Consider the following 57,132-nt stretch of genomic DNA (forward strand, 5'->3'; position numbering starts at 1 on the left):
CCACGTGATGATCGCGCTGGTGCTGTTCTGCCTGTGGCCGTTCACCCGGCTGGTGCATGTGTTCAGTGCACCGATCGGTTACCTGTTCCGGCCGTACATCGTTTACCGCAGCCGCGATGTCGTCGACAGCGGTGAGCTCGTCGGTTCGCGCCCGCACCGCCGCGGCTGGTGACTCAGGCGTTCTCTGCGCGCTGATCGGACGCGCCGCGCACCAGCACACAGCACCTACCCTGGCGAGGGCTCAGTTCCGCGCGCGCCCCGGGACTCGAACTGCCCTCGATGACGCCCTCGACCAGCTGAAGGTTCAATCCGCACACGACCTCCAGGTGGTCCTTCGCAACGGAGTGGAACGGACAGTTGCGCAACGTGATAGAGCCGTCGGCGTCCGCCTGGGGTAGGTAGCCACAGTCGCGCAGCGCTTCCATCACGTCGCCGTCGGCATCAACGGCGGCCCGTCGCCCGGTGTCGCGGGCGGCGATCGTCAACGCCGACCGGACCGTCCCGCCGGTGTCCTGTTCGATCGAGGAGACGAGCAACCGCGCGAGCAACAGATAGTCGCGCGGCGGCACGCTGACGACGATCTCGTCCGCTGTGCGGGTGTAGAGCTTGGCGGGACGCCCGGCGCCGGGTCCGCCGCGACCGGCCGGCCGCTGGTAGCTGACGGCCAGCAGGCCGGCGTCGGCGAGCTTGTCCAAGTGGTAGGCGGCCAAGGTGCGGCCGATTCCCACCGCGGCGGCGGCCGCGTCGCGCGACACCGGCGCGCCGCGCTCCACGACATAGTCGTGCAACCGGCGGCGCAGAGGATCATCCAGGCTGTTCAGCGCCGTCAACGAGGCGGAGTCCGCGAACCGGCGGGCCATCTGCAAATTCTAACACTAATAACTATTGACAAATCTATGCCGCGGGTGTGGTCTAAAAGACATAAGTTGATGTTTTAGAAAGGGGTTCCCCATGACCACCTCGAACGTCCAGCCCGCGCCGGACCACGCGCCGACGGGTCCGCTGCAACGCGCCCGCACCGATCCCGCCTACGCGGCCTATCTGCTGTTGCGGATCGGATTCACCGCGCTGCCGATCCTGATGGGCTTGGACAAATTCACCAATCTGCTGACCGACTGGGAGGGCTACCTCGCGCCGTGGATCGTCGACCTCAGTCCTCTGACCGCGCACCAGACGATGCTGCTCGTCGGGGTGATCGAGATCGTGGCCGGCGTTGCGGTGGCGGTGAAACCTCGATACGCCGCCTACGTCGTCGCGCTCTGGCTCGCGGGGATCATCGTCAACCTGGTGAGCTACCCCGGGTTCTATGACGTCGCGCTGCGGGACTTCGGCCTGCTGGTGGGCGCGTTGGCCCTCGGGTGGCTGGCATCGGTGTACGACACGCCGCTGCACCGCCGCACCACACCGTGATGGTCAAGTAGGGACCGGCAAAGTAGGGACCTAAGCCCCTACTGCCGCGACCACCGGCGGCAGACAGTGGACGTATGGAGCAGCTCACCACCCTGGACGCGGGATTCCTGCAAGCCGAGGACTCCGACCCCCATGTGAGCCTCGCGATCGGCGCCATCGCCGTCCTCGCCGGACCGATGCCCGACTTCGACTCGCTCGCAACCGGTCTGGCCGAGCGGCTGATGGCGGTACCGCGGTTCAGGCAGACCCTGCGCATGCGTCCGCTCGATCTCGGTGCCCCGGAGTGGATTGAGGGCGCCGAGGTCGACATCTCCCATCACATCCGTCGGGCGGCGTTGCCGCGGCCGGGCGACGATGCGGCGTTGTTCCGTTGGGCCGCCGAGGTGATGGAGCGACGACTGGACCGCGACCGGCCGCTGTGGGAGTGCTGGATCGTCGACGGCCTGGCCTACAACCGGTGGGCGATGCTGATGAAGATCCACCACTGCATCGCCGACGGGGTGGCGGCGACGCATCTGCTCACCGGGCTCTGTGACGACCACGGCGGCGAGACGTTCGCGACGGCGATCCGCGCTGCGCACGCGCCGGCGCCGGGCGGCCTGCGGCTACCGGCGCTGTCGTTGAACCCGTTCGACTGGGTGGCCTCGGCGTGGCGGACGTCTCGAGGGGTGACGTCCGCCGCCGGCCAGGCGTTGCAGGGGGCGGTCGAAATCGCGGGTGGACTGCTGCGGCCCGCCGCTTCGTCGTCGCTGACCGGGCCGGTGACGAACATGCGCCGCTACGCCTCGGTCGAGGTGTCGCTGGGCGACGTGTCGCGGATCTGCGAACGCTTCGATGTCACGGTCAACGACGTTGCGCTGGCGGCGATCACCGACAGCTTCCGCACGATGCTGATGCGTCGCGGCGAGCAGCCCCGGAGCACGTCACTGCGCACGCTGGTGCCGGTGTCGGTGCGGTCCACCGACGCGGCCGACAAGCCCGACAACCGCGTCTCGGTGATGCTGCCCTACCTCCCGGTGGACAAGGCCGACCCGATCCAGCAGCTGCAGACCGTGCGCGCTCGACTGACCAAAACCAAGGCGAGCGGACAACGCGAGGCGGGCAGCATCTTCGTCGCCGCGGCGAACGCGATCCCGTATGCGCTCACGGCGTGGGCGGTTCGGACGCTGACCCGGCTCCCCCAGCGCGGGGTCGTCACGTTGGCGACGAATGTCCCGGGACCCCGCAAACGGTTGCGGCTCATGGGCCGAGAGGTCATCCGGTTGCTGCCCATCCCGCCGCTGGCGCTTCAATTGCGGACCGGCATCGCGATGCTGAGCTACGCTGACCACCTCGCGTTCGGCATCATCGGCGACTACGACGCCGCACCCGACGTCAACGAACTCGCCGACGGCATCGAGCGGGCGGTGAGCCGACTGGCCTGCCTGAGCGGCCATTGGCGCGCCACCCCGGTCGGCACCCTGGCGCTGGTGCAAGGAGGATGATCGCGGTGACCACGGGACATGAGCTGGAGGCACTCAACCGCAGGCAGTGTCTGGATCTGCTGCAAGGAGTCCGGGTGGGGCGGCTCGTCTTCACCGAGGACGCGTTGCCCGCGGTGCAGCCGGTGAACTTCCGACTGTGGCGTGACGACGTCGTGATCCGGGTCGCCGGCGGCCCGAAACTGGCCGCCGCCACCAACAATCAGGTCGTGGCGTTCCAGGCTGACGAACTCGATGCGGACCTGCGCACCGGTTGGAGTGTCACCGTCGTCGGGCACGCCGAGCCCATCACCGATGTCGAGGAGCTCGTCGAACTGTCCGGAACTTTTCTTCAGCCGTGGGTGGACGGACGTCGGGATCACTTCGTGCGGATCCGTACCGAGAAGATGACCGGACGTCGCTTCCGGGAACGCGGCGTGCCGCAGTATCGCGGAAGGGACGAAAATGTCGTCTCGTCCTGACACCACGACGGTCGACATCGAACTGATCGCCAACGCCGTCGAGTTGGCTTGCCGCGCACCGTCGTTGCACAACAGCCAACCGTGGCGGTGGGTGGTCGGCAATACGACGATCGAACTGCACGCCGACCGCAGTCGGGTGATCCGCTCGGCAGACAGCTCGGGGCGCGAGGCCCTCATCGGCTGCGGCGCGGCCCTCGACCACTTCCGCGTCGCGACGGCGGCGGCCGGCTGGAACACCACCGTCGAAACGTTTCCCGACCCGGACAGCATCGACCTCCTCGCGTCGGTGCGGATCAGTTCTCCGCGGGAAGTCACACCCGCGGTGCGTGAGCGCGCCGATGCAATTCCTGCGCCGGCGCACGGATCGGCTGCCGTTCCGGGCGCCCGGCGATCCGCTGGACCTGTTGTTACCGAACGCTTCCGACGAGAGGTTCTTCGTCGACGTCCTGGCCGCGCACACGCATTCCGAACTGGCCGAGGCTGCGCGGCTCACCGAGTCGCTGCGTTCCGCCGACGATCTCTACCATCGCGAACTTCAGTGGTGGACCGCGCCTTTCCGGCTGTCCGAAGGTGTTCCGCCGAGCGCCCTGGTGTCCGAATCGGAGCGGCGACGGGTGGGCGTCAACCGCAACTTCCGGCCCAGTGGTCATCTCGACCGCCGGTCTGTGACCGCGCACGACCAAGCGGAGATCCTGGTTCTGTCCACTCCGGCGGACACCCGCGAGGACGCCCTCAACTGCGGTCAGGCGTTGTCGAGATTGTTGCTGGACCTCACGATCGCCGGGCTGGCGACCTGCCCGATGACGCACCTCACCGAGGTCGAGGCCGGTCGCGACGCCGTCCGCCGGCTGACGGGCCGCAACGCGGTGCCGCAGGTGTTGATTCGCGTCGGGAAAGCGCCCACCATCGAAGAAACGCCGGCACCGACACCGCGGCGGTCGGTACGGGAAGTCATGGAGACTCGCCGCTAACGGTGCTGAGTTGGGAGGGCTTCGCGTGGTCACGGTCTTCTTGGTCGACGACCATGAGGTCGTCAGGCGCGGCCTGGTCGACCTGCTGGCATCGGATCCGGAACTGAAGGTCGTCGGCGAAGCCGGGTCCGTCGCCGAGGCCATGGCCAGAATCCCCGCCGTACGCCCGGATGTCGCCGTCCTCGATGTGCGCCTGCCCGACGGCAACGGCATCGAACTGTGCCGCGACCTGTTGTCCGACCTGCCCGATTTGCGCTGCCTGATGTTGACGTCGTACACCTCCGACGAGGCGATGCTCGATGCGATCCTCGCCGGCGCCAGCGGATTCGTCATCAAGGACATCAAGGGGATGGAGCTCGCGCAGGCCATCAAGGACGTCGGCGCGGGCAGATCACTTCTCGACAACCGCGCCGCGGCGGCGTTGATGGCGAAGCTGCGCGGCTCGGCCGACCGCAAGGACCCCCTTTCCGGGCTGACCGAACAGGAGCGGACACTGCTCGGGTTGCTCGGCGAAGGGCTGACCAACAGGCAGATCGCGGCGCGGATGTTCCTGGCGGAGAAGACCGTGAAGAACTACGTGTCGCGGTTGCTGGCGAAACTCGGCATGGAGCGCCGGACCCAGGCAGCGGTCTTCGCATCCAAACTGGACCGGAAACCGTGACCGACCCGACTGCGCCGAACCGGTCGAGCGAAGGTCGGTCGCTACGTAATACGTTGTCGCAGCTGCGGCTTCGCGAACTGCTGGCCGAGGTGCAAGACCGGGTCGGTCAGATCGTCGAGGGCCGCGACCGCCTCGACGGCCTGGTGGACGCCATGCTGGTGGTCACCGCGGGCCTGGAGTTGGATGCGACGCTGCGCACGATCGTGCGCACCGCAAGCGAACTTGTCGACGCCCGGTACGGTGCGCTCGGCGTTCGCGGCGACGGCCACGAGTTGGTCGAGTTCGTCTACCAGGGAATCGACGAGCCGACGCGCGACCTGATCGGGCACCTGCCCGAAGGCCGGGGTGTGCTCGGCGTGCTGATGGATGATCCGAAACCCATTCGGCTGGAGGATATTCGACAGCATCCGGCATCTGTCGGCTTTCCCCCGCATCATCCGCGGATGTCCACCTTCCTCGGGGTTCCGCTGCGGATCCGCGACGAGGTGTTCGGCAATCTGTATCTCGCGGAGAAAGCCGATGGTCGACCGTTCAGCGAGGACGACGAGATTCTGGTCGAAGCGTTCGCCGCCGCGGCCGGCATCGCGATCGAGAATGCGCGCCTGTACGAGCAGTCCCGGGCCCGGCAGTCGTGGATCGAGGCGACCCGCGACATCGCCAACGAGATGCTGTCCGGTGCCGAGCCTGCGGCGGTGTTTCGGCTCATCGCGGCGCAGGCGCTGAACCTGACCGGCGCGGACGCCACGGTCGTCGCGATGCCGGTCGACGTCGACCTTGCGGCGGCCGATGCCGTCGAGCTGTCGGTGGCGGCCGTCGCCGGCGCGCTGGGCGGCGAACGGTGCGGCACAATCATTCCCGTCCCCGACTCACCGATCGGTAAGGCGTTCCTCGACGGGATCCCGCGCAAGTTCGGATCCGTCGACATCGGCGTCGGTGCCGGCGTCGGACCCGCGCTCGTGCTGCCGCTTCGCGCCACCGATGCGGTCGCCGGCGTGGTGGCCGCGGTTCGAGGCGAAGACGCGTACCCGTTCACCTCTGAACAGCTCGAGATGATGGCCGCCTTCGCAGATCAAGCCGCGCTCGCCTGGCAACTCGCCACCTCGCAGCGCCGGATGCGCGAACTCGACGTGCTGACCGATCGGGACCGCATCGCACGTGATCTGCACGACCATGTCATTCAGCGGCTGTTCGCGGTCGGATTGTCTTTGCAGGGCACGATTCCGCGAGCGCGGTCGGTGGAAATCCAACAGCGGCTGACCGACTGCGTGGACAATCTGCAGGAGGTCATCCAGGAGATCAGGACCACGATCTTCAATCTGCAGAGCGCCCCGTCGGTCGCGACGCGGCTTCGCCAACGGCTGGACGCGGCGGTCGACGAGTTCTCCGATACGGGGCTGCGAACCACGGTGCAGTTCGCCGGGCCGCTGTCGGTCGTCGACGCGACGCTGGCTGATCACGCCGAAGCCGTTGTGCGAGAAGCCGTCAGCAACGCGGTTCGGCATGCGCAGGCGACGACGATGACGGTCGGTGTCCGGGTCGACGACAACCTCACCATCGAGGTCGCCGACGACGGCCGTGGCGTTCCCGACGACATCACCGGCAGCGGGCTGGCGAACCTGCGCAAGCGCGCCGACGAGGTCGGCGGGGCGTTCACGCTCGAGCACCGTCCGCAAGGCGGCACGCTGCTGCGGTGGTGGGCGCCTCTGGCCAGGAACTAGTCCGGCCACTCGACGACGTCGGCCAACGCACGCCGCGGTGTGGACGGCAGCGGATCGGCGTTCACCGGCGCCCAGCCGATGCGCAACAGCATCTGCGGATAACCGCTGTCGCCGAACACGTCCTCCCTCAAGGCCTCCCGCGTTTCGGCGATCTCGAGGGGTTCGGTGACCGGGCAGCTCGCCAACCCCAGCGCGGTTGCCGTGAGCAGCGTCAGGCTGGTGGCCTCACCGGCGCGCAGCCTGGCCAGCGGGCTGTCGTCCTTGGTGCCCAGCGCCAGCACCGTCGCCGAGTCGTCTTCTGGCGACACCTCGGGCGGCTGGGCCAGCGCGGGACCGGCGAAGAGGCGCCCCGGGAGCGCGGCGGCCGGATTCGACTGCGGAATGTTGCGGGCGGGCACCCCCGCCAGCGATGCGTGGCGTCCGCTCCACACGGTCAACTCGCGCAGGTAGTCCTCGTTCGAGACGTGCTGCTGCACAGCTTGGGCGACAATGTGTTGCAGCTTCGGAAGCAACGCGACCTCCCGCAACATCACGCCGCACCGGGCGGCCCGTGCACCCATCAACGCGATGTCGGCCTCCGGGACGCACCACGAGTTGTAGAGCCTGCGGTCGGTGCGTCGCCTCGGGAACGCCGCTGCCAGGACCACATCCACCTCGCCGGCGGTCCGGGGCCGCACCTCGATGGCGGCCAGGTGCTGCGGTTGCGCGGGATTCGGGAACCGGTGAACTTTGGCGTGCCAGCCGAGCGCCGCCAACGCGACCACCGCGTGGTGCAACGCGATTCCGCAACTCAACAGCAGATCGCGGCTGTCGGGATCGGCGTTGTGCAGCTGCCGGTCCAGATCGGCGTACAGGTGCAGACTTTCGTCTCCGACCCGCCACCGCCACGGTTGCGAATTGTGGATGGAGGGCGCCCTGGTGGCGAGCGACAACGCCGTGCGGATGGTGTCGCGATCCGGAAAGTGAGCGGTCATGGCGGTTCGTGCGCTTCCTGTGTGATTCGTTCTCGTACTCCACAATGGCTCGCGCCGACAGCACCGGACTAGGGACGAAGGTCCTCGATGTGAGGAAAATTGCGTCGGCGGTCAGTCGGCGATCGAAAGCGCGATACCGTCGAGGATGTCGTGCTCGCTGACGGTCAACTCGTCGATGCCGGCCCGCTGCCGCAACGCCTGCGCCAACTCTTCGACGATGATCGCGCCGCCACCGATGACGTCGACGCGGCCCTCGTGCATCGGTCCGAGCGCTGCGCGCCGGCTACGCGGCATCGCGATCAGCTCGTCGCATACCCTCAGCAGTTCGCCGAACGGAACCCGCGACCGGTGAATGGCGGCCGCATCGTACGCCGGCATCCGGTGCGCCAGCGCCGACAGCGTGGTCATGGTGCCCGCCACCCCGACCCAGGTGCGGGCCTGTTCGACCGGCACCGCGCCGAACGCCTCGGCGAGCCCGGCGCGGACCACCTCTCGCGCGGAAGCGACCTCGGTGGGGGTCGGCGGATCGGAGTGCAGGCACCGTTCGGTCAGCCGGACGCAGCCGATGTCGGCCGAATAGCTGGCGGTCACGTCGGCGCCGCCGGTGCCCAGCACCACCTCGGTCGAACCGCCGCCGAGGTCGACGACCACGAAAGGTGCTGCGGCGGCGTCCAGTTCGTCGACGGCGCCGCGGAACGACAACGCGGCCTCCTCGGTTCCGGTGATCACCTCGGCGACCGCACCCGGCGCCACCGCGCCCAGCACCTCGGCCGTCATCGCGAAGAACACGTCGCGGTTGGCGGCGTCCCTGGTCGCCGAGGTGGCGACCATGCGCACCTTCGACACGTCGTGGCGGCGCATCAGGTCGGCATAGTCGATCAGCGCCGCCTTCGTCCTGTCGAGTGCGTCGGCGGCGAATTGCCCTGTGGCGTCGACTCCTTGGCCCAGCCGGACGATCCGCATCTCGCGGTGCACGTCGGTCAGCTTGCCGTGCACCCGGTCGGCGATCAGCAGCCGGATGGAGTTGGTACCGCAGTCGACGGCGCCGACCCTATTCATCAGACCACCTTCCGGGCTCGAGGACGCCGTCCATGGCCGGGTCGTCGGCCAGTGCGGCCAGCGCCTCGTCGCCGAGCGGGTTGGTGCCGGGCCCCTTCGCCAGGGAGTGGGCCATCAGCACGTGCAGGCACTTCACCCGGTCCGGCATGCCGCCGCCGGAGAACGTCGTGCGCAACGGTTCGATCGCGTCTCGCTCGGCGAGATACGATTCGTGCGCCTTCCGATATGCCTGCGCCAGTTGCGGATCGGTCTTGAGGCGTTCGGTCATCTCCCGCATCAGCCCGGAGGACTCCAGCCTGCTGGCGGCCGCGGTAAGCGCCGGATGGGTCAGGTAGTACAACGTCGGAAACGGTGTTCCGTCCGGAAGTTTCGGCGCGGTCTTGACGACCCCGGGCTCGCCGTTGGGACACCGGTAGGCGACCTCGAGCACGCCGCGGGGTTCACGACCCAGCTGCCGCGCGACGGCGTCGAGGTCCGAGCGCTCAACCACCGGGAGCGGGCGGGGCGGGAGACGGTGGTTCGGGCGCACCGGGCACGGGCGGTGGCGCCCCCGGCAGGGGTTCGGGCGAAATCCCGTGCGGCGCATCGGCGATCGTGTGCCACAGCGCCGTGTACCACGGCTGGTCGCGGTGTGCGGCCGTCGGTTCTTCGTCGGGTGCGCCGGGCACGGCGGCGTTCGCGGGCAGCTGTACCTGGTACGGGATCTCCCCGGGCATGACGAAGCCCAGACGCTCGCGGGCCTGCGCCGCGATGAACACCGGGTCGGCCAGTTTCACCTTCTGCTGCTCGAGGTCGGCGATCTGGGCGCGCAACTGCTCTTCGGTGGCCTTAAGTTGCTTCATCTCGGTGCGCTGCGCGAAATAGGTGCGCACCGGTCCGGCGATGGTGAGCGTCAGCACGCACACCACCGCCGCGAGGATGGCTGCGCGCCGCGCCGCTGAGCCGAACCGCTGCTCGGACTGCTGTTCCGCCGAGTCTGCGATCGCGCGCCGGATGACGACGCCGGTGTCCTTCGGCTGGGACTCCGGCGACGCCTCGGCGGCGGGTCGCGATTCGGTACCTCGCGGCTCACGGCGTGCCGCCGTGCGCGGACGGCCCTTCCCGACGGCGCCGGCCTTGCCCGACTTACCTGGTCGGGAGGTCGGTGACCGACGCTTCGGGTCGGGCCGTTTCGCTTCGGGCACGGGCTATTTCACGGCCTATTTCGAGTCCAGCGCAAACCGTGGGAACGCCAGGTCGCCCGCGTAGCGGGCGGCGTCGCCGAGGTTCTCCTCGATGCGCAGCAGCTGGTTGTACTTGGCGACGCGTTCGCTGCGGGCGGGTGCGCCGGTCTTGATCTGCCCGCTGCCCACCGCGACCGAGAGGTCGGCGATCGTCGTGTCCTCGGTTTCGCCGCTGCGGTGACTCATCATCGTCCGGTAGCCGCTGTTGTGAGCCAGCGCCACCGCGTCGAGCGTCTCGGTCAGCGTGCCGATCTGGTTGACCTTCACCAGAAGCGCGTTGGCGGCGCCCTTTTGGATGCCGTCCTCGAGGCGCTCCGGGTTGGTGACGAACAGGTCGTCGCCGACCAGCTGCACCCGGTCCCCGATCGCCGACGTCAGCGCGACCCACCCGTCCCAGTCGTCCTCCGACAGCGGATCCTCGATCGAGACCAACGGATAGGTGTCGAGCAGGCCGGCGTAGAACTGGCCCATCGCCTCGGCGCTGCGTACCTCGTTCTCGAACGTGTAGCCCTGCCCGTCGGAGTAGAACTCGGTCGCGGCGACGTCGAGCGCCAGCGCCACATCCGTGCCGGGTTTGAAGCCGCTCGCCTCGATCGCGGACAGGATGAGGTCGAGTGCGGCCTTGGTGCCCGCGACGTCGGGGGCGAACCCGCCCTCGTCACCGAGACCGGTCGCCAGCCCCTGCTTCTTGAGCACCGACTTCAGCGAGTGGTACACCTCGGCGCCCCAGCGCAGCGCCTCCTTGAACGACGCCGCCCCGATCGGCGCGACCATGAACTCCTGCACGTCGACGCCGGTGTCGGCGTGTGCGCCGCCGTTGAGGATGTTCATCATCGGCACCGGCAGGATGTGGGCGTTGGGGCCGCCGATGTAGCGGAACAGGTCGAGATCGGCCGCGTGGGCCGCGGCCTTGGCCACGGCCAGCGAGGCGCCCAGGATCGCGTTGGCGCCGAGCCGCGACTTGTCGGGCGTGCCGTCGAGATCGAGCAGCGCCTGGTCCACGAGCCGCTGATCGTCGGCCTGCAGTCCGATGATCGCCGGACCGATCTCCTCGAGCACGGCTTCCACGGCCTTTTCGACGCCCTTGCCGCCGTAGCGGGAGCCGCCGTCGCGGAGCTCGACCGCCTCGTGTTCACCCGTCGACGCACCCGACGGCACCGCGGCGCGCGCGAACGAGCCGTCTCCCAGCAGAACCTCGACCTCGACCGTCGGGTTTCCCCGGGAGTCGAGGATTTCTCGGGCTCCGACCTGATCGATTGTGGGCACTGGCGTCTCCTCGGGTGTCCGTGTTGTCTCGGCGGTGGTGCGCCGTCAACCGACGAGCCTAGAGCCTCACTGTTCGCCCGGCGTGTTTAGAGGGGGTGTCCGTTGGCGTAGGCGGTGGCCCAGTCGCGCACCGTGCGCGCGTACTGGTCGGAGAGGTTGTAGGCGCGTAACGCGTTCATCCACCCGCGCGGCGTCGCAAGGTCCTTGCCGGTCCAGCACAGATACCCGGCCGCCGACAGCGCGGCGTCGTCGATGTTGTCGGCGCTGATGTGGCCGTCGTTGTTGGCGTCGACGCCGTAGTGCTGCCAGGTCTCGGGGATGAACTGCATCGGCCCCATCGCCCGGGCGAACTGCGAGTCGCCGTCGTGGCTGATCGCGGCGTCGTCGAGGATTTCCAGGTTTCCGTTGGTGCCGTCGAGCCAGACGCCCCGGATGGGCGGCTTGACGTCGCCGTTCGCCTCGATGGCCGCGCCGCGGTAGGTGCCGTGGTGGCTTTCCACCTGGCCGATACCAGCCAGCGTCGTCCACGCCAGCTTGCAGTCGGGGTTCTCCACCTCAGCTACCCGGGCCGCGTAGGCGTAGGCCTCGAGGGCGGCGACGGGGATGCCCAGCTTGGGCGAGCGTTCGGCGGCCCAGTCTCGGAGTTGATCAGCCGGGCGGCCCTTGGCGTAGGTGTCGATCTTGGGCACCGGATCGCCCGGCGGCGGGGGTACACCCTCGGGGATGGGTGTACCCAGCTGCCACGAGCAGCTCGAAGCCAAGAGCAGCGCCGTCGCACCCAACACGGCGACAGCACGCAGCCAACGCACCGGCGACACTAAATCCCCTCAACCAACTTCGGTTGCTGCCAATGTTCCCACGCGTCCCGGACGCGGCGGCTCAGCGGAGTGAGCGATTCGGGCGCGCAAATGATCGTTCAGCGGTTTTCAGCGCGCCGAATCCGCTATTTGTTCGACTTCGGTCTGAGCCTCGTCGGCCGCTTCCACCGCATCGGCCTCTTCCGCCTCCTCAGCCGCATCCACCTCATCTGATTCTTCGGTCTCGATAACTTCATCGGCGTCGGCATCGTGGTCGTTTCCGGCCTTCTCGCCGGACGGCCAGTGCGCGCGCCACTCCTCCTCGGTCACCTGGCCCAACGACGTGGCGTCGAGTTCCTCGGGAACGTCGTCGCCGCGGCGGCTGACCGCGACCGCGTGCTCGGCCCGCCGGACGGCTTCCATGAACTCCAGGGTGGCCGACCGCAACGTGTTCTCGGCATCGCTGCCCGCCGACACGGTCACCGTCGTCATCGCCGTTGGGACGAGGTCTGCGGGCAGCCCGGCGGCGCTGACCCGTTCGATCACCTTCTGCGTCAATGCCAGAGCGGGCTGGCCGGTCGGCACATCGTCGATAACTGAGAAGCGGGACTTCGCTCTCTTCTCTAAAGCCTTGCGTTCTTCCCACTGCGCGAGCTGTTCGTCCAGCGAGATCGGTTCACCGGCGAGCACCGCCGGCACCCGGTTGCCCAGCTTGCGCACCAGCGAATCGGCGACGTCGTCGATGCTGAACGGATTCTGCGGCGCGTCTTCGGCGATGCGGGCGTGAAAGAGCACCTGCAACAACACATCTCCGAGTTCCTCGCGCAACGCATCGGCGTTGCCGCTGCGCACCGCGTCGAACACCTCGTAGGTTTCCTCGAGCAGATAGCGCCGCAGCGAGTCGTGCGTCTGCTCGCTCTCCCACGGTCCGGAGGTACGAAGCTTGTCCATCATCGCGACCGCGTCGACCAGGCGCTCCCCCGGCGCGGCCTCGGGCGCGGAGATCACTTTTTCGCCGGTGGCCAGCCGGGCCTTGACCGCGGGGTGCTCCGGGTCGGAGGACAGCAGCACCGGTGCCTGGTCGCCGTCGTAGGCGGGTCGCGCGGAGGGCAACGACCACGGCACCTTGATCGGCATCTCCTCGGTGTACTGAACGTCACCGGCAAGCAGATCGATCGCGTCGATGGGGATCAGTGACGGGCGGCGGGGGTCGACCAATACGACGGTCATCGGGCTGCACCCCCTCACGCTTGTCGACGAGACCGCTGATCTCTCGGTTATACCAACCCATTGTCGGGCCTCGGCGCCTGCCGAGACCTGGCAACGCGCGCTTCACCGTCACCGGGTGGCTCCGACAGAGGATGGCCGCCCTGCCGGGAAGGCAAGGCGGCCATCGTGTCGTGACTTAGGACTCCGACGGGAACGGGTCGTCCGGGATCTCCCAGTGCCCCGGCGCCTCGTCGAAGAACGGGTTGACGATGCCGTTCACCTCAGGCAGCTTCTTGAGCTGGCCCGGAGGGATTCCGAAGAACGGGTTCGGGATCCCGTTGATGAACGCTGCGTTCTTCAGCTGTCCCGGCGGGATGTGCCCGTTCGGAAGCTTGAAGTAGTTGTCTACCTCGGGAAACTCCACGTCGGGAAGGTTCACATCCGGCACGTCGACGTCGGGAACGTTCACATCCGGCACGTCGACGTCGGGCACGTTCACATCCGGCACGTCGACGTCGGGAACATTCACATCCGGCACGTTCACGTCGGGAACATTGACGCCCGGAACGTTGACATCGGGGATGTTCACGTTCGGCACGTCCACGTTCGGGATGGCCGGCACAGGTACGGGCGGCGGCGGCGGGTCGGCCTGTGCGAGACCCGCACCCAGGCCGAGCGAGCCGAGTCCGAGTGCACCGGTCATCGTCGTGGTTACAGCCAACTTCTTGAAGTTCATCGTTCACTCCTTCGCCTTGCGTCATCGCGACGCGCACCAACAGGCTCGATGGCAATCGCGTGATGTTCGGTTTAGGAAATTGCTCGACCGCCGACTGTCGGACGATCGCGCCGCCCCAGGTTTGGACGACTAATGCAACACCTTGACCCCCCGCTGTGTATGTCGCATCCGCGCCCCCGCCCCGTTATCAGCGCTGCCCGATCCGAGGGTCGAAAAGTTTGCAGAAAACGCCCTGACCAGGCGATTAGGCCGGAGAATTCGATCCGGAAATCACGTCGACGCTGCCCTGCGGCTTGCCGTCCAGAGCCAGCACCAGGTCGGCGACCATCTGCACCAGTTCGAGGTCGCGGATGCGTGGCGCACCGAGGCCGTCTCCGGCGCGCGGGATCGGGACCTGCACCGTCGACGTGGTCGCCCGGTAGTGCGCGCTCGGGTACATGCGCTTGAGCCGAAGTTGCTGGGAGTCCATCAGCTGCAGCGGCGCCAACCGCAGCGTCGACTCCGAGACCGAACTGACCTCGGTGATGCCGTAGTGCTTGAGCAGCAACCGCAGCCGCGCGACGGCCACCAGCCGCTGCGCAGGCTCGGGCAGCGGACCGTACCGGTCGACGAGCTCTTCGACGACGGAATCGACCGCGTTCTCGTCGGCGGCCGCCGCCAGCCTGCGATACCCCTCCAGCCGCAGCCGGTCGCTGCCGATGTAGTCCGGCGGCAGATGCGCGTCGACGGGAAGATCGATCCGCACATCTTTCGGTTCTTCCGGCGCGGCAACGGTTTTACCGTCCGCGGCCGCGCGGTAAGCCTCGACCGCCTCGCCGACCAGACGCACGTAGAGGTCGAAGCCGACGCCGGCGACGTGGCCGGACTGCTCGGCGCCGAGCACGTTGCCGGCGCCGCGGATCTCCAGGTCCTTCATCGCGACGGCCATGCCGGCGCCCAACTCGTTGTTCTGCGCGATCGTGGCCAGCCGGTCGTAGGCGGTCTCGGTCAGCGGAACCTCCGGCGGATAGAGGAAGTAGGCGTACCCACGTTCGCGGCTACGCCCGACGCGACCCCGAAGCTGATGCAGCTGGGACAGGCCGAACGTGTCGGCGCGTTCGACGATCAACGTGTTGGCGTTGGAGATGTCCAGGCCGGTCTCGACGATCGTCGTGCAGACCAGGATGTCGTATTCGCGGTTCCAGAATCCCTCGACGGTGCGCTCGAGTTGTTCCTCGGGCATCTGGCCGTGCGCGACGACGACGCGGGCCTCGGGCACCAACTCGCTGACCTTCGCCGCGGCCTGGTCGATAGACCTGACCCGGTTGTGGATGTAGAACGCCTGCCCGTCCCTGAGTAACTCGCGTCTCAACGCGGCCGCGAGTTGCTTATCCGAATGTGGCCCCACGTAGGTGAGCACCGGATAGCGCTCCTCGGGCGGGGTGAGGATCGTCGACATCTCGCGGATGCCTGCCAAGCTCATCTCCAGCGTGCGGGGAATCGGGGTGGCGCTCATGGTCAGCACGTCGACGTGGGTGCGCATCGACTTGATGTGCTCCTTGTGTTCGACGCCGAAGCGCTGCTCCTCGTCGACCACCACCAGGCCGAGGTCCTTCCACGTCACGCCGGTCTGCAGCAGCCGGTGCGTACCGATCACGATGTCGACGCTGCCGTCCTTCATGCCCTCGAGCACCGCCTTGGACTCGGCGGGTGTGGTGAACCTGCTGAGGCCCTTCACGGTGACCGGGAAACCGGCCATACGCTCGCTGAACGTCTGCAGGTGCTGATCTGCCAGCAGCGTCGTCGGCACCAGCACCGCGACCTGTTTGCCGTCCTGCACCGCCTTGAACGCCGCGCGCACCGCGATCTCGGTCTTGCCGTAGCCGACGTCGCCGCAGATCACCCGGTCCATCGGGACCGGTTTCTCCATGTCGGCCTTGACCTCGGTGATCGCGGTCAGCTGGTCGACGGTCTCGGTGAAGCCGAACGCGTCCTCCATCTCGGCCTGCCACGGGCTGTCCGGAGCGAATGCGTGGCCGGGTGAGGCCTGCCGCTTGGCGTACAGCGACACCAACTCTGCGGCGATCTCCCTGACGGCACTGCGCGCGCGGCTTTTCGTATTCGTCCAGTCGCTGCCGCCCAGTCTGCTCAGCGTCGGTGACTCGCCGCCGACGTAGCGCGACAACTGGTCGAGCGAATCCATCGGCACGTACAACCGGTCGGCCTTCTGCCCGCGCTTGCTCGACGCGTACTCGAGCACCAGGTACTCGCGGCGGGCGCCGCCCACGACGCGCTCGGTCATCTCGACGAAGCGGCCGATGCCGTGCTGGTCGTGCACCACCAGGTCACCGGCGGTGAGCGCCAACGGATCGACCACGTTGCGCCGCTTGGCGGCCAGCCGCTTGCCCTCCGTGGCGGCGGCCCGGTTGCCGGTGAGGTCGGTCTCGGTGATCACCACTAGGTTCGCGCCCGAGATGATCACGCCGTCGTGCAGAGGGCCCTTGAGCACACCGACGACGCCTTCCTTGAGCGTGCTACCCGGCTCCAGAAGCCCTGCGGGAACGTCGGATTCGGCGAGTTGCTCGACCACACGCTGCGCGGTGCCTGCACCGGGGGTGACGACGGCCGCGTGGCCGCCGGTGCTGACGTGGCCGCGCAGCATCGCGAAGATCTCGTTGACGCTGGATTGCTGACCGCGAGCTGACGGGGCGGGCCGGATGTCGAGTTCGAGCGCGGACTCGTCGGACAACTGGCTCAGCGTCCACCAGGGGTGGCCCGTGGCGCGGGCGGCGGAGCGGGCGTCGTCGAGTTCGACGAATCCCGACGCGCCCAGGGCCTCGAGGTCGATCGGGGTGTCACCCCCGACAGCTGCGGCCGACCACGACGCTTCGAGGAACTCGCGGCCGGTCTTGATCAGGTCGGCGGCACGGGTGCGGACCTTCTCCGGGTCGCAGATCAACAGCGGCGTGCCGGCCGGCAGATGGTCGGACAACGTCGACAACTGGCCGCGGTCCTCGGTTCGCTTGAGCAGCGGCAGCAGGGCCTCCATACCGTCGACGGGGATGCCCTCGGCCAGCTTGGCCAGCATGTCCGGCACGGTGCCCGGCAGCGTGTTCTCCTGCACCGGATGCTGGCGGGCCAGTTCGACGGCACGCTCGCGCACGTCGTCGGTCAGCAGCACTTCGCGGCACGCCACGGCGATCACGGTGTCAACCGCGATCTCGGGGATCGACCGCTGGTCGGCGACCGAGAACATGCGCATCTCGGACACCTCGTCGCCCCAGAACTCGATGCGAACCGGGTGCTCGTAGGTCGGTGGGAAGAGGTCGAGGATGCCGCCGCGAACCGCGAACTCCCCGCGCTTGCCGACCATGTCAACACGGGTGTAGGCCAGTTCGACGAGGCGCGCGATCACGTGGTCGAAGTCCGATTCGACCCCTACGGTCAACGTCACCGGCTCGACGTCCGCCACGTCGGGTGCCATCGGCTGCAGCAGCGACCTGGCGGTCGTGACGACCACGCGCAGCGGCGGTCCGAGACGCTCGTCATCGGGACGGGCAAGCCTGCGCAACACCATCAGCCGCGCACCGATCGTGTCGACCCCCGGCGAGAGCCGTTCGTGCGGCAGCGTTTCCCAGGACGGGAACATCGCGACGGCGTCGCCGAGCACACCGCGCAGTTCAGCCGTCAGGTCGTCGGCCTCGCGACCGGTCGCGGTGACCACGACGAGTGGTCCGGTCTGCTCGAGCGCGCACGCGACGAACAGCCGGGCGCTGGCCGGTCCGACGATGGCGAGATCGGCGGGTCTGTCGGCGGCACGACGCGAGAGCTCGACCAGTGAGGGATCGCGTAACGCCAGTTCGACAAGCCCGGCGATCGGGGTCGGGACAGATACGGTCCCCGATGCGGTCATGATGAGTCCATCTTAAGTGGAGTGGCGGTCCCGGTGCGCTGCCAGTCGCCGCAGCGACGGGTTCCGTGCCGAAATCGCTTGTGGGCGTTACTCGTCGAGCAGCGGCGGGTCGTTCTCCAGATGCATCAAGCCGTTCCAGCAGAGGTTGACCAGATGTGCGGCCACCACTTCCTTCTTCGGCTCACGGACATCGAGCCACCACTGCGCGGTCATCGACACCGACCCGACCAGAGCCTGGGCGTACAGCGGCGCCATTTCCGGGTCGAGCCCGCGGCGGGAGAAATCGCCGGCCAGGATCGAGGACACCTGGTTGACGGCCTCGTTGAGCAGCGTCGAGTATGTGCTGCCCGACGTGATCGCCGCCGGGGAGTCGCGGATCAGGATGCGGAACCCGTCGGTGCGCTCGTCGACGTAGGTCAGCAGCGCCAGCGCGACCCGTTCGATGCGCAGCCGAGAGCGGTTGTTGGTCATCCTGGTCAGCGACGACGTGATCCCGTCGAGCAGCGCGGACATCTCGCGGTCGACCACCACCGCGTACAGCCCTTCCTTGCCGCCGAAGTGCTCGTAGACGACGGGTTTGGAGACGTTTGCGCGCTGGGCGATCTCCTCGATCGAGGTGCCCTCGTAGCCGCGCTCGGCGAACAGCGACCGGGCGACGTCGATGAGCTGGTGGCGGCGTTCGGCGCCGGTCATCCGCGCGCGCGGAGCCCGCATCTCTTTGTCGAGTGCAGCCACGCTTTTGAGCGTAGTGCGTTGGACGTCCGGCGACGATCAAGCGGCGAGGTACGAGCCGCGATGAGAAGCTCGACCGTTGGACTAGCATCACGAGTTGATCGATCCGTCGTGGTGTAATCGGCAGCACCTCTGATTTTGGTTCAGATAGTTCAGGTTCGAGTCCTGGCGACGGAGCACTTTTTGCGGCGAGCGACCGCTAAATGACACCGTAGAGCGGCGTGTCGGCGTACAAACACGGTCACTCGCGCGGAGGGGGAACCTCATGACCAACCACCATCGCGATTCCGCCGTCGTGGTCCTTGCCGCGGGCGCGGGCACGCGGATGCGGTCCGACACCCCGAAGGTGCTGCACACGCTGGCCGGGCGCAGCATGCTCGCGCACGCCCTGCACGCGGTCGCCAAGGTGGCGCCCGAACGACTCGTGGTCGTGGTGGGCATGGACCGCGAGCGCGTGGCGGGCGCGGTCGACCGGCTGGCCGCCGAGCTCGGCCGGACCATCGACACCGCGGTGCAGGAGCAGCAACTGGGCACCGGGCACGCCGTGGAGTGCGGGCTGTCGGCGCTGCCACCCGAGTTCACCGGCACCGTGGTGGTCACCTCGGGCGACGTGCCCCTGCTGGACGCCGACACGCTGGCCGACCTAATCGCGACTCACAACGCCGAGGCCGGCGGCCGGCCCGCCGCGGCGACCGTGCTGACCACCACGCTGCCCGACCCGACGGGTTACGGCCGCATCCTGCGGACCCAGGACGGCGAGGTCATGGGGATCGTCGAGCAGGCCGACGCCAGCCCGTCGCAGCGGGCGATCGCCGAGGTCAACGCCGGCGTGTACGCGTTCGACGTCGCCGCGCTGCGTTCCGCGTTGAGCCGGCTGCACTCGGACAACGCCCAGCAGGAGCAGTACCTGACCGACGTCATCGCGATCCTCCGGTCCGACGGACACGTCGTGCGGGCCAAGCATGTCGACGACTCGATGCTGGTCGCCGGCGTCAACGACCGCGTACAGCTGGCCGAGCTGGCGGCCGAGCTGAACCGGCGCATCGTCGCGGCTCACCAACGGGCCGGTGTCACGGTCGTCGATCCGGCCACCACGTGGGTCGACGTCGACGTGATGATCGGCCGCGACACCGTCGTGCAGCCGGGCACCCAACTGCTCGGCGGCACCCGCATCGGCGGTCGCTGCCAGATCGGGCCGGACACCACCCTGGCCGACGTCACGGTCGGCGACGGCGCGACGGTGTGCCGCACGCACGGCAGCTCGTCGGTGATCGGTGATGGTGCGACGGTCGGGCCGTTCACCTACCTGCGACCGGGCACCGTGCTGGGCGTCGATGGGAAGCTCGGCGCATTCGTCGAGACCAAGAACTCCACCATCGGCGCCGGTACCAAGGTGCCGCACCTGACCTACGTCGGGGATGCCGACATCGGCGAGCACAGCAACATCGGCGCGTCGAGCGTGTTCGTCAACTACGACGGGGAGACCAAGAGCCGCACCACCATCGGCTCGCACGTCCGCACCGGATCGGACACCATGTTCATCGCCCCGGTCACCGTCGGCGACGGTGCCTACACCGGCGCAGGCACCGTCGTACGCGACGACGTGCCGCCGGGGGCGTTGGCGGTCTCGGCGGGTCCGCAGCGCAACATCGAGGGCTGGGTCCCGCGCAAACGCCCCGGCTCGGCGTCGGCCGCCGCGGCGGCTCAGGCATCGGGTCAGCCGCCGGGCCCCGACGACACGGCGGGCTCCGACGACGACGAAACAGCCTGAACCCGTCCCCTGTTGTTCACGATCTGGCCACCCGGGCACGGCCGGTGCGTGAAGCTACGTACGATTAAGCGGTATCGATCCCCGACCTTGAGGGCGCACTGTGGGCACCGAGTGGACCGACAACCGCAAAAATTTGATGTTGTTCTCGGGTCGGGCACACCCCGAACTCGCTGAGCAGGTCGCCAAGGAACTCGATGTCCCCGTGACGGCGCAGACCGCGCGGGACTTCGCCAACGGTGAGATCTTCGTCCGCTTCGACGAGTCCGTGCGCGGCTGCGACGCGTTCGTCCTGCAGAGCCATCCGGCGCCGCTGAACCAGCACCTGATGGAACAGCTGATCATGATCGACGCGCTCAAGCGCGGCAGCGCCAAGCGCATCACCGCGATCCTGCCGTTCTATCCGTATGCCCGGCAGGACAAGAAGCACCGCGGCCGTGAGCCGATCTCGGCGCGGTTGGTGGCCGACCTGCTCAAGACCGCGGGCGCCGACCGGATCGTCACCGTCGACCTGCACACCGACCAGATCCAGGGCTTCTTCGACGGCCCGGTCGACCACATGCGGGCGCAGAAGCTGCTCACCGGATACATCGCCGACAACTACTCCGACCACAACATGGTCGTCGTCTCGCCGGACTCCGGGCGGGTTCGCGTCGCCGAGAAGTGGGCGGACTCCCTGGGCGGCGTACCCCTCGCTTTCATCCACAAGACCCGCGACCCGCTGAAGCCCAACGAGGTGGTGTCCAACCGGGTCGTCGGCGACGTGCGGGGCAAGACCTGCGTGCTCACCGACGACATGATCGACACGGGCGGCACCATCGCGGGCGCGGTCAAACTGCTCAAGCAGGACGGTGCCGGCGACGTGATCATCGCGGCCACTCACGGTGTCCTGTCCGATCCCGCGCGCGAGCGGTTGACCGAGTCGGGGGCGTGTGAGGTGATCGTCACCAACACGCTGCCGATCGGCGAGGACAAGCGCTTCCCGCAGTTGACCGTGCTGTCGATCGCGCCCTTGCTGGCCAACACGATCCGCGCCGTCTTCGACAACGGTTCGGTCACCAGCCTGTTCGACGGGTCGGCGTAGCCGTGGCCTCGAAAGCTTCAGACGCAACCATCTTCCACAACCCCAAATGCTCGACCTCACGCAAGACGCTGGATCTGTTGCGGGAGAACGGAATCGAGCCGACGATCGTGCAGTATCTCAAGACGCCGCCGACTCGCGCCGAGCTGGCGAAGATGATCTCCGAGGCGGGTATCGACGTGCGGACCGCCGTTCGCAAGCGGGAACCGCTCTACGCCGAGTTGGGTCTCGCCCACGCCAGCGACGACGAACTCCTCGACGCGATGGCCGCCAACCCGATCCTGATCGAGCGGCCGTTCGTCGTCACTTCCAACGGTGTCCGGCTCGCCCGCCCGATCGACGCGGTGCGCGAGATTCTGTGAGCCGTCGGGGCTTTGCGCTTCTCGCGGCTGCGGTCGCGGTCGCTGTGGCGTCGGGCTGCGGCACGGAACCCCCCAACTACCAGTCGGTGTGGTCGACGTCGTCGTCACCGACGACCACCGCCCCGGCAGACGGCGACAAACCGGTGACGGTCGCGGCGTACCTCGAGCAGACCGGCGTGGTCGGCGACCCGGTCTTCCCCGAGAAGCTCACCGATCTGACCGTCACATACCCGACGCCGAAAGGGTGGGAGCCGTACTTCAACGCCAACTTCGCGCCCGGCACACGGGTGATCGCCAAGGGTGAGACGTATCCGATCGCGATGCTGGTGGTGATGAAGCTGACCGGCGACTTCGATCCGCGCGAGGCCATCAAGCACGGGTACGTCGCCGCCGAGATGTCGCAGAACTTCCGGCGCCTCAACGCCTCGATGGACGACTTCAAGGGTTTCCCGTCGGCGATGATCGAGGGCAGCTACGACCTCAACGGCCGACGGATGCACAGCTACAACCGCATCGTGATCGCCACCGGCGCACCACCGGCCAAGCAGCGCTACCTGATCCAGTTCACGGTGACGGGCTATGCCGAGAAGGCCGTCGAAGAGTCGGGCGACATCGAGCAGATCATCGGCGGCTTCAACGTCGCGGTGCCGAAGGCACCCCCGCCGCCCCGGTAGTTCTTGCCGCGGCTCACTAGGCTGTCGCCATGAGCGAATGGACCGCCGCCGACCTGCCCTCTTTCGCCGGACGCACCGTCATCGTCACGGGCGCCAACAGCGGTCTCGGGCTGGTCACGGCTCGTGAACTCGCCGGCGCCGGCGCGACGGTCATCCTCGCCGTGCGCAACACCGCCAAGGGCGACGAGGCCGCCGCGGCGATCACCGGTGACGTCGAGGTCCGCAAGCTCGACCTGCAGGATCTGGGGTCGGTGCGGGCCTTCGCCGACGGTATTGACGCCGTCGATGTGCTGGTCAACAACGCGGGCATCATGGCCGTCCCGTACGCGTTGACGGTCGACGGGTTCGAGAGCCAGATCGGCACCAACCACCTCGGGCATTTCGCGCTGACCAACCTGCTGCTGCCCAAGATCACCGATCGGGTGGTGACGGTGTCGTCGATGATGCACCTGATCGGCCGCATCAACCTCAAGGACCTCAACTGGAAGGCACGGCCCTATCTGGCGTGGCCGGCCTACGGTCAGTCGAAGCTGGCGAACCTGTTGTTCACCAAGGACCTGCAACGACGGCTGACCGCGGCGGGCTCGCCGGTCAAGGCGATTGCCGCGCACCCCGGCTACTCCGCAACCAACCTGCAGGGCCAGACCGGCAACAAGTTCGGCACCCGGTTCTGGCTTGCCGGCAACCGACTGTTCGCCACGAGCGCCGAGTTCGGCGCCCGCCAGACCCTGTACGCGGTGGCCGAGGATCTGCCGGGGGACACTTTCGTCGGCCCGCGGTTCGGCAGCCGGGGACCCACCGGCCCGACCCCGTTGCGCAGCCCGCTGGCGCGTGACGCACGGACCGCGACGGCGCTGTGGGAGCTCTCCGAGCAGCTCACCGGCACCAAGTTCGCGCTCTGATTTGGGCCCGAGCAGCAGTTGCGGCTACCCTTGCCGGTGATCACGGCGAGGGTGGCCTGCCACCGTTATCGACGCGAACCTCTTTTCGAGTGGTTGAGCCCTGGCCGTGCCGAGTACACGACAGGAGCACCCACCGCATGGCCAAGAACGCCCCCAACAACCTGACCGCTTCGGTCCGTACTGAGACCGGTAAAGGCGCCTCGCGGCGTGCCCGCCGCAATGGCAAGGTGCCCGCGGTCCTCTACGGTCACGGCAGCGACCCGCAGCACCTGGAGCTCGACGGCCACGACTTTGCCGCCGTACTTCGCCACGCGGGCACCAACGCGGTTCTGACGCTCGACATCAACGGCAAGGAGCAGCTCGCGCTGACCAAGGCGCTCGACATCCACCCGATCCGCCGCACCATCACGCACGCCGACCTGCTCGTCGTGCGTCGCGGCGAGAAGGTGACCGTCGAGGTCAACGTCGTCGTCGAGGGCGACGCCGCGCCCGGCACGCTGGTCACGCAGGATGCCAACACGATCGAGGTGGAGGCCGACGTCCAGTCGATTCCGGAAAACCTGACCGTGTCCATCGAGGGTGCCGACGTCGGTACGCAGTTCACCGCCGGCGCAATCGAGCTCCCGTCGGGCGTCACGCTGGTGTCAGACCCCGAGATGCTGGTGGTCAACGTCGTCGCTGCGCCGACGGAAGAGGAGCTGGAGGCCGAGGGCGGCGGTGCGACGCTGGAGGAGCAGGGCGCCGAGGTCGCCGAGGCGGAGGCCGCGGAGGGCGAAGGCGACACCGAAGAAGCCGCACCCTCGGAAGACTCCGAGTAGTCCGGCGTGGCCGAACCCTCCCCTGGCCAAGGGCGGGGGCCCCAGATCGTGGTCGGCCTGGGCAACCCGGGGCCTCAGTACGCCACCACCCGGCACAACCTCGGGTTCCTCGTCGCCGACATCCTCGCCAACCGCATCGGCTCGGGATTCAAGGTGCACAAGAAGTCCGGCGCCGAAGTGGCCACGGGCCGCATCGGCGGACGGCCGGTCGTGCTGGCCAAACCGCGTACCTACATGAACGAGTCCGGTCGCCAGGTGGGGCCCTTGGCCAAGTTCTATTCGGTGTCGTCTGCCGACATCGTGGTGATCCACGACGAACTCGACATCGACTTCGGCCGGATCCGGCTGAAGCTCGGTGGCGGTGTGGCCGGGCACAACGGTCTGCGATCGGTGAGTTCAGCGTTGGGCAGCAACGACTTTCAGCGAGTCCGCATCGGCATCGGACGGCCGCCCGGCCGGATGGACGGTGCGAAGTACGTGCTGTCGACCTTCAGCTCGGCCGAGTGGAAGGATGTCCCGACGATCTGCGAGCAGGCCGCCGACGCCACCGAACTCCTTGTGGCGCAAGGCCTGGAGCCGGCGCAGAACATCGTCCACGCCTGGGAATAGCCCGCCGCTCGCGCCCTAGTCTCCCGTACGGCGGGCGTAGGCGCGAAGCGCGAACGGCGCGAAGATCGCCGTCAACACCAACGACCAGACGATGGTGGCCAGCACCGGGTGATGCAACGGGAGCTGTGCGCTTTCCGGCGCGGGGCCGCCGTTGCCCCACAGTTCGCGCATCGCCTGCGCCAGCGACGACACCGGGTTCCACTCGGCGATCACTCGCAGCCAGTGCGGCATCGGCTCGGTGGGCACAAAGGTGTTGGCCAGGAACGTGATCGGAAACAACACGGTGAACATCACCCCGTTGACCGCCTCGACGGTGCGCAGCAGCGACCCGATCAGGATGCCGAACCAGATCATTCCGAAACCGAACACCAGCACGAGCGCGAACGCCAGCACCGCTTCGGCGACGCTGCCGCGGATGCGCCACCCGATGGCCAAGCCCGTGAGCGCCATCACCACCACCCCGAGCGACGAGTGGATCAGGCTCGCGATGCTGCGGCCGATCAGAACCGACGAGCGCGAGATGGGCAACGACCGGAACCGGTCGATGATGCCTTTCTCGACGTCGGCCGTGATGCCGGATGCCACGACGAACGCCGAGAAAACGATCGTCTGTGCCTGGATGCCGGGGAGCAGGAACTCGCGATAGTTCGTGCCACCGGGGTTGACGATCGAAGCGCCGAACACGAACGCGAACAGCAGCACGAACATGATCGGCTGCGCGGTCACGTCGCTCAACATCTCGGGCATGCGCTTGGTGTGGATCATGTTGCGTTTGACCATGATCCACGACTGCTGAGCGATGTTGGTGCGCCCGGTGTGCGCTGGTTCGACGCGCTCGGGCGCGGACGCGGTCAGGGTGGTCATGCCTCGACCTCCTCCTCGGTGCGGTGACCGGTCAGCGTGAGGAACACGTCGTCGAGGCTGGGCCGGGACAGCCCCATGTCGTCGACGTCGATGTTGCTCTCGCGCAGCCAGCCGGCGACGCGGATCATGTCGTCGAGACCGTCGGCGGCGGCGGTGAGTTCGCGCGCGCCGACGTCGACGTACACCTCGGCGCCGGTCTTGGCGAGCAGCGCCTGCGCGGCGGGAAGATCCTCTGCCTTCGCCACGGTCACGACCAGGCTGGCAGTGCCCGCCTGCTGCTTGAGTTGCAGCGGCGACCCCTGCGCGATGATGCGCCCCTTGTCGATCACCACGATGTTGTCGGCAAGCTGATCGGCCTCCTCGAGGTACTGCGTGGTCAGCAACAACGTCGTGCCATGCTTGACCAGGTTTCTCAGTGCGTCCCACAACTCGCTGCGGCTCCGCGGATCCAGGCCGGTGGTGGGTTCGTCGAGGAACAGCACCGGAGGCGACGCGATCAGGCTCACCGCGAGGTCGAGTCGGCGGCGCATCCCGCCCGAATACGACCTCACCACGCGGTCGGCCGCGTCGGTGAGCGAAAACTGTTCCAGCAGTTGGTCTCCCAGCCGCCGAAGAGCCTTCTTGCGAATGCCGTAGAGTGCGCCGATCATCCGGATGTTCTCCCGGCCCGTCAGCAGTTCGTCCACCGTGGCGACCTGTCCGGCCAAGCCCATGTTGCGGCGCACCTGATCGGGTTCGCGCACGACGTCGTACCCGGCGACGCGCGCGGTGCCGCTGGTCGGTTCGGTGAGCGTGGTCATCATCCGCACCGTGGTCGTCTTACCGGCGCCATTGGGACCCAGCAGACCCAGCACCGTGGCAGGCGGGACGGTGAAGCTGACGCCGTCGACCGCGGTGTTCTCACCGAAGCGCTTCACCAGGTCGATGGCTTCGACGGCGGGTGGGGAGGGCATGACAGGAACCGTATCGGCACTCGCCGACAAGTTGTTACCGCGCGAGCGACCGCAAAATGCCAACTTTCCGCGGCGTGTCGCGTACAGACGCGGCCGCTCGCGACACGAGGCGGTTAGGTGACGAGCGAGACCGAGGTGCTGCGGCGCAGCTTGCCCGAGGGCGTCTTCGGGATGGTTCCCGGTCCGAGCACGACGACGTTGCGCGGGCGGACGTCGACCTCGGCCACCACCTCATGGGCGACATCGTGTTCGATGCGACGAACCTCGGCGGGGTCCTGCCACGAGTTGGACTCGACCGCGACGGCGAAGGTCTCCCGCGAGTGACCGGCGTCGAGTCGCACGGCGACCGCGCAACCCGGACGGACACCGTCGACGCGGCAGGCGGCGCGCTCGATGTCGGTCGGATAGATGTTGCGGCCGGCCATGATGATGACGTCCTTGACTCGGCCGCAGACGACGATGTTGCCCTCGTCGGTGATGTAGCCGAGGTCGCCGGTGTCGTACCAGCCGTGCTCGTCCTGAGCGGGAATGAAGCCGCCCATCGTGATGTATCCGGGCGTCAGCGACTCGCCGCGAAGCTCGATCACACCGACGCCGCGCGGCGGCATCACGTTGCCGTGCTCGTCGATGACCCGGGCCTCCAGGTCGCGCAGCAGCGGCCCCAGCGAGGCCAGTCGCCGGGTGTTGCCCTTGGTGGCGGGCACGGCGCGGCGCAGCGCGGCCAGCAGGTCGGCGTCGACCTCGTCGACCACCAGACCCGCTCCGCACGGCGAGAACGACACCGCCAGGGTGGTCTCGGCCATGCCGTAGGCGGGCAGGATCGCGTCGGGCCGCAGGCCGAACGGCTTGCCGGCGTCCAGCAGGTCCTCGACGTCCGCGGGCTCGACGGGTTCAGCTCCCGACAGCGCGAAGCGCAGCGTCGACAGGTCGAACTCGCCCGGCTTGGCCTGACGCCGCAACCGCTTGGCGAACAGCGCGTACGCGAAGTTGGGGGCGGCCGTCATGGTGCCCTTGTACTTGTCGATGAGCTTTGCCCACAGCAGCGTGTCGCGCAGGAAGTCCATCGGCGTGACCTTGACCAGTTCCGCGCCGAAGTACATCGGGATGGTGAGGAAGCCGACCATGCCCATGTCGTGGAAGCAGGGCAGCCAGCTGACCATGACGTCCTTCTCGACGTCGTACTCGGCGCCGATGAACATGGCCTCGGCGTTGGAGTAGATGTTGCGGTGCGTGATCTGCACGGCCTTCGGGGAACCGGTGGATCCCGACGTCAGCTGCATCAGGGCCAGGTCGTCCTCGCCGACCTCGACGGGGTCGATCGGCTCGGATGCCAGCAGATCGCCGACCGTGAGGACCTTGATGCCCTTCTCCTCGAGCACCGGGATCGCCACCAGGAACGGCTCGGACACGATCACGGCCTTGGCCTCGATCATGCCGATCACGGTCATGGTGTCCTCGGCCCACACGGCCAGGTCGGTGCGCGGCGTCGGCTGGTGCAGCATCGTCAGGCTGGCGCCGCGCATCCACAGGCCCTGGGCGGTCGGCGCGATCTCGACGGGGAAGCCGGCCAGCACGCCGACGGCGTCGCCTTGGCCGATGCCCGCGGCGGCCAGGCCGCCCGCGATGCAGCGCGCTCGCTCGTGCACCTCGCCCCAGGTGTGGCGGATGGGCTCGTGGGGTTCACCGGTGACCATGCCCGTCGTTACGGTGCGGGCATTGCGGTACATCTTCTCGGTGAATCGGCTCACGACGACCTCCTCGGCTCCAGAGCGAATCCCCTGGCGTAATGCTCCGCCTGATCAGGCACGCGAGCGCTGAGGCGCGCACACAAATCGGGAGCGGTTGAGTCTCGAATCGGTGATGCACCGGAACCTACGCCGCGTCTGACGAGACTCCCACCGAGGTTTCCGGTGGGGAAGAAAGTCGCGTCCGCTGCATGACCGCTAGTTTTCACCGCCGCTCATCTTAAGCAACTCTTAAGTAGCCGCCAAACTCTCGCGAGAATTGAGGTCTGGCTCACACCGGCTCGTTATCAAACCGATGTCGAGCGCTCAACTGGGTACAGAATTTCGCGGGTTTTGCGTACCAGGTTGCGCGCTCGCGGCAGACGTCACACCGATGTCGACGGTGCGGGTACCACCCGCGCGCCCTGCACGGGACCGCTGGCCACCCGCACCGTGCGACACACCCCCGCGCCGGCGAGTTGTGCGCCGACGTCGACCGCCGCACTCGCCGACGCGCACAGGAACGCGCACGTCGGCCCCGAGCCCGAGACGATGCCCGCCAGCGCCCCCGCCTCGGTGCCGGCGCGCAGCGTGCGGCGCAGCCCCGGGTCGAGGCGCAGCGCCGCGGGCTGCAGGTCGTTTCCGAGCAGCGGCGCCAGCTCAGCCGCATCGCCGGACGCCAATGCGGCCAACACCGGCTCCGGGTCGTCGAGTCGAGGCGGCGCCTTGCGGTCGGACTCCTCGGTCTCGCGCAACCGGTCGATCTCGGCGAACACGGCAGGCGTGGACAGCCCGCCGTCGGCGAACGCCAACACCCAGTGGAATGTGGTGCGGGCGAGCACGGTTGCCAGCTCCTCCCCGCGACCGGTGCCCAACGCCGTCCCGCCGTGCAATGCGAACGGCACGTCGCTGCCGAGTTGAGCGGCCAGCGCATGCAGATCGCGCCGCGGCACGCCCAGCTCCCACAGCGTGTTCATCGCCACCAGCACCGCCGCGGCGTCTGCGCTGCCGCCCGCCATCCCGCCGGCCACCGGGATGGACTTCTCGATCACAATCGCCACATCCGGCGCCCGGCCCACGTGCTCGGCCATCAACTCCGCCGCCCGCCACGCGAGGTTGCGCTCGTCGGTGGGCAGCGACTCGGCCCCTTCACCGGACATCTCCACGGTCAGCATGTCGGCGTTGCGGACGGTGACCTCGTCGAGCAGCGAAACGGCATGGAACACGGTGGTGAGCTCGTGATAACCGTCGTCGCGGCGGTCCCCCACCTCCAGGTAGAGGTTCACCTTGCCGGGCACCCGAACGGTGACCGACCCGGTGGGAACCCACTCCGAGGCGGTGTTTCCGTTCCAGCCTGGCACGGCACGACACTATCTGGTGACCAGCAGTCGTCTCACCGGGTCAGGGCCGTCACCGGCACTAATCTGGGAATGTGCTGTCCGCCGGCGACCGGTTCGAAGGCTACGTGGTCGACGAGGTCCTCGGCCGCGGCGGATCCGCCACCGTCTACCGGGTGCACGGCGCCGAGGACGCGGCGCGAGTGGTCGCGCTGAAGGTCCTCGACGAAGACCATCGCCACCTCGCCGAGCTGGCACGGCTGCGAAGGGAATTCGATTTCGCCCACCGGTTGGACCATCCCCACATCGTCACGGTGTACGAGCGCGGTCCCGGTTGGCTGACGATGGAGTTGGTTGCGGGCGGCGGGGTGCAAGGCCTGCGGAAGCTCTCCGATCGCATCACCGCGCTGAGCCAGATCGCCGACGCGCTGGACTACATCCACAACCGCGCGATCGTGCACTGCGACGTCAAACCCGCCAACATCCTCGTCGACGGCGCCCGCGCCGTTCTCATCGACTTCGGGGTCGCGGTCACGATCACCGACGACACCTGCCGGCGCCCGACTCAGGTGGAGGCGTCGTTGGCGTACTCGGCGCCCGAGCTCATCGCGGGCCGGGCACCGAGTGAGGCGACCGACGAATATGCGCTGGCCTGTACCGCGGTCGAGTTGGTCACCGGGTCGCCGCCGTTCCGGGAGGACTCCCGGGTCGGTCTGGTCGACGCACACCTGCACCGCCAGCCGCCGCGGTTCTCCCGCGAGATCGACTGGCTGCCGCGGGCTTTCGACTCGATAATGGCCAAGGCATTGTCGAAGGCGCCCGCGGACCGCTACCGGTCCTGCCGCGAGCTCGTCGCGTTGATCGCCCGCGCGTTGCAGTAGTTGCCGGTGATCCGAGGCTTCCGAGCGCGTCTCAGGGCACGCCGATCGAACCCTGCTGCTCCTGCTCGTGGGGTTCGCCGACCGGAGGCGCGTCGGCCTCACCGGACCGCTGCAGCAGCCGGACGAAGTCGGCGATCGAGAGCGTTTCGCCGCGACGCGACGGGTCGATGCTGGCGGCCAGCAGCCTGCGCGCCGACTCGTTGCCCGAACCCGCCCATTCGGCGAACGCGTTGCGGGCCGTCTTGCGGCGCTGCGCGAACGCGATGTCGATCAGCTCGAACACCTTGCGGCGGAAGCCGTCGTCGGTGGGCCACGGCGGGGTCTCGTGGCGTTCGATGCCCACCAGGCCCGAGTACACCCGCGGGATCGGCCAGAAGACGGTCGGCGACACCATGCCGTAACGCCGGACGTTGCCGAAGAACCGCACCTTGGCGCTGGGCACGCCGTACTCCTTGCCGCCCGGTTCGGCGGCGAGTCGCTCGGCCACCTCGGCCTGCACCATCACCATCACGGTGCGGATCGACGGCAGCTCGGCCAGCAGGTGCAGCAGCGCGGGCACCGCGACGTTGTAGGGCAGGTTCGCGACCAGGGCCGTCGGCTCCTCGTCCAGCTCGGCGCGACGCAGCGTCAGGACGTCGCGGTTGAGCACGGTGAGCCGGTTGATCTCGCTGTGCGAATGGTCGGCGATCGTGGCCGGCAGCTGCCGGGCCAACACCGGGTCGATCTCGACGGCGGTCACCCGCGCACCGCGGTCGAGCAGGGCCAGCGTCAGCGAGCCCAGTCCGGGGCCGACCTCGAGGACGTGGTCGTTCCTGTTGATCCCGGACGCCGAGACGATCCGCCGAACCGTGTTCGCGTCGTGGACGAAGTTCTGACCGAAGGCTTTACGCGGCCGGAAATCGATCTGTTTGGCCAGCTGCCGTATCTCAGTCCGTCCGAGTAATCGAATGGTCAGCGCGCCCCAATCCTCCCGCTACACGTCGGCCACGCTCCCCAGCCTTGCCGCGCCCGAGTGACTTCAGCAATCGCGATTTGCTCTTCTCGTGTCGCCAAATCAGCTCTCGCAGCATACCTCAGACCGCCGTTGCGCTCCCATGTGTTCTGGTCGAATTGGACGCCACCGTAGTAGCCGTTGCCGGTGTTGATAGCCCAATTACCTCCCGCTTCGCAGCGAGCAAGCGCGTCCCACGTCGCGCCGTTGGACACCGGCGGCACCTCGGTGCCGGGTTTCGTGCCGACCCGCACCACGCCTTCGCGGGCCGGCGTCACGACGACATTGGCTACTGGCAACCTGCCGGTCTCAACGCCGTTGACCTTTGCCACCGCAAAGATCACGTCCTGGGTGCCGGGCGCGCCGGGGTCCTCGACGATCTCGCGGCTCTGGTTCAGCGTCGGGTCCTCGATGCGCTTGTGGGGCGCCGGCAGCGGCACGCGCTGGGCGACCTTTTCGATCCGGTTGCGGGTGACGTCGATCCTCATGCCGTCGGCCACGGGCGCGGATGCGGCCGGCACGACGGTGTCGCGCTGCTCGAGCGGCGCGCCGGCGGCCGCGAGCAGACCTGCGACGTTCGGTGCGGCCAGTGTGACGGTGCGCATCGCCCCGCCGTCGTTGATATGCACGGTCTTGGCGCTGACGACCGGCAGCGACATGCCCGCCAGCGGAACCCGGCTGCCGCGCGAGGCGGCGGCGGGCGCCGTGTCGGTCATCTTCAGCTGCGAGAGCGCCTCGTCGACCGTCGATGCGGTGGTCCACACCTGTCGGCTGTCCTGCCCGTCGAGGGACACCTGCAGCGGACGGCTGCGACGCAGCACGATGGTGTCGGCCTGGTGCACCGGCTGATCGGCGGCCGGGTACAGGTCATCGCGTTCGCCGACGTCGAAGCCGTTCTCTTGAACGACGTCGATGACGCGCGACTTCATCGTCGCCACCGTCGTCGAGGAGCCGTCCACGGTCAGCGTGACGGTCTTGTGCGCGGCTACGGCATAGCCACCGGCGAAAGTGAGTGCGAGCAGCGTCGCACCGACCAGAAGACGTAGCAATGGCGAGCGCGCTTCATGGAGTTTTGTGAAAGTGTTCAAAACGTCGTATATCTCCGACTATCGGGCCGAATGCGGCTGCGGGGGTAGCGCTCCGGTTTCGATCACAGCACGGTAACGGAGTGGCTCGGCGTCAGCAACTCGCAAGGCCGTAGGTGCGCGCGGCGGTCGCGGTAGTTTCCCGCGCAACTACCTCTGCCGGCTTGTCGATGATCCGGGCGAGCGCCCGGACGGTGTAGGGCAGGCAATACGGCTCGTTGGGTGCGCCGCGGTACGGGTGCGGGGTGAGGAACGGCGCGTCGGTCTCGACGATCAACTGCCCCGGAGGAATCAGCGCCGCGGCTTCCTGCAGGGCCTTGGCGTTCTTGAAGCTGACGGTGCCCGACAGGCTCAGCACCCAGCCCTGGTCCACACACGTGCGCGCCATCTCCGGGCCCGAGGAGAAGCAGTGGAAGATGACCGTGTCCGGGGCCCCTTCGGCGCTCAGCACGTCGAGGATCCCCGCGTCGGCCTCGCGGTTGTGGATCATCAGCGGTTTACCGGTGCGCTTGGCGAGGTCGATGTGCCAGGCGAACGCGTCGCGCTGGGTCGCCGGGTCGGCGCACCCGTCGAGCTTGCCCGGCCAGTACAGGTCCAGGCCGGTTTCCCCGACCGCGACGACGCGGGGATGGGCGGCAAGTCGCTCGATGACTGCCTTGGCCTCCTCGGTCAGCGCGTCGGCCCGCGTCGGGTGCAGGGCGACCGCGGCGTAGACGCGCGCGTCGGCGTCGGCGGCCTCGGTGGCCCATCGCGCGGACTCGAGGTCGTCGGCGATGGTGACGACGGCCTGCACGCCGACCCCGGCGGCGCGGTCGACGATCTCGGTGACGCTCGCCGGGTCCGTGGCGCCGCACGCATCGAGATGGGTGTGCGCGTCGATCAGCGGGCTCAGCGGCGCCGGGGCGGGCGGCTGCTCCCTTCTGCCTGGGCGCTTCTCACTCACCGCCACACCATAAGCTGAGGCCAAATGAGCGAGCCTTTCTACATCACCACGGCGATCGCCTACCCGAACGGCGATCCGCACGTCGGACACGCCTACGAGTACATCGCCACCGATGCGATCGCGCGGTTCAAACGGCTGGACGGCTTCGACGTGCGCTACCTGACCGGTACCGACGTGCACGGGCTGAAGATGGCCGAGGCCGCGCAGGCGCTGGGTATCCCGACGGCCGAGCTGGCGCGGCAGAACTCCGATGTGTTCGAGCGCCTGCAGCGCAAGCTCAACATCTCGTTCGACCGGTTCATCCGGACGTCCGACGCCGACCACCACGAAGCGTCCAACGAGATCTGGCGGCGGATGAACGACGCCGGCGACATCTACCTCGACTCGTACCGGGGTTGGTACTCCGTGCGTGACGAACGGTTCTTCACCGAAGCCGAAACCAGCGTCGGCGCCGACGGTGTGCGGGTGGCAACGGAAACCGGCGCTCCGGTGACGTGGACCGAGGAGCAGACGTACTTCTTCCGGCTGTCGGCCTACACCGACAAGTTGCTCGCGCACTACCGGGCGCACCCGGAGTTCATCGAGCCCGACGTGCGGCGCAACGAGATCATCAGTTTCGTCTCCGGCGGGCTGCGCGATCTGTCGATATCCCGGACGACGTTCGACTGGGGCGTGCCGGTACCCGATCATCCCGACCACGTCATGTACGTGTGGGTGGACGCCCTGACGAATTACCTGACGGGCGTGGGCTTTCCGGACACGTCGTCCGAGGTGTTCCGACGTTATTGGCCGGCCGATCTGCACATGATCGGCAAGGACATCATCCGGTTTCACGCCGTCTACTGGCCGGCGTTTCTGATGTCTGCCGGAATCGCGTTGCCACGCAGGGTCTTCGCGCACGGATTCGTGCTCAACCGAGGCGAGAAGATGAGCAAGTCGGTGGGCAACATCATCGATCCGGTGAACCTCGTCGACACGTTCGGGCTCGATCAGGTGCGGTACTTCTTCCTGCGCGAGGTCCCGTTCGGTCAGGACGGCAGCTACAGCGAAGAGGCCATCATCGGGCGCATCAACGCCGACCTCGCCAACGAGTTGGGCAACCTGGCGCAGCGTTCGTTGTCGATGGTCGCCAAGAACCTCGACGGAATCGTCCCCGAGCCAGGCGATTTCACCGCCGAGGACACCGCGTTGCTGGAGTCGGCCGACTCGTTGCTGGACCGGGTGCGCGCCCACTACGACGCCGTGGCGATGCACCTGGCGCTGGAGGCCATCTGGTCCGTGCTGGGGTCGGCGAACAAGTACTTCTCGGCCCAAGAGCCGTGGGTGCTGCGCAAGTCCGAGTCGCCCGAGGACCAGAGGCGGTTCGGCACTGTGCTGTACACGACGCTGGAGGTCGTACGGATCGCGGCACTGCTGGCCCAGCCGGTGATGCCCGACTCGACCGCCAAACTGCTCGACCTGCTCGGTCAGGACCCCGACGAACGCTCCTTCGCCGCCGTCGGTATCCGATTGAAGCCAGGCACCGCCCTGCCGGCCCCGACCGGCGTGTTCCCCCGCTACCAGGCTGAGTGATTCGAAAAGTGAACGGACTGCACGAAAAACTGCACGACATCTACGAAGAGGTCGCGCGGCGCAACGCCGGCGAGACCGAATTCCACCAGTCCGTGTTCGAGGTGCTCACCAGCCTCGGACCCGTGGTGGAGAAGCATCCGGAATATGTCGACTCCGAGGTGATCCGGCGGCTGTGCGAACCGGAACGCCAGATCATCTTCCGGGTACCCTGGGTCGACGACCGCGGCACGGTCCAGATCAACCGCGGCTTCCGCGTCGAGTTCAACTCCGCGCTGGGCCCCTTCAAGGGCGGTCTGCGCTTCCATCCGTCCGTCTACCTCGGAATCGTCAAATTCCTTGGCTTCGAGCAGATCTTCAAGAACTCGCTGACCGGCATGCCGATCGGCGGCGGCAAGGGGGGCGCGGATTTCGACCCCAAGGGCCGCACCGACAACGAGGTGATGCGGTTCTGCCAGTCGTTCATGACCGAGCTGTACCGCCATCTGGGTGAGTACACCGACGTGCCCGCCGGTGACGCCGGCGTGGGTATGCGTGAAATCGGTTACCTGTTCGGGCAGTACAAGCGGATCACCAACCGCTACGAGTCCGGCACGCTCACCGGCAAGGGGTTGACCTGGGGCGGTTCGCAGGTCCGCACCGAGGCCACCGGATACGGAACCGTGTTCTTCGTCAACGAGATCCTCAAGGCCAAAAACGACAGCTTCGAGGGCAAGCACGCCGTCGTGTCCGGCTCGGGAAACGTCGCGATCTACGCCATCGAGAAGATCCAGGAACTCGGCGGCATCGTGGTGGCCTGTTCGGACTCGAGCGGCTATGTCGTCGACGAGAAGGGTATCGACCTCGAGATCCTCAAGGAGATCAAGGAAGTGCGGCGCGGCCGGGTGGCCGACTACGCCGAGATACGTGGCGGCGCCGCCACGTTCGTCGAAGACCGCAACGTGTGGAGCGTGCCGTGCGAGATCGCGCTGCCGTGCGCGACGCAGAACGAGGTCAACGGCGACGAGGCGCTTGCGCTGATCGCCAATGGCTGCCGGATCGTCGCCGAAGGCGCGAACATGCCGTGCTCCCCCACCGCGGTCAAACACTTCGCGGGGGCCGGGGTGACGTTCGCACCGGGTAAGGCCGCCAACGCGGGCGGTGTCGCAACCAGCGCGTTGGAGATGCAACAGAACGCGTCGCGGGACTCGTGGACATTCGTCGACACCGAGCAACGGCTGGAGCAGATCATGCGCCGCATCCACAATCGCTGCCTGGCCACCGCCGACGAGTACGACCAACCCGGCAACTATGTGGCGGGGGCGAACATCGCCGGGTTCATCCGGGTGGCCGACGCGATGCTGGCGCTCGGACTCGTCTGACCGCTTAGAGTGACCCACGTCACGTTCTGTCACGATCCGGCGGCGAGCGGTGTCTAGAGGGCATGACTGAACACAACGCACCCAACACACACAACGCACACAACACGAGAGTCGTCGTCATCGGCGGCGGCTACTCCGGAACACTGGCGGCCAACCATCTGCGAACGCGCGGGGACCTCGACATCACACTGGTCAATCCCCGCCCGAAGTTCGTCGAGCGGATCCGCCTGCACCAGCACGCCGCCGGCAACTACGAGGCCACCGTCGACTACGGCACGCTGCTCGGCGAGGGCATCAAGCTGGTGGTCGACACCGCGACACGCATCGACACCGCCACGCGAAGGATCGAACTCGCGTCGGGCCGCGCCGTGAACTACGACTACGTCATCTACGCGGTAGGCAGCACCGGCGCGATACCGGCATCGGTGCCGGGTGCAGCCGAATTCGCCTACCCCATTGCGGAATTGGAGCAGGCGCAGCGGCTGCGGGCCATCCTCGATGATGTGCGTCCAGGCGCTCCGGTCACCGTCGTCGGCGGCGGACTGACCGGCATCGAGTCGGCGGCCGAGCTGGCAGAGCAAGGTCACAACGTGACGCTGGTCTGCGGTGGCCAGTTGGCAACGCCGCTTTCGGAACCGGGGCGGCGTTCGGTCGCCAAGACGTTGCGCAAGTTGGGCGTCACCATCCTCGAAGCCGACGTCGTGACCGAGGTGCGCGCCGACGCGGTGGTCTTCGCCGACGGCGCGGTGCGCCCGACAGCACTGACCATCTGGGCGGCAGGCTTCGGCGTGCCTGAACTGGCCGCGGCCAGCGGCCTGTACACCGACGAACTGGGCCGGCTGCTCACCGACGAGACGCTGACCAGCATCGACGACGATCGCATCGTCGCCGCTGGCGACTGCGCCTCCCCGTCGGGTGTACCGCTGCGGATGTGCTGCGCGTCTGCCGGACAGCTCGGACCCCAGGCAGCCAACACGGTGCTGAGCCGGATCGCGGGCACCGCCCCGGCGAGTTTCCAGTACGGGCTGCCGGGGACGTGCACCAGCCTGGGCCGGCGCGCCGGGATCCTCCAGCTCGGTCACCAGGACGACACTCCGGTGAACTTCTTCATCGCCGGCCGCGTCGGCGCCAAGGTGAAGGAGGCCATCTGCAAGGGCACTATTTGGGGACAGCGTCAAGAGGCGCGCAAACCCGGCGCCTCGTTCTGGTTCAAGGGCGGCCCGCGTCCTTCGCAGCCGGCCTTCGCTCCGAAGGTGGTCACGGAAACGTGACCACCACGGGCCCCACAGCCGGCTCGGCCGGCGAAGGCCACCACGCCGAGCGGTTCACCCATCTGCGGCCGCTGCTGTTCACGATCGCCTACGAGATCCTGGGCAGCACAACGGAATCCGACGACGTGCTGCAGGACAGCTACCTGCGCTGGGCCGACGTCGACCTCGCGACGGTGCGGGACACGAAGTCGTACCTGGCACAGTTGGTGACCCGCGAGGCGCTCAACGCGGTACGCAGCCGGGCACGTCGTCGCGAGGAGTATGTCGGCCCGTGGCTGCCCGAGCCGCTGCTGCTCGAGGACACCGACCCGTCGGCGGATGTGGTGCTGGCCGAATCGGTTTCGATGGCGATGCTGGTGGTGCTGGAGACGCTGACGCCCGACGAGCGCGCGGTGTTCGTGTTGCGCGAGGTGTTCGGCTTCGACTACGACCAGATCGCCGAAGCGGTCGGAAAGTCCGCGGGGACGGTGCGCCAGATGGCGCACCGTGCCCGTGCCCACGTGCAGTCGAGGCGCAAGCGGTTCGGCCCCGTCGACGAACGCCGGACGGCCCAGATCACCGAGCAGTTCCTGACCGCGGCGGCGACGGGCGACGTGGAGGGTCTGATGGCTCTGCTCGCGCCCGGCGTGACCTGGACCGCCGACCACGGCGGCAAGGCCACCGCGATCCGCAGGCCCGTCGTCGGCGCGCGGCGGGTGGCCGCGCTGATGGCCCAACTTTTCCGGGTGGCCCGGGATATGCCGGACATGCGGTTCCACACAGCGGTGTACAACAGCGCGCCGGCCGTCGTGATCTACACCGGCGAGCACCTGGAGGGCCTGTTCGTGTTCGAGGTGACCGACGACAAGATCACGAACCTGTATGCGGTGCGCAATCCGGACAAGCTCGGCGGCGTCACGATCCCCCGGAAGATCAGCCGCTGACTCTTCCTGCGCGCGCAGTCGCAAAGTGCCCTGTTTCGCCGGAATTTCGGGTCACTTTGCGTCTGCTCGCGGGACACAGCAAGCTGGGGTCGTGCGGATCGACCTGCTCGGCGACCTGGGCGGCGCCCCGGCGGTACTGCGCGCCGTCGCGTACGCCGCGGCCGAGCGCGGGCTGGCCGCGCCCGCAGCGCTGATCGGCGACTGGTTCGGCTCGGGTGCGGTCATCGCGCCGACGGTCGACGTGTCACCCGTCGAAGCGTCGCGAGTGTTCGACGTGGCGCCGGGTGGATCAGGAGATGCGGTCGGCGGCGGTTGGTTCGGTTACCTGTCGTATCCGGACGCTGCGGCCGATGGGAATGGCCCGCGTGTTCCCGAGGCTGCGGGCGGCTGGTCCGATTGTGTGCTGCGTCAGGACCGGGACGGACGGTGGTGGTTCGAAAGCCTCACCGGCGCAGCGATTCCGGACTGGGTGGTCGACGCGCTGCGAGTGCCTGCCGAACCGCGGCCGGCTCGCGTCGCGTGGGGCGGGGCCGACCGCGAGGCGCATCGGCGCGGGGTGTTGGCCTGCTTGGATGCGATCGCCGCCGGCGAGGTCTACCAGGCGTGCGTGTGCACACAGTTCCGCGGCCGACTCGACGGCCCTTCGATCGACTTCTTCGTCGACGCCGTCGAACGCACGTCTCCCGCGCGGGCGGCATACCTGGGCGGCGACTGGGGCGCGGTGGCGTCGTTGTCGCCGGAATTGTTCCTGTGCCGGCGTGGTGACCACGTCGCGTCGAGTCCGATCAAGGGCACGCTGCCGTTGTCCGCCGATCCGGCGGCACTGCGTGCGTCGGCCAAGGACGTCGCCGAGAACATCATGATCGTCGACCTGGTGCGCAACGACCTCGGGCGCGTCGCCGACGTCGGCACGGTGACGGTGCCGGAGCTGTTGTCTGTGCGACCCGCGCCGGGGGTGTGGCATCTGGTGTCGACGGTGTCGGCGCGGGTGGACGTCGGTGTGCCGATGTCGGCGGTGCTCGACGCCACGTTCCCGCCCGCCTCGGTGACGGGCACGCCGAAGACGCGGGCACGCCAGCTGCTCACCGGATGGGAACCCGTTCGACGCGGAGTTTATTGCGGCACAGTAGGTCTCGCATCACCCGTCGCCGGCTGCGAGTTGAACGTCGCGATCCGCACCGTCGAGTTCAACGCGTCCGGCAACGCGGTTCTGGGTGTCGGCGGGGGCATCACGGCCGATTCGGATCCCGGTCGCGAGTGGGAGGAGTGCCTGCACAAGGCGGCGCCGATCACGGGATCACGCGCGCGAACGCAGGACCGCGTCGTAGAGCTCACGCCGTGACGGTGCGCCTGGATTCGCCGCGACCACCTCGGCACAGGCGTCCTTGACCCGGATGCCGTCGTCGACGAGTTTGGTGACCTGGGCCACCAGCGTGTCGAGGTCGGCCTTCGGAACGGCGCCGGCCAGCACGACGGTGATCTCGCCGAGGACGCCGTCGGCGGCCCAGTCGGCCAGTTCGGCGAGCGAGCCGCGGACCACTTCCTCGTGCGTCTTGGTCAGCTCGCGGCACACCACCGCCCGTCGCTGCGAGCCGAGTACCTCGACGGCCTCGGTGAGCGTCCCGGCAAGCCGCCGCGGCGACTCGAAGAACACACAGGTCCGCTGCTCGGTCGCCAGGGTGTTCAGCCATGTTCTGCGGGCAGCCTGTTTGCGCGGCGCGAACCCTTCGAAGCAGAACCTCTCGGCCGGTAGCCCCGAGACCGCCAGCGCCGTCGTCACCGCCGACGGTCCGGGCAGGCAATGGACGGCTACCCCAGCATCTATAGACGCCGTCACCAGCCGGTAACCGGGATCGCTGATCAACGGCATACCGGCATCGCTGACCAGCAGCACGGTCGCGCCGGCCCGGACCTCGTCGAGCAGGCCCGACACCCGCGAGGCCTCGTTCTGGTCATAGAGGCTGACCACCTTGGCGGTGAGCCTGACGTCGAGAGCCTGGGCCAGCGTGCGGATGCGGCGGGTGTCTTCCGCGGCGATGACGTCGGCGCCCCGCAGCGCGTCGACCAGCCGTGATGAGGCATCGGAGGGCTGGCCAAGTGGGGTGGCGCCGATGAGCAGTCGGCCGAGGGTCATGCCGGACAGCCTACGATCGCACTCGTGACCGCCCCCGCCACCAAAGCGCCACGCGCGGTCCCCGTCATCAGCCCCGCGCCGCAGGTTCCTGTCGCGGACTTCGGTCCCGTCGACCGCATGCAGGGCTGGGTGATGACGGCCGTCATCGCCGCGCTGGCGGCGGTGACGCGGTTCCTCAACCTCGGGTCGCCGACCGACGCCGGCACGCCGATCTTCGACGAGAAGCACTACGCCCCGCAGGCGTGGCAGATGTTGCACAACCACGGGGTCGAGGACAACCCCGGCTACGGCCTGGTCGTGCATCCGCCGGTCGGCAAGCAGCTGATCGCGATCGGCGAGGCGCTGTTCGGTTACAACGGGTTGGGCTGGCGGTTCTCGGGCGCCGTCTGCGGCGTGATCATGGTCGTGCTGGTGGCGCGCATCGCGCGGCGCATCAGCCGGTCGACGTTGGTCGGCGGCATCGCGGGGCTGTTGGTGGTCGCCGACGGAGTCAGCTTCGTCGCCTCGCGCACCGCGCTGCTCGACGGGTTTCTGGTGATGTTCGTGGTGGCCGCGTTCGGCTGCCTGATCGTCGACCGGGACCAGGTGCGCGAGCGGATGCACGTCGCGCTGCTGGAGGGCCGCATCGGCGAGACGCTGTGGGGACCGCGGCTCGGCGTGCGGTGGTGGCGGTTCGGCGCCGGGGTGCTGCTCGGGTTGGCTTGTGCCACAAAGTGGTCCGGGCTGTACTTCGTCGCATTCTTCGGTGTCATGACGATGGTGTTCGACATCGTCGCGCGGCGCGAATATCGCGTGCCGCGACCGTGGCTGGGTGCGTTCCGGCGCGATCTGGGGCCGTCGCTGTACGCGCTGGTGTTCATCCCGTTCGTCGTGTACCTGGCGTCCTACACGCCGTGGTTCGCCTCGGAGACGGCCGTGAACCGCCACGAAGTCGGCCAGTCGATCGGCGAGCACAGCGCATTGCCGATTCCCGATGCGCTGCGCTCGCTGTGGCATTACACCTATGCCGCGTACCAGTTCCATGCCGGGCTGACCAACGCCGACGGGAACCACCACCCATGGGAGTCCAAGCCGTGGACGTGGCCGATGTCGCTGCGGCCGGTGCTGTATGCGATCGACAACCAGGACGTGGCGGGCTGTGGCGCGCAGTCGTGCGTGAAGGCGGTGATGCTGGTCGGCACACCGGCGATGTGGTTCCTCGCGGTGCCGGTGCTGGCCTGGGCCGTGTGGCGGGCCTTCATCAGGCGCGACTGGCGGTACGCGGTGGCGCTGGTCGGCTACGGCGCCGGTTTCCTGCCGTGGTTCGCCGACATCGACCGCCAGATGTACTTCTTCTATGCGACGACGATGGCGCCGTTCATGGTGATGATGATCGCGTTGATCCTCGGCGACATCCTGCACAAGCCGAACCAGAACGCCGAGCGCCGAACGCTCGGGCTGATCGCGGTGAGCTGTTATGTCGCACTGGTTCTGACGAACTTCGCGTGGATGTATCCGATTCTGACGGGCATCCCGATCTCACAGTCGACGTGGAACATGCAAATCTGGCTGCCCTCCTGGCGATAGCGATAGCGGATACGGCCGGGGATCTGGCACAGAGGCATAGGTGGGTCCCGGGTCCTACACGCGAGATTGCATCCATGGCTGCGATCGCGAGCCACAACCCTGTATGCAATCTCGACCGTAGGAGCGGCAAATGTCAGTAGACCTGGTCAGCATTGCGGCATGGAGGACGTGTTCGTCGGAACTGAGGCGGTGGCCAGTGGCGCACTGACTCGCCGGCAATTGCGCTGGAACTACCGGCGCATGTTCCCAGACGTCTACAGCATCAACGCTGCAAAGCCGCAGCTGGCGCAGCGCATCCTCGGCGCCTGGCTCTGGCCGAAACGGCATGGCGTGATCGCCGGCGCCGCCGCCGCCGTGCTGCATGGCGCGCGACTCGTGAACCAAGAGGTGGACGTCGAATTGATCTGGCGCTGCGGCCGACCGCCTCACGGGATACGGGTCCGCAACGAGCGGATCGAAGCCGATGAGATTGCCGAGATCGCCGGGCTGCCCGTCACCACGCCCGAACGAACCGCACTGGACCTTGCGCGCCATGCCCCGCGCGATTCCGCCGTCGTCCACCTCGACGCACTTGCCCGCGCGACCAGGTTAACGGCGTCTGAAGTAGAACCGTTGCTGGACCGCTACCGCGGCAGCCGCGCGATCTGGCATGCGATCGAAGCGGTGGCACTGATGGACGACGGGTCGAGTTCACCGAGAGAGACGTTGACCCGCCTCGCCCTGTCCGATGCCGGGTTCCCACCGCCCAAAACGGATTTCATGGTGACCGATGGCGGCTGTTCCACACGTGTAGCGATGGGCTACGACGCGCCGATGGTCGGTGTGGACTTCGGCGAAGACAGCTTGGGGATGCAGGAGAAGGCCGGATGGACATTGATTGCTGCGGCCGATGCGACGCCACTGGCCATCATGTGCAAGATGCGGATGGCGGTCGCCGAACGCGGGTATCCGTTGTGGCGGTTGCAACGGCTGTCGCGGGCCTAGAGCGGGTCGCGGCCCGCCGGGCACGACATGCATCGCGGGCCGCCGCGGCCGGTGCCCAGTTCGAATGCCTCGATCGGCAGCACCTCGATGCCCGCGTCGGCAAGGCGCGCATTGGTTTCGACGTTGCGCTCGTAGGCGACCACCACTCCGGGGGCCAACGCGAGCGTGTTGTTGCCGTCGTCCCACTGCTCGCGCTCGGCGGTCACCGGATCGAGACCCGTCGCGATGACTCGCAGCCTGTCGATACCCATCGCCACCGCGGCGGCCTCCACGAACGGCACCTCGTCGTCGATGCGCACTCCACCACTGCCGTCGCGGTGAATCGTGAACGCCGACAGCGAGTCCACCACCGGCGGGTACGTCACCACCGCATCGACGTCGACCATTGTGCAGACCGTGTCGAGATGCATCTGCGCGCGCCCCTGAGCGATGGGCACCGCCAGCACGGTGTGGGCGAGATCGTCGTCGAACAGGCTGCGCGCCAACGCCTCCGCACCGGCGGGCGTGGTCCGCTCGCCCACCCCGACCGCAACGACACCCGGTGCGAGCAGCAACACGTCTCCGCCCTCGACGGGCGCCGACCGCGACTCGTAGGCCCGCCGCACGCCGAGGAACCGCGGATGATGCGCGTAGATCACGTCGGTCAGCGACGTCTCCCGCACCCGCGCCGGCAGCGCCAGCGATGTGATCGCCACCCGCGGGCCGATCCAGAACGATGAGTCGCGGGTGAACAACAGGTTCGGCAGCGGGTCGATGACGAAGTCGGCGCCGTGGTGCATCCGGCGCACCAGCGACAACTCGGCCCCCGACAGGGGCAACTCGTTGAACGTCATGCCCGCCATCAGCACGTGGGCCAGCGGCGCCGGCTCCAGCGACCGTAGATACGCCGAAAGTTCCTGCGCCAGCGGCAATCCCAACCGGCGCGGATCTACCGCCGCTGCAATGCCGTGCATTCTCGCCGCGCCACTGTGCGACAGCGCCTCGGTCAGCAGGTCCGCCAGCAGCAGCACCTCGACGCCGCGGTCGGCCAGCAGCGCGGCGAACGCGTCGTGCTCCTGCTGCGCCCGCGCCACCCACGGCAGTCCGTCGAACAGCAGGGCGTCGTTGTTGCGGGGCGTCAACCGCTGCAACTCGGCGCCGGGCCGATGCAGGATCACCGCGCGCAGTCGCCCGACTTCGGAGTCGCAGCCCAGCGTCACATCTAGCACCGTAACCCGCGAGGTCACCTCAACTATGGTTGATGTTATGGAGTTGATTCACGAGCTGACTCCCGGCGAGATGTCGGCTCGCAGCGGTGTTGCGGTCTCGGCACTGCACTTCTACGAGCGCGAAGGTCTCATCCACAGCCGGCGCACGACCGGCAACCAGCGCCGCTACGCCCGGGAGACGTTGCGGCGGGTCGCGTTCATCCGGATGTCGCAACGGCTCGGCATTCCGCTGTCCCGCATCCGCGAAGCGCTGGCCACCCTGCCCACCGACCGGGTGCCGACGAGCAAGGACTGGGCGAAACTGTCGGCGGGTTGGCGGCAGGATCTCGACGAGCGCATCCTGCATCTGCAGCGCCTGCGGGACAACCTGGCCGGCTGCATCGGCTGTGGCTGCCTGAGCCTGAAGACCTGCGCGCTCACCAACCCCGGAGACATGCTCGCCAACCAGGGCCCGGGCGCGGTGCGGCTCTGACCCGAGTCGAACGCCTGTGCGATAGAATCGCGATCATGGAGCTGGCTCTGCAGAGCTCGCTGTTCGAGCACGCCGAACGCCGCCATCTGGGCAACGGCGCCTGGATCGACTACCGATCCGGGTGGCTGGAGGATGCCGACACGCTGTTCGAGGAACTGTCCGACGTCGTCCCCTGGCGCGCCGAGCGCAGACCGATGTACGACCGCGTGGTCGACGTGCCCCGGCTGGTCTGCTTCGTGAATCTCGTCGACGAGCCGCCGCCGCATCCGCGACTCAAACAGCTCCGCCGTCGGCTCAACGACGCCTATGCCGGTGAACTCGGCGAACCGTTCACCACCGCCGGGCTGTGCCTGTACCGCGACGGCAACGACAGCGTCGCCTGGCACGGCGACACCATCGGGCGCAGCAGCTCCGAGGACACCATGGTCGCGATCGTCGGGCTCGGCGCCACAAGGACTTTCGCGTTGCGCCCGCGTGGCGGCGGTAAGTCGCTGCGCCTGCAGCACCGGCACGGTGACCTGCTCGTCATGGGCGGGTCATGTCAACGCACTTGGGAGCACGCCATTCCGAAGACGGCACGACCCGTCGGCCCGCGGATCAGCATCCAGTTCCGTCCGCACGACGTGCGCTAGGACCTGACCGCCTTCACCGCGGCGACGAGGAGGTCGCGGGCGCGTTGAGTGTCGACCTTCGCGACCGGCTTGTCGGGCAGGACCAACGGGTTCGCCGTGACGATCACCAGGAACGAACCGAAACTGGCGAGGTAGTTGTAGAGCTCACCGGTGCGCGGCTTGCCGTCGGCGGTTGTCTGCAGGACGCGGTGGGTTCCCAACGTCTGGACACCCTCGATCTGCGGCGCCTCGACGACCTCGACCAGACCGCGCACTGCGCCGCCGGCGAAGCCGACCTTGCGGCAGTTGTCGGTCGGCGGATTGACAGAAGCGGCCTCCGATGTCTCGACCGCGATCGCGATGAAGCGGTTGCCCTCGCCCTCGGCCGTGGTCGCCGCCATGTTGCCCCTGGCGCCTTCGGGCACCATCTGCTGATTCGCGAACGAGGAGCAGTCGGGCGGTTCGAACTTCATGCCCGGCGGCAGCGCTTGGCGGCCGAGCAGCCGCGGGTCGATACCGGTCGGCCCGACGTCGGTGACCGTGAAACCTGGTCCGAAGCTTGTCCGCACGTCTTTGACACGGACGATGTCGGCGCGCGACGGATCGTCGGCCGATTGGCCGGTCGCACACGCGGTGAGCAGGCCGGCGCATGCGAACACCATCATCGGGCTCTTCGACATCGCCGCACAGGCTACCCGGGGATGCGGCCTCAACCCCGTAACGCGGACACCGTTTCCCTCATCAAGGTGGCGGCGAAGGCCGAGCCGAGTTGCGGGTTCGGTGAACCGGGGTCGGTGACGACCGCGACGAATGCGACGTGGTCATCGAGGTACGCGGTGACAGTGTCGGCCTCCGAACGAGTTTCGGTCCCGCCTTCGACGACCGTCGTGCTGGCCGTGGCCAACGCGACCGTCGGCGCGTCGTCGATGACCGGTGCGGGTCCGAGCGTGACGGTCCCCGTGGTGCGCCCGCCCGCCACGGTGAAGCGCCCGCATTCGTCGAGTGTCCCCGGATCGACGTGTCCTGCCGCCTCGGCGACGACGGCGTAGACGATTCCTCCCGGTCCCGATGCCGACCAGCCGCTGGTGTTCGCGGCGCCGTCGGCGGGATCGATCAGCGCAGCGCACATCGGCGGATCGGCGCTCCACTGCGCGCCGTATCCCCATGCGGTGATCGGTCCGAGCGGGTCCTCGAGGTTGGAGACCTCGTAACCGGCGGGAAGCGCACTTCGGGCGCGCTCTATTCGGGCCGGGTTGATCTGCGGCGGATCCTCAGCCGACGGCGCCTGAGCATGGGACGGTTCCGGCGGCCCGCCGCATGCGGCCGCGCAGAGTGCCAGGACCGCCGCCACGGCGACGCCGGGACCGCTGATCGCCCGGTTACGCCGCGGCCTGCCCTTCGGACCCGTCGGCCGCGTCCTCGCCGGGGTCGTTTTCCGTCTCGGTCTTAGGTGTGCCGTCGGCGTCGGGCGGGTCACTGGGCTCGACGCCCGCCTTGTTCTGTGAATCGAATTGGATGGGACCACGCACCTTGGGATTGTCGGGTTTGGTGCCCACCACCGGCGTTTCCGTCTCGAGGGGGTCGTCTTCAGCTTCCTCGTCGCCCGATTGATCAACGACCTCTTCCTCATCGACTGGAGTATCGACTGGGGTCTCATCCTCGTCGAGTGTCGTCTTTTCCTCGACCGTGTCGAGGGGCTTCTCCTCGACCGTGTAGGCCGGCTTCTCGACGATGTCGAGCGGCTTGTCGCCGGCGGTATCGTCACCGAGCGGCTCTCCCGCGGGTTCGGGCTCGTCGACGGGCGATTGGCCATCGTCGACAACCGTGCCGCCGATTTCGCCGTCGCCCTCGGCTGACCACGACATCGACCTCCGCATGTCGCTCTCGTCGAGCGGCGGCGGCAGGTCCGGGCCGCCGACACCGAAGGGGCTGGTGGTCGGCTGCGTGCCCAGCGGGCGGAACGTCGGATCTCCGGCGATCTCGGCGAGCGCGTCGTCGATACCGGTCGGAATCGCCGCCACGAGATTGAGCGCCGTCTGGATCGGATTCCGGAAAGGAAGCAGGCCCACTTTCGTCCCGACGCCGGGGCTGACGTCACGTGCGTAGGCACCCTCGATCAGCACGCGAAGCGGCGCGTCCAGAAGCGTCAACACCGGCGACGGCACCACACCCTCGAACGGCATCAAGATCGGCAGCCGCTTCGTCGGGTAGAGGTAGTAGTCGGTGTCGCCGTGGCTGCCCTGGTAGAGCGCATCGTCGAAGTCCGCGTTCTGCAGATCACCGTGCAGGTAGTAGTAGCCGGCGACGGCGTTGAGGATGGCCAGCACGTTGGTGAGGCTGGCGGGCGCATCACCGCCGAGACCGTCGTACTGCGCCGCCACGTCGACCGTCGGCATACACGGCCCGCCCGCCTGCTCGCAGGTGTTCGTCGGGGTCGCGCCGTGGAAGGTCACGCCGAGGATCGGGATCGTCAGTCCCTCCGGCCCTCGCGCCAGGATGCCGCCGTTGGGCCGCATCGGATTGGCCAGCAGGAAGAACGACGTCTCCCCCGGGTCTTCCCCCGCCCTCGGCGTGGTGATCAAGCCCCGCTTCACCAGAGACGCGACCACGGCACTCTGCGAGTACCCGAAGATGACGTAGTCCTCATCTGCAGGAGGCGCCGGAAGCGTCGGCGGGGGCGTCGGCAGATTCGGGTCGACGCTGTAACTGGCGTCCTCGTTGTAGACACAGGACGCCGCTCCGCGAACGCATCCGTCCAGGCTCAGCACACCCTCGCGGACGGAGGCGTCGAAGGTCTTGGTGCCGAACACCGGGAAGAACTGAGCGGGATAGACGACGGCATAGACGTTGCGGTCGACGTCCTCGATCGGTGGGTGCCCCGGACCGGTGGGCGAGCCCGCCGCCGGGTTGATGAAGAAGGTGACGGCGTCGTCCAAGTACTCGCTGATGAAGGCCGGATCATCGGGCGGGGAGCTCAACGGGTGTTCTGTTCCACCCATGATCAGCGCGCTCGCCGCCAAGTGCACCGCGGTCGCGGCCGTCCACGCGACGACCAGGACGATCGCCGCGAGCACAGCCAGACACATCGCGCCGAGCGAACGCAGCGCTGTCTTCATTCGCGCACCATCCGACGACATCGCGCGTTCCCCTTCCGACACCGTGGCCGTTGCCCCCACACAGTCTGCACACAGCTAACCATCTCAGACTTCTCCAGCAAAGTTCTTGCGGAGGTTTGCCGTCGGCAACCGGCTGCCGAGTGGAGTTTCCCTGCATGCGATGGATGGCGCCCGTAGGCTACGGCGCAGATCAAACTGTTGGAGGAGCGAATGAGCAGTGCGATGCGGACCGGAATCATCGCGGTTGCGGCCGTCGCACTTGGCCTTGGCCTGGCCGGGTGTGGATCGGACACCAAGAGCGAGTCAACGACGCCCTCGGAGGAAACCAGCGCAGCGGCTGCCGGCACGACGGAGCCTTCGGCCGCCCCACCGCCCGGGTCGGCAAAGGCCACGGGCGCCAACTACACGATCGTCGAGTACATCCGGGACAACGGGATCGTCGAAACCCCGGTCAGACGCGGCGATCCCGGCGCCCCGGACATCGAGCTGCCGTTTCCCCCCGGCTGGAGTGATGCTGGACCCCGGGCGCCGGAATGGGCTTACGGCGCGATCGTTTCCGATGACCCCGCGATGGCACAGGATCCCCCGACCGTCATCGCGCTGGTATCGAAATTGACCGGCAACGTCGACCCGGCGAAGATCCTCGAATTCGCCCCGAACGAGATCAAGAACATGCCCAAATACGAAGGGGCCGAGGAAGGTTCGCCGTCCACCCTCGCCGGCTTCGAGGCGGTGCAGATCGGCGGCACGTACACAAAGGACGGCGTCTTGCGGGCGATCGCTCAGAAGACCGTCGTGATACCCGGCCAGGACGGGCTGTACGTCCTGCAACTCAACGCCGACGGCCGCGAGGACCAGATGGGTGCGCTGATGGATGCCACGTCGGTCATCGACGAGCAGACCACCATCACGCCCTGACTCAGGCGCGTGACACCGCGGAGGCGGCCATGATCTGTTCGTCGGTCGGCCGTATGCCGGTGTAGCGCTCGAACTGCTCGGCGGCCTGCAGTGCGATCACCTCCGCGCCGGTGATCACTGCGACACCCGCCTTGCGTGCCGCCTTGATGAGCGGTGTCTCGGAGGGCATCGCGACCACATCGAAGACGTGGTGCGCCTTGGCAATCGCGGCATCGTCGAAGGACTTCTCGCTCGCCTCGGGCGCGCCGGCCATTCCAACGGGCGTCACGTTGACGAGTACGTCGGCCTCACGCGAGCCCATCTCGGCCACGTAGTCGTAGCCCAGGCGGCCGGCCAGCGAACGACCGGTCTCGGCGTTTCTCGCCACGATCGTGCCGTGGTCGAATCCGAGGTCGCGGAATGCAGCGCCGACCGCACTGGCCATCCCGCCACTGCCGTGGATGACCACCGACTGTGACGGCTGCAGCCCGTTCTCGGCGATAAGGCGTTGCACCGCAAGGTAGTCGGTGTTTGATGCGGTGAGCCTGCCACCGGGCACAGACAGGTCGTTGACGATCGTGTTGACCGCGCGGATCGACTGTGCCGACTGCTCCACCTCGTCGACGAGCGCCAGGACGTCTTGTTTGAACGGCATCGACACCGAACAGCCGCGGATACCGAGCGCCCGCACTCCCCCGATCGCCGCTGCGATATCCGTTGTCGTGCACGCTTTGTAGATGAAGTCGAGGCCGAGCAGGTCGTACAGGTAGTTGTGGAACCGGGTCCCGATGTTGGTCGGCCGGCCCGACAGCGAGATACACAGTCGGGTGTCCTTCGACAACGGCACGCGCATCAGCCGACCGCCCGCACGACCTGAGACGCCGCGTCGCGGATCTGTTTGGTCAGCTCAGCCGAGAACGGCGGGTTGGACGGGCGCGGTACGTCGATGGTGGTGGTGACCACCCCGAGGTCGTCGCGCTGCCAGCGCGCGCCGAAGCGGGTCAGGATGCTGCGCATGGGATAGTTGTCGGAGAGCACCCGCGCGGTGAATCGTTGCACGCCATGGTAATTCGCGGCGATCGCGAGCGCGCCCATGAGGAACGTTCCGACGCCCTTGTTCTGATAGGCGTCAGCGACGATGAACGCCACCTCCGCAACGGCGAGGTCCTTCTCGTCACGCACGAAGCGCCCGTCCGCGACGACCGGGCCGTCGGGACCGTCGGTCATCACCCAGACGAAGTGGTGGTCGTAGTCGACCTCGAACAGATAACGCATCAGCGACTTGCTCGGAACACGAACCGATTGGAACCGTCGGTACAGCGTCTCGCTGGAGAATTCGACGGGACCTTTGGAGGTGCGTTCGTTGTCGCCGGGCAATACCGGCCGCAGCCACAACTTGGTTTCGTCCCGTAGCCGGATCGGGATGGGGTTCACGTAGGCGGCGAGACGCTGTCGGGCGGTGCTCAGCAGCCGGTCGAGCATGCCCGGGATCTCGAGCAGCGTGGCGAACGCTTCGCGTCCGCCCACCCATCCGCGCACGGGTTGGGTGGCGATGACGGTTGCGGTGCGCGCCGTGTCACGCAGCAGCGCGATCTCGCCGACGATCATCCCCGCCGTCAGCTTGGCGACGGTGTCGTGCCCGTCGACACCGACGTGGGTGACCTCGGCCTCGCCGGAACCGATCAGCAGAAAGGACACCGCGAGTTCGCCTTGATGCATGAGCACCTGCCCGGCGGCGGCGTTGAGCGGACTCAGTTGGGCCGCCAGCGGAACCAGGGCCTCGGCCCGATAGCCACCGAAAACTTCCAACGCGGTGAGTTCATCGGCGCGGACGCCGGTCGGACCGGCCACGTTCTGAGGCTACGGGCTCATCGTCGCGTCCGGCAAGGAAAGGCGCCGGTCGGCGGAAGTGGAGCGGGCCGGCCGTGGTACTTCGCCACCCGCCGGAAGACAAGTCGCCACATGATGTGCTGCATCGATGTCGTCCACGGCCGCCCGCGGGACACAGGATACCACAACATCTGAACAGGTAGACAGGTATAGATTGCCGCCATAGGCTACGACTGCAGATCAGAAAGGAAGCCCAATGGCCGAGTACACCCTGCCTGACCTTGACTACGACTACGGCGCCCTGGAGCCGCATATCTCGGGACAGATCAACGAGATTCACCACAGCAAGCACCACGCCACCTACGTCAAGGGTGTCAACGACGCGATCGCGAAACTCGAGGAAGCGCGCGCGAACGGCGACCACGCGGCGATCTTCCTCAACGAGAAGAACCTCGCGTTTCACCTCGGCGGGCACGTCAACCACACGATCTGGTGGAAGAACCTCTCGCCGAACGGCGGCGACAAACCGACCGGCGATCTGGGTGCCGCCATCGACGACCAGTTCGGGTCGTTCGACAAGTTCCGGGCGCAGTTCACGGCGGCGGCCAACGGGTTGCAAGGCTCGGGGTGGGCGGTGCTCGGTTACGACACCCTGGGTCAGCGGTTGCTCACGTTTCAGCTCTACGACCAGCAGGCGAACGTGCCGCTGGGCATCATTCCGCTGCTCCAGGTCGACATGTGGGAGCACGCGTACTACCTGCAGTACAAGAACGTGAAGGCCGACTACGTCAAGGCGTTCTGGAATGTCGTGAACTGGGAGGACGTGCAGAACCGCTTCGCCGCGGCCACCAGCCGAGCAACGGGGCTGATCTTCTAGTCTCTAACCGGGCGGCCGGGGCGGCCGATCCGGAACCGACGGAGGCGCGCCGATGAGCGACGATCAGTTCAGCACGCACACACAGCTTTTCGACCTCACCGGCAAGCGAGCCCTGGTGACCGGCGGCACCAGAGGCGTCGGCGCGATGCTGACGCGCGGGCTGCTGCAGGCGGGCGCCCGCGTGGTGATCAGCTCCCGCAAGGCCGAGGGTTGCGAACAGGCCGAAGCTGCGCTGTCGAGATACGGCGAGGTGCGCGCCGTGCCCGCCGACCTCTCTCGGCACGACGAGTGCCTGCGGTTGGCCGAAGAGGTCGCCGGCGACGGCGAACCGCTGCACATCCTCGTCAACAACGCCGGCGCGACATGGGGTGAGCCGCTGGAGAGTTTCCCGGATTCGGCGTGGGACAAGGTGCTCGACCTGAACGTCAAGTCGCCGTTCTGGCTCGTTCAGGCGCTGCTGCCAGCCCTTCGCCTCGCGGGCACTGCGGACGATCCCGCCCGGATCATCAACGTCGGCAGCATCGACGGCATCCGGGTTCCGCAGTTGCCGACCTACTCCTACAGCAGCAGCAAGGCGGCCGTGCATCAGCTCACCCGGGTGCTCGCCCGTGAGCTCGGGCCGCAGCACATCACCGTGAATGCCGTTGCCCCAGGACCGTTTCCGTCGAAGATGATGGCGGCGACGCTCGACGCGTACGGTGACCAGATCGCGGCGTCGGCACCGCTGCGCCGGATCGGACGCGACGACGACATGGCCGGGATCGCAGTCTTCTTGGCGAGCCGCGCGGGCGCGTATGTGACGGGAGCGATCATCCCGGTCGACGGCGGGATCGCGACGACCGCCTAGCTGAGTCTGCGACCACTGGGCCGCCGCCCCTAGGCGGTCGAGTCGCTTGCGCCCATTCGGAGATGCTCGATGTGGTAGATCGCCTCGTCGAGCAACTGGGCGACGTGGTTGTCGTAGAGCCGGTAAACGATGTTGCGGCCGTTTCGGTCGCCCGCTACCAGGCCGAGCGCACGGAGCAGCCGCAGTTGGTTGGAGACTGCCGGTTGTTCCATACCCACGGCGGCAGACAGTTCGCCGACCGAACAGGGTGACTGCCGGAGCCGCGTGAGAATCATGAGCCGGTTGGGCGAGGCGAGCGCCTGAAGCGTCTCGGCGACTTTGACAGCCGAGGCCGAATCAAGAGTCGCCGGAGGCGCAGCTCTGCCTTGGACACCGTGTCCCATCGCTCAATTGAAGCACGGTCCAGCCGGCCGCATGACATATGTAGACCTCTACATGTATACATATCGGTGTGATGTCGATACGGCTGGCCGTACCGAGAGCCACCGTCCGGGGCGAACCGCCGTCCGGCACCGGCCGGCGACCGATCCTTCCGATGCTGTGGTCCGTCGCGTCAATGCGGTGGGCTGCACTAGCGCTGGGCTTGTTCGTGGCTGGGCTGGCCGCGCAGTTGCTCGATGCACCTTCACCGGTGTGGTGGACGCTCTATCTGGCGTGTTATGCGGCGGGCGGATGGACGCACGCGTGGGACGGGTTGCGGGCGCTTCGGTCCCGGACACTCGACGTGGATCTCCTCATGGTGGTGGCCGCGATTGGCGCGGCCGGTATCGGGCAGATCTTCGACGGCGCCTTGCTGATCGTCATTTTCGCGACCTCAGGCGCGCTGGAAGACGTGGCGACGAAGCGCACCGCGGATTCGGTCAAAGGCCTGCTGGATCTCGCGCCCGATCGGGCAACCCGCCTCGACGGCGACGGCGCCGGACGCTCGGTGGACGCTGCCGACCTGCGCGTAGGAGACATGGTGCTGGTTCGCCCCGGTGAGCGCGTGTCAGCCGATGGTGTCGTAGTCGGCGGCGCGTCGGATGTCGACCAGTCCTCGGTCACGGGAGAACCGCTGCCCGTCGGCAAATCGATCGACGACGAGGTTTTCGCAGGCACTCTCAACGGCGCAGGGGTACTTCGTATCCGCGTCACCCGCGACCCGTCCGATACCGTGGTCGCCCGCATCGTCGCGTTGGTCGCCGAGGCGTCGGCCACCAAAGCGAAGACCCAGCTGTTCATCGAGAAGGTCGAGCAACGCTATTCGGTTGGTGTCGTCGCGGCGACGCTCGCGCTGTTCGCCATCCCGTTGACCTTCGGCGCTGACTTGCAGTCCACGCTGCTGCGAGCGATGACTTTCATGATCGTTGCATCACCGTGCGCGGTCGTGCTGGCCACGATGCCGCCGCTGCTGTCGGCCATCGCCAACGCAGGGCGCCACGGTGTACTGGTGAAATCCGCCGTCGCCATGGAACACCTCGCGGACACGAGCGTCGTCGCCATCGACAAGACCGGAACGCTGACCACCGGTATCCCGCGACTGTCCAACGTCGTATCGGTCGACGACCGGTTTGACGAAGACGACATCGTCAGGATGGCCGCCGCCGCAGAGCAATTCAGCGAACACCCGCTTGGTCGAGCCATTCTCTCCGCCGCCGTCGAACGCGACCTCGTCATACCGGCCGCCGCCGACTTCCGTTCGTCACCCGGCCGCGGCGTCCGCGCGACCGTCGACGGCCAACTCGTCGAGGTCCTCAGCCCGCGCGCGCTCGATTCCGCAGCGCACACCGACGTCATCGCCGCGGTGGAGAGCAACGGAGCCACCGCGGTGGTTGTCGTCCTCGACGGGCGGGGCGTCGGTGTGCTCGCGCTCGATGACACGACCCGCAACGGCTCCGCGGCGGTCGTACAGGCCATCGTCCGGATCACCTCGGCTCCCCCGGTCATGCTGACGGGAGACAACCACCGTGCGGCCGCACGACTCGGTGCGCAGATCGGAATCGACGACACTCGCGCCGAACTGCTGCCCGACGGCAAGGTCGCGGCAGTACGTGACCTGCAAGCCGGCGGTCATCGCGTGCTGTACGTCGGCGACGGGGTCAACGATGCGCCGGCCATGGCGGCCGCGCATGCCTCGCTTGCCATGGGACGCAGCGGAGCCGACCTGACGCTGGACACCGCCGATGCCGTCACGGTGCGTGACGACCTGGCCACGATCCCAGCCGTCGTGGCGCTGGCTCAGCGTGCACGCCGCGTCGTCATCGCAAACCTCGTGATTGCAGCGACATTCATCTGCGTACTCGTGGCGTGGGATGTGCTCGGACACCTGCCGCTGCCGCTCGGCGTCGCCGGTCACGAGGGCTCGACGATCATCGTTGCGCTCAATGGGTTACGACTGCTGAGTTCCCGCGCCTGGCGTCAGCCGTCGGCGGCTAGCCACTCTTTGCTATCCAGATCGTCAGTTTCCAGCTAACATTTGGTGAGGGCAATCCATAGGCGCCACCAGCGCAATCAACAAGCGGAGGAAACGCATGCAACGCATCGCCATTCTCGTCGGGGGGCTAGCGGTCGCGGGACTGGTCGCTGCAGCACCGGCCGGCGCCGAACCGGGTCAAGTGGACTGCTCGCCGTGCGCCCGCACAACCAGCAGCAGCGGCGGCGGCGCTGGGGGGACGCTGCCCGAGCGTTGGGTCGCCAATGCCCACGCGCTCGGGGAGTCGTGGGCCAAGCTCCCCGGCCGCTATGCAGCGCTGCCGGGCGAGATCGTCTCGAACATCGCCAGCATCCCCGGCAAGATCGCGGCCAACTACGACGCCGATCCGACCAACAACTCGCCTGAGTGACCTGACCCGCCCGCAAAAAGTCGGCCCCTACCCGTTCGGGGTAGGGGCCGATTTGTGCTTAACCTGCTCAGATGTTGTGGAGCTAAGGGGAATCGAACCCCTGACCTACTCGATGCGAACGAGTCGCGCTACCAACTGCGCCATAGCCCCTGATACCGGTAGCAGGCTACCAGCCACTCGATGGCCGCCGAAAATCGACGGCGTGACCGGTCTACTGGCCCGCGGCCCGCGGTAGGTCGAAGTGGCGCGCGAACGGCGCATAGTCCAGATGCTCGAAGATCGGATCCTCGTCGTCGATCTCCAGCACCACCGACCCGGGTCGTCTCAGCCGCGACGGCACCACGTCGAACTCGCGGTCATCGGTGTTCTCGACACCCAGCCGCGAGCGCGCGATGCGCTGAGCTCGCCTGCGGCGCAACCGCTCCTCGATCCGCGTCTGGCGGCGCAGATAGCCCAGATACAGCACCGTGATCGCGCCGACCGCGCCACACAGCCACCACAGCCCGGGGCTCACCGTGTACGCCGCGACGGCCGAGCCGACCAACAGGACCCCCATCGCCGTCAGCATCCGCTTGCGGAACTTGTACTTGCGCTCGCTCACCGCGGCGGCCGTCTTCGACTCGTACCGGCGCTGCCGCGCCGCCGACAGCGAGTCGGCCATCCGCAGGTCGGCCTCCGACGGCGCCTCCAGGCCGGACGAATCGTCGACGTACTCGTACTCGTCCTGCGATTCGTCGGCTTCAGGTTCGAGCGCGACGACCTCGTCCACGGCCTCTTCATCGGCTTCGTCGTCGACTTCCCCGTCAGCTTCGTTGCCGACGGCGTCCACTTCCTCGGCCGACTCATCGAATTGCAGTGTCAGCTCGTCGTTTTCGTCTGCTTGCCGGTCCGACTCGCCGACCGGCAGCGCTCCTGAGTCCTCGCCGACGACATCGACGTCGAGGTAGTCGGGTTCCGCACTGTCCTCGCTTTCGACGACCGCGGCGCGCACCAGCGAACGGCCCACGGGTTCCTCTTCGACTTCGTCATCGACATCCTCGGACGGCCGCCAGTCCGGATCGC

Annotated in this window: 54 protein-coding genes, 2 tRNA genes and 2 pseudogenes (2 of these 58 cut by a window edge); 30 read left to right on the forward strand and 28 right to left on the reverse strand. The window is 67.8% G+C overall.

Features of this window, described 5'->3' with window-relative positions; translation table 11 throughout:
- A pseudogene (gene narI, locus AU185_RS12065) lies at positions 1-172 on the forward strand (respiratory nitrate reductase subunit gamma); its annotated part reaches 563 nt to the left of the window's first position; the annotation flags it as partial.
- Position 173: 1 nt separating this feature from the next.
- On the opposite strand, the gene AU185_RS12070 reads toward narI, so the two are convergent.
- Positions 174-860 (reverse strand): helix-turn-helix transcriptional regulator, encoded by a 687-nt coding sequence (locus tag AU185_RS12070; protein ID WP_059098042.1) that lies wholly within the window; start codon positions 858-860, stop codon positions 174-176.
- A 91-nt stretch (positions 861-951) separates the two neighbouring features.
- Between AU185_RS12070 and AU185_RS12075 the strand changes: the two genes are divergently transcribed.
- The 6 genes and pseudogenes from AU185_RS12075 (at position 952) to AU185_RS12100 (ending at position 6,702) form a co-directional block, all read left to right on the forward strand.
- Positions 952-1,410 carry a DoxX family protein gene (locus AU185_RS12075; protein ID WP_059098043.1) on the forward strand — a complete coding sequence of 153 codons (459 nt, stop codon included), beginning with the start codon at positions 952-954 and terminating at the stop codon, positions 1,408-1,410.
- Positions 1,411-1,484: 74 nt separating this feature from the next.
- Positions 1,485-2,894, forward strand: a complete 1,410-nt coding sequence (locus tag AU185_RS12080) for a WS/DGAT/MGAT family O-acyltransferase (RefSeq protein ID WP_059098044.1) — start codon at positions 1,485-1,487, stop codon at positions 2,892-2,894.
- Positions 2,891-3,352 carry a pyridoxamine 5'-phosphate oxidase family protein gene (locus tag AU185_RS12085; protein ID WP_059098045.1) on the forward strand — a complete coding sequence of 154 codons (462 nt, stop codon included), beginning with the start codon at positions 2,891-2,893 and terminating at the stop codon, positions 3,350-3,352. Before AU185_RS12080 ends, AU185_RS12085 begins: the two co-directional genes overlap by 4 nt.
- A pseudogene (locus tag AU185_RS12090) lies at positions 3,336-4,323 on the forward strand (Acg family FMN-binding oxidoreductase). Before AU185_RS12085 ends, AU185_RS12090 begins: the two are co-directional and overlap by 17 nt.
- A gap of 25 nt (positions 4,324-4,348) precedes the next feature.
- Positions 4,349-4,984 (forward strand): hypoxia response regulator transcription factor DosR/DevR, encoded by a 636-nt coding sequence (gene dosR / locus AU185_RS12095; protein ID WP_059098046.1) that lies wholly within the window; start codon positions 4,349-4,351, stop codon positions 4,982-4,984.
- Positions 4,981-6,702, forward strand: coding sequence for a GAF domain-containing sensor histidine kinase (locus AU185_RS12100; RefSeq protein WP_059098047.1), 1,722 nt, complete (start codon positions 4,981-4,983; stop codon positions 6,700-6,702). Before dosR ends, AU185_RS12100 begins: the two co-directional genes overlap by 4 nt.
- On the opposite strand, the gene AU185_RS12105 is transcribed toward AU185_RS12100, so the two are convergent.
- The 10 genes from AU185_RS12105 to AU185_RS12150 all read right to left on the reverse strand — a co-directional run bounded on the left by AU185_RS12105 (position 6,699) and on the right by AU185_RS12150 (position 18,551).
- A complete protein-coding gene (locus AU185_RS12105) occupies positions 6,699-7,676 on the reverse strand; it encodes an Acg family FMN-binding oxidoreductase (protein WP_059098048.1) in 978 nt (325 codons plus the stop codon). The two genes, AU185_RS12100 and AU185_RS12105, sit on opposite strands and share 4 nt — an antisense overlap.
- Positions 7,677-7,787: 111 nt before the next feature.
- Positions 7,788-8,735 (reverse strand): Ppx/GppA phosphatase family protein, encoded by a 948-nt coding sequence (locus AU185_RS12110; protein WP_059098049.1) that lies wholly within the window; start codon positions 8,733-8,735, stop codon positions 7,788-7,790.
- A complete protein-coding gene (locus AU185_RS12115; RefSeq protein ID WP_059098050.1) occupies positions 8,728-9,225 on the reverse strand; it encodes a DUF501 domain-containing protein in 498 nt (165 codons plus the stop codon). Before AU185_RS12115 ends, AU185_RS12110 begins: the two co-directional genes overlap by 8 nt.
- Positions 9,218-9,919 carry an FtsB family cell division protein gene (locus AU185_RS12120; protein ID WP_059098051.1) on the reverse strand — a complete coding sequence of 234 codons (702 nt, stop codon included), beginning with the start codon at positions 9,917-9,919 and terminating at the stop codon, positions 9,218-9,220. The genes AU185_RS12115 and AU185_RS12120 overlap by 8 nt, the downstream gene beginning before the upstream one ends.
- Before the next feature lie 15 nt (positions 9,920-9,934).
- A complete protein-coding gene (gene eno / locus AU185_RS12125) occupies positions 9,935-11,224 on the reverse strand; it encodes a phosphopyruvate hydratase (protein WP_059098052.1) in 1,290 nt (429 codons plus the stop codon).
- A gap of 86 nt (positions 11,225-11,310) precedes the next feature.
- Complete coding sequence (locus tag AU185_RS12130) at positions 11,311-12,042, reverse strand: lytic transglycosylase domain-containing protein (RefSeq protein ID WP_059098053.1); 732 nt, start codon at positions 12,040-12,042, stop codon at positions 11,311-11,313.
- A 108-nt stretch (positions 12,043-12,150) separates the two neighbouring features.
- Positions 12,151-13,251 carry a nucleoside triphosphate pyrophosphohydrolase gene (locus tag AU185_RS12135; RefSeq protein ID WP_059098054.1) on the reverse strand — a complete coding sequence of 367 codons (1,101 nt, stop codon included), beginning with the start codon at positions 13,249-13,251 and terminating at the stop codon, positions 12,151-12,153.
- A gap of 175 nt (positions 13,252-13,426) precedes the next feature.
- Positions 13,427-13,966 (reverse strand): hypothetical protein, encoded by a 540-nt coding sequence (locus AU185_RS12140; protein WP_059098055.1) that lies wholly within the window; start codon positions 13,964-13,966, stop codon positions 13,427-13,429.
- A 244-nt stretch (positions 13,967-14,210) separates the two neighbouring features.
- Entirely contained in the window at positions 14,211-17,858 is a 3,648-nt protein-coding gene (gene mfd / locus AU185_RS12145; protein ID WP_059098056.1) for a transcription-repair coupling factor, read from the reverse strand.
- A gap of 87 nt (positions 17,859-17,945) precedes the next feature.
- Positions 17,946-18,551: a TetR/AcrR family transcriptional regulator gene (locus AU185_RS12150; protein WP_059098424.1), complete on the reverse strand. Its 606-nt coding sequence runs from the start codon at positions 18,549-18,551 to the stop codon at positions 17,946-17,948.
- Positions 18,552-18,695: 144 nt separating this feature from the next.
- On the opposite strand from AU185_RS12150, the gene AU185_RS12155 reads away from it, so the two are divergent.
- From AU185_RS12155 to pth, 8 genes are all read left to right on the forward strand, one after another.
- Positions 18,696-18,767, forward strand: a tRNA-Gln gene (locus AU185_RS12155).
- An 88-nt stretch (positions 18,768-18,855) separates the two neighbouring features.
- Positions 18,856-20,361 carry a bifunctional UDP-N-acetylglucosamine diphosphorylase/glucosamine-1-phosphate N-acetyltransferase GlmU gene (gene glmU, locus AU185_RS12160; RefSeq protein WP_059098057.1) on the forward strand — a complete coding sequence of 502 codons (1,506 nt, stop codon included), beginning with the start codon at positions 18,856-18,858 and terminating at the stop codon, positions 20,359-20,361.
- A 100-nt stretch (positions 20,362-20,461) separates the two neighbouring features.
- Positions 20,462-21,442: a ribose-phosphate diphosphokinase gene (locus AU185_RS12165; RefSeq protein ID WP_059098058.1), complete on the forward strand. Its 981-nt coding sequence runs from the start codon at positions 20,462-20,464 to the stop codon at positions 21,440-21,442.
- 2 nt (positions 21,443-21,444) lie between these two features.
- The gene (arsC, locus tag AU185_RS12170) at positions 21,445-21,801 is read left to right on the forward strand and encodes an arsenate reductase (glutaredoxin) (protein ID WP_059098059.1); all 357 of its coding nucleotides are present in this window, start codon (positions 21,445-21,447) and stop codon (positions 21,799-21,801) included.
- Complete coding sequence (locus AU185_RS12175; protein WP_059098060.1) at positions 21,798-22,475, forward strand: LpqN/LpqT family lipoprotein; 678 nt, start codon at positions 21,798-21,800, stop codon at positions 22,473-22,475. The genes arsC and AU185_RS12175 overlap by 4 nt, the downstream gene beginning before the upstream one ends.
- A 29-nt stretch (positions 22,476-22,504) precedes the next feature.
- On the forward strand, positions 22,505-23,377 hold the full coding sequence (locus AU185_RS12180) for an oxidoreductase (RefSeq protein ID WP_059098061.1): 873 nt from the start codon (positions 22,505-22,507) through the stop codon (positions 23,375-23,377).
- A 137-nt stretch (positions 23,378-23,514) separates the two neighbouring features.
- Complete coding sequence (locus AU185_RS12185; protein WP_059098062.1) at positions 23,515-24,195, forward strand: 50S ribosomal protein L25/general stress protein Ctc; 681 nt, start codon at positions 23,515-23,517, stop codon at positions 24,193-24,195.
- Positions 24,196-24,201: 6 nt separating this feature from the next.
- Entirely contained in the window at positions 24,202-24,804 is a 603-nt protein-coding gene (gene pth / locus AU185_RS12190) for an aminoacyl-tRNA hydrolase (RefSeq protein WP_059098063.1), read from the forward strand.
- 15 nt (positions 24,805-24,819) lie between these two features.
- On the opposite strand, the gene AU185_RS12195 is transcribed toward pth, so the two are convergent.
- The 4 genes from AU185_RS12195 to AU185_RS12210 all read right to left on the reverse strand — a co-directional run bounded on the left by AU185_RS12195 (position 24,820) and on the right by AU185_RS12210 (position 29,706).
- A complete protein-coding gene (locus tag AU185_RS12195) occupies positions 24,820-25,668 on the reverse strand; it encodes an ABC transporter permease (protein ID WP_059098064.1) in 849 nt (282 codons plus the stop codon).
- Positions 25,665-26,621 carry an ATP-binding cassette domain-containing protein gene (locus AU185_RS12200; RefSeq protein WP_059098065.1) on the reverse strand — a complete coding sequence of 319 codons (957 nt, stop codon included), beginning with the start codon at positions 26,619-26,621 and terminating at the stop codon, positions 25,665-25,667. Before AU185_RS12200 ends, AU185_RS12195 begins: the two co-directional genes overlap by 4 nt.
- 113 nt (positions 26,622-26,734) lie before the next feature.
- Positions 26,735-28,369: a fatty acyl-AMP ligase gene (locus tag AU185_RS12205; RefSeq protein WP_059098066.1), complete on the reverse strand. Its 1,635-nt coding sequence runs from the start codon at positions 28,367-28,369 to the stop codon at positions 26,735-26,737.
- A gap of 362 nt (positions 28,370-28,731) precedes the next feature.
- Positions 28,732-29,706: a 4-(cytidine 5'-diphospho)-2-C-methyl-D-erythritol kinase gene (locus tag AU185_RS12210; RefSeq protein ID WP_059098067.1), complete on the reverse strand. Its 975-nt coding sequence runs from the start codon at positions 29,704-29,706 to the stop codon at positions 28,732-28,734.
- A 71-nt stretch (positions 29,707-29,777) separates the two neighbouring features.
- Here AU185_RS12210 and AU185_RS12215 point away from each other — a divergent pair, with 71 nt between their 5' ends.
- Positions 29,778-30,563: a serine/threonine-protein kinase gene (locus AU185_RS12215; protein ID WP_059098068.1), complete on the forward strand. Its 786-nt coding sequence runs from the start codon at positions 29,778-29,780 to the stop codon at positions 30,561-30,563.
- 31 nt (positions 30,564-30,594) lie between these two features.
- On the opposite strand, the gene rsmA is transcribed toward AU185_RS12215, so the two are convergent.
- The 3 genes from rsmA to AU185_RS12230 form a co-directional block, all read right to left on the reverse strand.
- On the reverse strand, positions 30,595-31,518 hold the full coding sequence (gene rsmA, locus AU185_RS12220; protein WP_059098069.1) for a 16S rRNA (adenine(1518)-N(6)/adenine(1519)-N(6))-dimethyltransferase RsmA: 924 nt from the start codon (positions 31,516-31,518) through the stop codon (positions 30,595-30,597).
- Positions 31,515-32,642, reverse strand: coding sequence for a resuscitation-promoting factor (locus AU185_RS12225; RefSeq protein ID WP_059098070.1), 1,128 nt, complete (start codon positions 32,640-32,642; stop codon positions 31,515-31,517). The genes rsmA and AU185_RS12225 overlap by 4 nt, the downstream gene beginning before the upstream one ends.
- A gap of 91 nt (positions 32,643-32,733) precedes the next feature.
- Positions 32,734-33,582: a TatD family hydrolase gene (locus AU185_RS12230; RefSeq protein WP_059098425.1), complete on the reverse strand. Its 849-nt coding sequence runs from the start codon at positions 33,580-33,582 to the stop codon at positions 32,734-32,736.
- A gap of 24 nt (positions 33,583-33,606) precedes the next feature.
- Between AU185_RS12230 and metG the strand changes: the two genes are divergently transcribed.
- From metG to AU185_RS12255, 5 genes are all read left to right on the forward strand, one after another.
- Positions 33,607-35,154: a methionine--tRNA ligase gene (gene metG, locus AU185_RS12235; protein ID WP_059098071.1), complete on the forward strand. Its 1,548-nt coding sequence runs from the start codon at positions 33,607-33,609 to the stop codon at positions 35,152-35,154.
- A gap of 8 nt (positions 35,155-35,162) precedes the next feature.
- The gene (gene gdhA / locus AU185_RS12240) at positions 35,163-36,512 is read left to right on the forward strand and encodes an NADP-specific glutamate dehydrogenase (RefSeq protein WP_059098072.1); all 1,350 of its coding nucleotides are present in this window, start codon (positions 35,163-35,165) and stop codon (positions 36,510-36,512) included.
- A gap of 62 nt (positions 36,513-36,574) precedes the next feature.
- Positions 36,575-37,783, forward strand: coding sequence for an NAD(P)/FAD-dependent oxidoreductase (locus tag AU185_RS12245; RefSeq protein WP_059098073.1), 1,209 nt, complete (start codon positions 36,575-36,577; stop codon positions 37,781-37,783).
- Positions 37,780-38,706: an RNA polymerase sigma-70 factor gene (locus AU185_RS12250; protein WP_059098074.1), complete on the forward strand. Its 927-nt coding sequence runs from the start codon at positions 37,780-37,782 to the stop codon at positions 38,704-38,706. The genes AU185_RS12245 and AU185_RS12250 overlap by 4 nt, the downstream gene beginning before the upstream one ends.
- A 91-nt stretch (positions 38,707-38,797) precedes the next feature.
- The gene (locus AU185_RS12255; RefSeq protein WP_059098075.1) at positions 38,798-40,048 is read left to right on the forward strand and encodes an aminodeoxychorismate synthase component I; all 1,251 of its coding nucleotides are present in this window, start codon (positions 38,798-38,800) and stop codon (positions 40,046-40,048) included.
- Here AU185_RS12255 and rsmI read toward each other — a convergent pair.
- A complete protein-coding gene (gene rsmI / locus AU185_RS12260) occupies positions 40,004-40,840 on the reverse strand; it encodes a 16S rRNA (cytidine(1402)-2'-O)-methyltransferase (protein WP_059098076.1) in 837 nt (278 codons plus the stop codon). The two genes, AU185_RS12255 and rsmI, sit on opposite strands and share 45 nt — an antisense overlap.
- Before the next feature lie 117 nt (positions 40,841-40,957).
- Here rsmI and AU185_RS12265 point away from each other — a divergent pair, with 117 nt between their 5' ends.
- A complete protein-coding gene (locus AU185_RS12265) occupies positions 40,958-42,406 on the forward strand; it encodes a dolichyl-phosphate-mannose--protein mannosyltransferase (RefSeq protein WP_231740248.1) in 1,449 nt (482 codons plus the stop codon).
- 159 nt (positions 42,407-42,565) lie between these two features.
- Positions 42,566-43,390, forward strand: a complete 825-nt coding sequence (locus tag AU185_RS12270) for a type IV toxin-antitoxin system AbiEi family antitoxin (RefSeq protein WP_059098078.1) — start codon at positions 42,566-42,568, stop codon at positions 43,388-43,390.
- Here the strand turns inward: AU185_RS12270 and arcA are convergent.
- Positions 43,387-44,598 (reverse strand): arginine deiminase, encoded by a 1,212-nt coding sequence (arcA, locus tag AU185_RS12275; protein WP_172800279.1) that lies wholly within the window; start codon positions 44,596-44,598, stop codon positions 43,387-43,389. The genes AU185_RS12270 and arcA overlap by 4 nt on opposite strands.
- 37 nt (positions 44,599-44,635) lie before the next feature.
- Here arcA and soxR point away from each other — a divergent pair, with 37 nt between their 5' ends.
- Complete coding sequence (gene soxR, locus AU185_RS12280) at positions 44,636-45,070, forward strand: redox-sensitive transcriptional activator SoxR (RefSeq protein WP_059098080.1); 435 nt, start codon at positions 44,636-44,638, stop codon at positions 45,068-45,070.
- Between the two features lie 35 nt (positions 45,071-45,105).
- Positions 45,106-45,702, forward strand: coding sequence for an alpha-ketoglutarate-dependent dioxygenase AlkB family protein (locus AU185_RS12285; protein WP_059098081.1), 597 nt, complete (start codon positions 45,106-45,108; stop codon positions 45,700-45,702).
- Here AU185_RS12285 and AU185_RS12290 read toward each other — a convergent pair.
- The 3 genes from AU185_RS12290 to AU185_RS12300 are packed head-to-tail and all read right to left on the reverse strand — an operon-like array spanning position 45,699 to position 48,797.
- The gene (locus AU185_RS12290; RefSeq protein ID WP_059098082.1) at positions 45,699-46,361 is read right to left on the reverse strand and encodes a DUF5642 family protein; all 663 of its coding nucleotides are present in this window, start codon (positions 46,359-46,361) and stop codon (positions 45,699-45,701) included. The genes AU185_RS12285 and AU185_RS12290 overlap by 4 nt on opposite strands.
- Before the next feature lie 29 nt (positions 46,362-46,390).
- Positions 46,391-47,032: a DUF5642 family protein gene (locus tag AU185_RS12295; RefSeq protein WP_172800256.1), complete on the reverse strand. Its 642-nt coding sequence runs from the start codon at positions 47,030-47,032 to the stop codon at positions 46,391-46,393.
- A 28-nt stretch (positions 47,033-47,060) separates the two neighbouring features.
- On the reverse strand, positions 47,061-48,797 hold the full coding sequence (locus tag AU185_RS12300; protein ID WP_059098083.1) for a PE-PPE domain-containing protein: 1,737 nt from the start codon (positions 48,795-48,797) through the stop codon (positions 47,061-47,063).
- 210 nt (positions 48,798-49,007) lie between these two features.
- On the opposite strand from AU185_RS12300, the gene lpqN reads away from it, so the two are divergent.
- On the forward strand, positions 49,008-49,715 hold the full coding sequence (gene lpqN, locus AU185_RS12305; RefSeq protein WP_059098084.1) for an envelope biogenesis lipoprotein LpqN: 708 nt from the start codon (positions 49,008-49,010) through the stop codon (positions 49,713-49,715).
- A 1-nt stretch (position 49,716) separates the two neighbouring features.
- Here the strand turns inward: lpqN and AU185_RS12310 are convergent, their stop codons facing one another.
- Together AU185_RS12310 and pat are read right to left on the reverse strand one after the other, a co-directional pair.
- Positions 49,717-50,547 carry a shikimate 5-dehydrogenase gene (locus AU185_RS12310; protein WP_172800264.1) on the reverse strand — a complete coding sequence of 277 codons (831 nt, stop codon included), beginning with the start codon at positions 50,545-50,547 and terminating at the stop codon, positions 49,717-49,719.
- Entirely contained in the window at positions 50,547-51,545 is a 999-nt protein-coding gene (gene pat / locus AU185_RS12315) for an acetyltransferase Pat (protein WP_059098086.1), read from the reverse strand. The genes AU185_RS12310 and pat overlap by 1 nt, the downstream gene beginning before the upstream one ends.
- Positions 51,546-51,780: 235 nt before the next feature.
- Between pat and AU185_RS12320 the strand changes: the two genes are divergently transcribed.
- The gene (locus AU185_RS12320) at positions 51,781-52,401 is read left to right on the forward strand and encodes a superoxide dismutase (RefSeq protein WP_059098087.1); all 621 of its coding nucleotides are present in this window, start codon (positions 51,781-51,783) and stop codon (positions 52,399-52,401) included.
- Between the two features lie 52 nt (positions 52,402-52,453).
- The gene (locus AU185_RS12325) at positions 52,454-53,248 is read left to right on the forward strand and encodes an SDR family oxidoreductase (RefSeq protein ID WP_059098088.1); all 795 of its coding nucleotides are present in this window, start codon (positions 52,454-52,456) and stop codon (positions 53,246-53,248) included.
- A gap of 29 nt (positions 53,249-53,277) precedes the next feature.
- On the opposite strand, the gene AU185_RS12330 is transcribed toward AU185_RS12325, so the two are convergent.
- Positions 53,278-53,631, reverse strand: a complete 354-nt coding sequence (locus AU185_RS12330; RefSeq protein WP_059098089.1) for an ArsR/SmtB family transcription factor — start codon at positions 53,629-53,631, stop codon at positions 53,278-53,280.
- Positions 53,632-53,783: 152 nt separating this feature from the next.
- Between AU185_RS12330 and AU185_RS12335 the strand changes: the two genes are divergently transcribed.
- Both AU185_RS12335 and AU185_RS12340 read left to right on the forward strand, forming a co-directional pair.
- A complete protein-coding gene (locus AU185_RS12335) occupies positions 53,784-55,700 on the forward strand; it encodes a heavy metal translocating P-type ATPase (protein ID WP_059098427.1) in 1,917 nt (638 codons plus the stop codon).
- 58 nt (positions 55,701-55,758) lie between these two features.
- A complete protein-coding gene (locus AU185_RS12340) occupies positions 55,759-56,070 on the forward strand; it encodes a hypothetical protein (protein ID WP_059098090.1) in 312 nt (103 codons plus the stop codon).
- A 77-nt stretch (positions 56,071-56,147) separates the two neighbouring features.
- Here the strand turns inward: AU185_RS12340 and AU185_RS12345 are convergent.
- Positions 56,148-56,220, reverse strand: a tRNA-Ala gene (locus AU185_RS12345).
- A gap of 61 nt (positions 56,221-56,281) precedes the next feature.
- A protein-coding gene (sepX, locus tag AU185_RS12350) for a divisome protein SepX/GlpR (RefSeq protein WP_059098091.1) crosses the window boundary here: on the reverse strand, positions 56,282-57,132 show its 3' portion. 193 nt of this gene lie beyond the right edge of the window; 851 of the gene's 1,044 nt are visible here — the last part of the coding sequence; the start codon falls outside the window, past its right edge; it ends in the stop codon at positions 56,282-56,284.

The sequence above is a fragment of the Mycobacterium sp. GA-0227b genome, from assembly GCF_001499855.1.
Lineage (GTDB): Bacteria > Actinomycetota > Actinomycetes > Mycobacteriales > Mycobacteriaceae > Mycobacterium.

Bases quoted from the DNA above. Each gene is read 5' to 3' on its own strand.
- AU185_RS12070 (WP_059098042.1), bottom strand. From the start codon at position 860: ATGGCCCGCCGGTTCGCGGACTCCGCCTCGTTGACGGCGCTGAACAGC.
- metG (WP_059098071.1), top strand. From the start codon at position 33,607: ATGAGCGAGCCTTTCTACATCACCACGGCGATCGCCTACCCGAACGGC.
- AU185_RS12080 (WP_059098044.1), top strand. From the start codon at position 1,485: ATGGAGCAGCTCACCACCCTGGACGCGGGATTCCTGCAAGCCGAGGAC.
- AU185_RS12270 (WP_059098078.1), top strand. From the start codon at position 42,566: ATGGAGGACGTGTTCGTCGGAACTGAGGCGGTGGCCAGTGGCGCACTG.
- AU185_RS12135 (WP_059098054.1), bottom strand. From the start codon at position 13,251: ATGACCGTCGTATTGGTCGACCCCCGCCGCCCGTCACTGATCCCCATC.
- AU185_RS12310 (WP_172800264.1), bottom strand. From the start codon at position 50,547: ATGCGCGTGCCGTTGTCGAAGGACACCCGACTGTGTATCTCGCTGTCG.
- mfd (WP_059098056.1), bottom strand. From the start codon at position 17,858: ATGACCGCATCGGGGACCGTATCTGTCCCGACCCCGATCGCCGGGCTT.
- AU185_RS12140 (WP_059098055.1), bottom strand. From the start codon at position 13,966: ATGAACTTCAAGAAGTTGGCTGTAACCACGACGATGACCGGTGCACTC.
- soxR (WP_059098080.1), top strand. From the start codon at position 44,636: ATGGAGTTGATTCACGAGCTGACTCCCGGCGAGATGTCGGCTCGCAGC.
- AU185_RS12110 (WP_059098049.1), bottom strand. From the start codon at position 8,735: ATGAATAGGGTCGGCGCCGTCGACTGCGGTACCAACTCCATCCGGCTG.
- AU185_RS12340 (WP_059098090.1), top strand. From the start codon at position 55,759: ATGCAACGCATCGCCATTCTCGTCGGGGGGCTAGCGGTCGCGGGACTG.
- AU185_RS12265 (WP_231740248.1), top strand. From the start codon at position 40,958: ATGCAGGGCTGGGTGATGACGGCCGTCATCGCCGCGCTGGCGGCGGTG.
- lpqN (WP_059098084.1), top strand. From the start codon at position 49,008: ATGAGCAGTGCGATGCGGACCGGAATCATCGCGGTTGCGGCCGTCGCA.
- AU185_RS12150 (WP_059098424.1), bottom strand. From the start codon at position 18,551: ATGACCGGCGCCGAACGCCGCCACCAGCTCATCGACGTCGCCCGGTCG.
- AU185_RS12335 (WP_059098427.1), top strand. From the start codon at position 53,784: ATGCTGTGGTCCGTCGCGTCAATGCGGTGGGCTGCACTAGCGCTGGGC.
- AU185_RS12330 (WP_059098089.1), bottom strand. From the start codon at position 53,631: ATGGGACACGGTGTCCAAGGCAGAGCTGCGCCTCCGGCGACTCTTGAT.
- rsmI (WP_059098076.1), bottom strand. From the start codon at position 40,840: ATGACCCTCGGCCGACTGCTCATCGGCGCCACCCCACTTGGCCAGCCC.
- AU185_RS12325 (WP_059098088.1), top strand. From the start codon at position 52,454: ATGAGCGACGATCAGTTCAGCACGCACACACAGCTTTTCGACCTCACC.
- AU185_RS12200 (WP_059098065.1), bottom strand. From the start codon at position 26,621: ATGCCCTCCCCACCCGCCGTCGAAGCCATCGACCTGGTGAAGCGCTTC.
- AU185_RS12300 (WP_059098083.1), bottom strand. From the start codon at position 48,797: ATGAAGACAGCGCTGCGTTCGCTCGGCGCGATGTGTCTGGCTGTGCTC.
- AU185_RS12180 (WP_059098061.1), top strand. From the start codon at position 22,505: ATGAGCGAATGGACCGCCGCCGACCTGCCCTCTTTCGCCGGACGCACC.
- AU185_RS12290 (WP_059098082.1), bottom strand. From the start codon at position 46,361: ATGTCGAAGAGCCCGATGATGGTGTTCGCATGCGCCGGCCTGCTCACC.
- AU185_RS12185 (WP_059098062.1), top strand. From the start codon at position 23,515: ATGGCCAAGAACGCCCCCAACAACCTGACCGCTTCGGTCCGTACTGAG.
- AU185_RS12195 (WP_059098064.1), bottom strand. From the start codon at position 25,668: ATGACCACCCTGACCGCGTCCGCGCCCGAGCGCGTCGAACCAGCGCAC.
- AU185_RS12075 (WP_059098043.1), top strand. From the start codon at position 952: ATGACCACCTCGAACGTCCAGCCCGCGCCGGACCACGCGCCGACGGGT.
- AU185_RS12245 (WP_059098073.1), top strand. From the start codon at position 36,575: ATGACTGAACACAACGCACCCAACACACACAACGCACACAACACGAGA.
- AU185_RS12285 (WP_059098081.1), top strand. From the start codon at position 45,106: ATGGAGCTGGCTCTGCAGAGCTCGCTGTTCGAGCACGCCGAACGCCGC.
- AU185_RS12085 (WP_059098045.1), top strand. From the start codon at position 2,891: ATGATCGCGGTGACCACGGGACATGAGCTGGAGGCACTCAACCGCAGG.
- glmU (WP_059098057.1), top strand. From the start codon at position 18,856: ATGACCAACCACCATCGCGATTCCGCCGTCGTGGTCCTTGCCGCGGGC.
- AU185_RS12320 (WP_059098087.1), top strand. From the start codon at position 51,781: ATGGCCGAGTACACCCTGCCTGACCTTGACTACGACTACGGCGCCCTG.
- AU185_RS12105 (WP_059098048.1), bottom strand. From the start codon at position 7,676: ATGACCGCTCACTTTCCGGATCGCGACACCATCCGCACGGCGTTGTCG.